This is a genomic window from Pseudomonas sp. D47 (genome assembly GCF_045447305.1).
Lineage (GTDB): Bacteria > Pseudomonadota > Gammaproteobacteria > Pseudomonadales > Pseudomonadaceae > Aquipseudomonas.
The window spans coordinates 1-57,671 of record NZ_JBJGXU010000014.1 but is presented as its reverse complement, the minus strand read 5'-3'; the positions used below and the strand labels follow the sequence as shown (position 1 = coordinate 57,671).

General features: G+C 61.9%; 30 protein-coding genes. 17 read left to right on the top strand and 13 right to left on the bottom strand.

The genetic code is table 11. The features are described from left to right. Positions 1-98: 98 nt before the first annotated feature. The gene (locus ACI77I_RS12205) at positions 99-2,477 is read left to right on the top strand and encodes a TonB-dependent siderophore receptor (RefSeq protein ID WP_406997648.1); all 2,379 of its coding nucleotides are present in this window, start codon (positions 99-101) and stop codon (positions 2,475-2,477) included. A 135-nt stretch (positions 2,478-2,612) separates the two neighbouring features. Here the strand turns inward: ACI77I_RS12205 and ACI77I_RS12200 are convergent, their stop codons facing one another. From ACI77I_RS12200 to ACI77I_RS12190, 3 genes are read right to left on the bottom strand one after another with little or no spacing between them, the layout of a single operon-like run. Beyond that, positions 2,613-13,031: an amino acid adenylation domain-containing protein gene (locus tag ACI77I_RS12200; RefSeq protein ID WP_406997647.1), complete on the bottom strand. Its 10,419-nt coding sequence runs from the start codon at positions 13,029-13,031 to the stop codon at positions 2,613-2,615. A gap of 10 nt (positions 13,032-13,041) precedes the next feature. Beyond that, on the bottom strand, positions 13,042-20,823 hold the full coding sequence (locus tag ACI77I_RS12195) for an amino acid adenylation domain-containing protein (RefSeq protein ID WP_406997645.1): 7,782 nt from the start codon (positions 20,821-20,823) through the stop codon (positions 13,042-13,044). A 3-nt stretch (positions 20,824-20,826) separates the two neighbouring features. Beyond that, positions 20,827-31,773: an amino acid adenylation domain-containing protein gene (locus tag ACI77I_RS12190; protein ID WP_406997644.1), complete on the bottom strand. Its 10,947-nt coding sequence runs from the start codon at positions 31,771-31,773 to the stop codon at positions 20,827-20,829. A 209-nt stretch (positions 31,774-31,982) separates the two neighbouring features. On the opposite strand from ACI77I_RS12190, the gene ACI77I_RS12185 reads away from it, so the two are divergent. Both ACI77I_RS12185 and ACI77I_RS12180 read left to right on the top strand, forming a co-directional pair. Beyond that, positions 31,983-32,234, top strand: coding sequence for a type II toxin-antitoxin system HicA family toxin (locus tag ACI77I_RS12185; RefSeq protein WP_094952018.1), 252 nt, complete (start codon positions 31,983-31,985; stop codon positions 32,232-32,234). Beyond that, entirely contained in the window at positions 32,231-32,596 is a 366-nt protein-coding gene (locus ACI77I_RS12180) for a type II toxin-antitoxin system HicB family antitoxin (RefSeq protein ID WP_094952019.1), read from the top strand. Before ACI77I_RS12185 ends, ACI77I_RS12180 begins: the two co-directional genes overlap by 4 nt. Before the next feature lie 8 nt (positions 32,597-32,604). On the opposite strand, the gene ispC is transcribed toward ACI77I_RS12180, so the two are convergent. Beyond that, positions 32,605-33,786, bottom strand: coding sequence for a 1-deoxy-D-xylulose-5-phosphate reductoisomerase (ispC, locus tag ACI77I_RS12175; protein WP_406997693.1), 1,182 nt, complete (start codon positions 33,784-33,786; stop codon positions 32,605-32,607). Positions 33,787-34,069: 283 nt separating this feature from the next. On the opposite strand from ispC, the gene ACI77I_RS12170 reads away from it, so the two are divergent. Genes ACI77I_RS12170 through ispG form a run of 4 tightly spaced genes read left to right on the top strand, consistent with a single transcriptional unit; the run spans position 34,070 to position 39,151 of the window. Further along, positions 34,070-35,080, top strand: a complete 1,011-nt coding sequence (locus ACI77I_RS12170) for a terpene synthase family protein (protein WP_406997643.1) — start codon at positions 34,070-34,072, stop codon at positions 35,078-35,080. Positions 35,081-35,108: 28 nt separating this feature from the next. Continuing rightward, positions 35,109-36,929 carry a 1-deoxy-D-xylulose-5-phosphate synthase gene (dxs, locus tag ACI77I_RS12165; protein ID WP_406997641.1) on the top strand — a complete coding sequence of 607 codons (1,821 nt, stop codon included), beginning with the start codon at positions 35,109-35,111 and terminating at the stop codon, positions 36,927-36,929. Continuing rightward, complete coding sequence (gene ispH / locus ACI77I_RS12160) at positions 36,926-37,855, top strand: 4-hydroxy-3-methylbut-2-enyl diphosphate reductase (RefSeq protein WP_406997640.1); 930 nt, start codon at positions 36,926-36,928, stop codon at positions 37,853-37,855. Before dxs ends, ispH begins: the two co-directional genes overlap by 4 nt. A gap of 18 nt (positions 37,856-37,873) precedes the next feature. Next, the gene (gene ispG, locus ACI77I_RS12155; protein WP_406997638.1) at positions 37,874-39,151 is read left to right on the top strand and encodes a flavodoxin-dependent (E)-4-hydroxy-3-methylbut-2-enyl-diphosphate synthase; all 1,278 of its coding nucleotides are present in this window, start codon (positions 37,874-37,876) and stop codon (positions 39,149-39,151) included. Here the strand turns inward: ispG and ACI77I_RS12150 are convergent. Continuing rightward, complete coding sequence (locus ACI77I_RS12150) at positions 39,119-40,291, bottom strand: MFS transporter (RefSeq protein WP_094952025.1); 1,173 nt, start codon at positions 40,289-40,291, stop codon at positions 39,119-39,121. The two genes, ispG and ACI77I_RS12150, sit on opposite strands and share 33 nt — an antisense overlap. Positions 40,292-40,433: 142 nt before the next feature. On the opposite strand from ACI77I_RS12150, the gene ACI77I_RS12145 reads away from it, so the two are divergent. Beyond that, complete coding sequence (locus ACI77I_RS12145) at positions 40,434-41,009, top strand: TetR/AcrR family transcriptional regulator (protein WP_406997637.1); 576 nt, start codon at positions 40,434-40,436, stop codon at positions 41,007-41,009. A 6-nt stretch (positions 41,010-41,015) separates the two neighbouring features. On the opposite strand, the gene ACI77I_RS12140 is transcribed toward ACI77I_RS12145, so the two are convergent. The 3 genes from ACI77I_RS12140 to ACI77I_RS12130 all read right to left on the bottom strand — a co-directional run bounded on the left by ACI77I_RS12140 (position 41,016) and on the right by ACI77I_RS12130 (position 43,931). Next, positions 41,016-42,371 carry an MATE family efflux transporter gene (locus tag ACI77I_RS12140; protein ID WP_094952027.1) on the bottom strand — a complete coding sequence of 452 codons (1,356 nt, stop codon included), beginning with the start codon at positions 42,369-42,371 and terminating at the stop codon, positions 41,016-41,018. Positions 42,372-42,396: 25 nt separating this feature from the next. After that, entirely contained in the window at positions 42,397-42,969 is a 573-nt protein-coding gene (locus ACI77I_RS12135) for a DUF2239 family protein (protein ID WP_406997635.1), read from the bottom strand. Positions 42,970-43,100: 131 nt separating this feature from the next. Beyond that, the gene (locus ACI77I_RS12130) at positions 43,101-43,931 is read right to left on the bottom strand and encodes an IclR family transcriptional regulator (protein WP_242150337.1); all 831 of its coding nucleotides are present in this window, start codon (positions 43,929-43,931) and stop codon (positions 43,101-43,103) included. 240 nt (positions 43,932-44,171) lie between these two features. On the opposite strand from ACI77I_RS12130, the gene ACI77I_RS12125 reads away from it, so the two are divergent. Genes ACI77I_RS12125 through ACI77I_RS12095 form a run of 7 tightly spaced genes read left to right on the top strand, consistent with a single transcriptional unit; the run spans position 44,172 to position 50,610 of the window. Beyond that, on the top strand, positions 44,172-45,200 hold the full coding sequence (locus ACI77I_RS12125; RefSeq protein WP_406997634.1) for an ABC transporter ATP-binding protein: 1,029 nt from the start codon (positions 44,172-44,174) through the stop codon (positions 45,198-45,200). After that, positions 45,197-46,042, top strand: a complete 846-nt coding sequence (locus ACI77I_RS12120) for an ABC transporter permease (RefSeq protein WP_242150340.1) — start codon at positions 45,197-45,199, stop codon at positions 46,040-46,042. Before ACI77I_RS12125 ends, ACI77I_RS12120 begins: the two co-directional genes overlap by 4 nt. A 4-nt stretch (positions 46,043-46,046) precedes the next feature. Continuing rightward, entirely contained in the window at positions 46,047-46,841 is a 795-nt protein-coding gene (locus ACI77I_RS12115) for an ABC transporter permease (protein WP_406997632.1), read from the top strand. Beyond that, the gene (locus ACI77I_RS12110) at positions 46,841-47,131 is read left to right on the top strand and encodes a (2Fe-2S)-binding protein (RefSeq protein WP_094952033.1); all 291 of its coding nucleotides are present in this window, start codon (positions 46,841-46,843) and stop codon (positions 47,129-47,131) included. The genes ACI77I_RS12115 and ACI77I_RS12110 overlap by 1 nt, the downstream gene beginning before the upstream one ends. Beyond that, entirely contained in the window at positions 47,128-48,471 is a 1,344-nt protein-coding gene (locus ACI77I_RS12105; RefSeq protein ID WP_406997630.1) for an FAD-dependent oxidoreductase, read from the top strand. Before ACI77I_RS12110 ends, ACI77I_RS12105 begins: the two co-directional genes overlap by 4 nt. After that, complete coding sequence (locus tag ACI77I_RS12100; RefSeq protein ID WP_406997628.1) at positions 48,468-49,565, top strand: NAD(P)/FAD-dependent oxidoreductase; 1,098 nt, start codon at positions 48,468-48,470, stop codon at positions 49,563-49,565. The genes ACI77I_RS12105 and ACI77I_RS12100 overlap by 4 nt, the downstream gene beginning before the upstream one ends. A 13-nt stretch (positions 49,566-49,578) precedes the next feature. Beyond that, positions 49,579-50,610 (top strand): ABC transporter substrate-binding protein, encoded by a 1,032-nt coding sequence (locus ACI77I_RS12095; RefSeq protein ID WP_094952036.1) that lies wholly within the window; start codon positions 49,579-49,581, stop codon positions 50,608-50,610. 52 nt (positions 50,611-50,662) lie between these two features. Here ACI77I_RS12095 and ACI77I_RS12090 read toward each other — a convergent pair whose 3' ends face one another. Both ACI77I_RS12090 and ACI77I_RS12085 read right to left on the bottom strand, forming a co-directional pair. After that, positions 50,663-51,652 carry an MBL fold metallo-hydrolase gene (locus ACI77I_RS12090; protein WP_406997627.1) on the bottom strand — a complete coding sequence of 330 codons (990 nt, stop codon included), beginning with the start codon at positions 51,650-51,652 and terminating at the stop codon, positions 50,663-50,665. A 23-nt stretch (positions 51,653-51,675) separates the two neighbouring features. Then, a complete protein-coding gene (locus tag ACI77I_RS12085; RefSeq protein WP_406997625.1) occupies positions 51,676-52,791 on the bottom strand; it encodes an NADH:flavin oxidoreductase in 1,116 nt (371 codons plus the stop codon). Positions 52,792-52,908: 117 nt separating this feature from the next. Here ACI77I_RS12085 and ACI77I_RS12080 point away from each other — a divergent pair, with 117 nt between their 5' ends. Further along, positions 52,909-53,799 (top strand): LysR family transcriptional regulator, encoded by an 891-nt coding sequence (locus ACI77I_RS12080; protein WP_406997624.1) that lies wholly within the window; start codon positions 52,909-52,911, stop codon positions 53,797-53,799. Between the two features lies 1 nt (position 53,800). On the opposite strand, the gene nadE is transcribed toward ACI77I_RS12080, so the two are convergent. The 3 genes from nadE to ACI77I_RS12065 form a co-directional block, all read right to left on the bottom strand. After that, positions 53,801-54,610, bottom strand: a complete 810-nt coding sequence (gene nadE, locus ACI77I_RS12075) for an ammonia-dependent NAD(+) synthetase (protein ID WP_242150363.1) — start codon at positions 54,608-54,610, stop codon at positions 53,801-53,803. A 75-nt stretch (positions 54,611-54,685) separates the two neighbouring features. Beyond that, positions 54,686-55,924, bottom strand: a complete 1,239-nt coding sequence (pncB, locus tag ACI77I_RS12070; RefSeq protein ID WP_263273296.1) for a nicotinate phosphoribosyltransferase — start codon at positions 55,922-55,924, stop codon at positions 54,686-54,688. Positions 55,925-55,935: 11 nt separating this feature from the next. Beyond that, complete coding sequence (locus ACI77I_RS12065; RefSeq protein ID WP_406997623.1) at positions 55,936-56,583, bottom strand: nicotinamidase; 648 nt, start codon at positions 56,581-56,583, stop codon at positions 55,936-55,938. A gap of 146 nt (positions 56,584-56,729) precedes the next feature. Between ACI77I_RS12065 and ACI77I_RS12060 the strand changes: the two genes are divergently transcribed. Beyond that, positions 56,730-57,422, top strand: a complete 693-nt coding sequence (locus tag ACI77I_RS12060; RefSeq protein ID WP_263273298.1) for an NUDIX hydrolase — start codon at positions 56,730-56,732, stop codon at positions 57,420-57,422. Positions 57,423-57,671: the final 249 nt, after the last annotated feature.

The following is a 57,671-nucleotide window of genomic DNA, read 5'->3' as shown; positions in this document are numbered from 1 at the left end:
ACCTCAATAAACACTAAGAACTGCCCACTTAACACCTAGAAGAGAATGCATCCATGCCAGCAACGTTCGGTCTGAGTCCCTTGAGCAAGGCACTCTCCATGCGCCGCCTCTTGAACATCCCTATCCTGCCCAGCAGCCTTGCCTTTGCAATGGCGTTGCCGGTGGCGGGTTATGTGCAGGCTCAGGAAATCGAATTGAACGTGCCTGCACAGCCGCTGGGGAGCGCGCTTCAGGAATTCGGCCGCCAGACCAATTTGCAGGTGCTGTACAGCCCGACCGATGTAGAAGGCAAACGCAGCCACCCGATAAAGGGCAAGTTACAACCCAGCCAGGCCATGACCACCTTGCTGACCGACACGGGTATCAGTTACGACCTGCAAGGCAACTCGTTTACCATCAGTGCAGCTAGAACGTCGGCACTGGAGCTGGGCGCGACCCAGGTGACGGCCAACCAGCTGGGGACCATCACTGAAGGTTCCGGCTCCTACACACCCGGCACCATTGCCACCGCGACCCGCATGGTATTGAGCCCACGCGAGACGCCGCAGTCGATCTCCGTGGTGACCCGACAGGCCATGGATGACTTCAACCTCAAGTCCATCGACGACGTCATGCGCCACACGCCGGGCATTACGGTCGCGACCTATGACAGCGAGCGCACCAGTTACTTCTCCCGTGGCTTTGCCATCCAGAACTTCCAGTACGACGGCATTCCGATTCTGCAGGATGCCCAGTACTCCTCGGGCCACACCCTGACCGACACCGTGATCTACGACCGCGTCGAAATCCTCAAGGGCGCCACCGGCCTGCTTACCGGTGCCGGTGGCCCGGGCGGCACCATCAACATGGTGCGTAAAAAACCCACATCGGAATTCAAAGGCTATGTCGACTTGGGCGCGGGGTCCTGGGACAACTATCGCTCGGAAATCGATATCAGCGGCCCGTTGACCGAGTCCGGCAATGTGCGCGGCCGTGCTGTCGCGGCCTACCAGGACAAACACACGTTCCTCGATCACTATCAGCGCCAGACCAACGTCTACTACGGCATCCTCGAATTCGACCTGGCGCCGGATACGCTGCTGACCATTGGCGGTGACTATCAGGACAGCAACCCACAGGGTTCCAGTTGGTCCGGTGCGGCCTCGTTGTTTGACTCGGCCGGTAACCGCATCAGCACGCCGCGCTCCTTCAACAACGGCGCCAAGTACAGCAAGTGGAAGCAGTACACGCGCACAGCCTTCGCGACCCTGGAACACACGTTCGACAACGGCTGGGTCGGCAAGGCGCAGTACAACCACCAGATCAACGGTTATAAAGCGCCGCTGTCGGCCCTGCTGTCGCCAGACGCGGTCACCGGCAAAGCCTCGCTGCTGACCCGTACCTACATCGGTGAAACCACCAGTGACACCGGCGACTTGTATGCCACCGGCCCATTCAGCCTGTTCGGGCGTGAGCATGAGCTGGTCGTCGGCACCTCGGTCTCACGCTCGCGCTGGCTGGGCAACGACTACACCAACGCCACCAACTACAACAACAGCCACGACTACTTCAATTGGGACGGCGACGCCCCCAAGCCGGACCGTGGCCCCCGGACCAAAAAGAACGACGAGCTGACCCGCCAGAGCGCCGGCTACATCACCGGGCGCTTCAGCCTGGCAGATGACCTGCACCTGATCCTCGGCACCCGGGTCAACAACTACGAAGTCAGCGGCACCAGCCAGGTCAAGGACACCGGCAAGGTCGTGCCTTACGCCGGCCTCACCTATGACCTCAACGACAACTTCTCGGCCTACGCCAGCTTCACCGAGATCTACCTGCCGCAAGACGACTACCGCGACCGCAACGACAAGCCGCTCGAACCGGATGAAGGCAAGAACTACGAGATCGGCATCAAAGGTGAGTTCTTCGATGGCCGCCTGAATTCGAGCCTGGCGTACTTCGAAGTCCACGAGAAAAACCGCGCAGTCGACGACGTCGCCTATATCCCCAACAGCCACCCAGGGTTGGATTACGCATCTCTGGGCACCGAAGCTAAGACCAAAGGCTACGAGGCGGAAATCTCTGGCGAACTGGCGCCGGGCTGGCAGTTGCAAGCGGGTTATACCCACAAGATCATGCGCGACAAACAAGGCCAGAAGCTCTCCACCTGGGAACCGGAAGATCAGGTCAATCTCTACACCAGCTACAAACTGACCGGCCCACTGGACAAGCTGACCTTGGGCACCGGCGTGCGCTGGCAGGGTACCGGCTGGAAACTGCTGAACAACTACGCCAAAGGCACTACGGAAAACTTCTCCCAGGACCCGCTCTGGGTAGTGGACGCGATGGCCCGCTACCAGGTGACCAAGAATGTCTCGGCGACCCTTAACGTCAACAACATCTTCGACAAGAAGTACTACACCAACATCGGCTTCTACAACTCGGCCTACTACGGTGACCCGCGTAACGTGATGCTCAGCACCCGCTGGAACTTCTGATCTAGCACAAAACCCCTGGTCATCGCGGATGACCAGGGGTTTTTTATTGCCCGCTGAAAAGGCCCTGTGCTGAATAACCCGCATAAAAAAACGCCCCTGGGCACCTGTCCAGGGGCGTTGCTTTTACACAGGGTGTTACTTCATTGCATCGGCAAAGCTCTGCACGAACGCGGGGTTATCGATGATTCGATCATGGGTAGAGTCGATCAACACTGACTGCTCAATGCACGGCCAGCCCATGACCTGCTCCATGCTTGCTTCTATCAACTGACGATGCTGGCCAGCCCGACTCGCGGCGGCCCACCAGCAACTGATCGGCGCGTTGATCGGCTTGAAGTCGGCATCCTTGAGGCGCTGGCCCAGGGCGCGATCCAGCGCCCAGGAGATCTGCGCTTCATCCCCATCAAGCAAGGAGTTCTTGATCTCCAGAAAGGTCTCACCCAGCGCACCTTCGGCCCAGGCGCTGAAGGCCTGCCATTGCTGCGCCTCTTCACCAGCAACCGTCTGGCTTTGCAACCAGGCAACCTGGATCGACTGGCTGGAGTCCGGGAACATGACCTGTAACAGCTCCACACGACGTTGATTGACCGGCAACTCACTGTCATCCGCCACCACCGCCGTGTCCCAGTAGGCCCTGAGCCAATACGGCGGCGATGCGTCGATCCAACCGACAAGCTCCACCACCCGCCCAGCCTGCTCCAGCGCGTAAGCGACTTCCATGGCCAAGTTGCCGCCCAGGGACCAGCCGGCCAAGCGATACGGGCCTTGCGGCACGGCCTCGAGCAGCTGTGCGGTGTAGTCCTCCACCATGGCCTGCCAGGTGGGTACTTCACTGCCCTCATCGACCAGTGCCCGGCTGATCACGCCAAGCACCGGCCGCTGCTCACGCAGCGCCAGGCCGATGGCCTTGTAGCAATGCACCGAACCGTAGCTGGGGTGGAACAGGAACAGTGGCGTGCCTTGGGTCTGACTGTTGAGTTTGACGATCAACGAGTGGCGGGTGTCGCCGCCCAGGCACGCCACCTGCCCCGCCACCGTCGGGTTGAGCATTAATTGGCTGACTGACAGCAATGTCCCGGTAGCCTTGCGGATGCGCTCCTTGAGCATCAGCACCAGCAGCGAGTGCCCGCCCAGCTCAAAGAAGTTGTCATTCAAGCCCACTTGTTCGACGCCCAGGACCTCGCTCCAGATAATCGCGAGGCGCTGTTCCAATGGGCTCTGCGGCGCCTGATAGGCACGCTCCCGTTGATCCGCACCGGGCCTTGGCAATGCCTTGCGATCCAGCTTGCCATTGGGGCTTAGAGGCATCTGCGCCAGCAGCACCCACTGCGCCGGCACCATGTAGTCAGGCAGATGCGCCAGGAGATACGCGCTGAGAGACGCGCGCCAGTGCTCGCTCGGGGCCTGCAATACCAGATAGCCCACAAGCTGCTGGCCGTCGATAACCTGCACCGAGGCCTCTTGCACCTGTGGATGTTCGAGGATGCGCGCTTCAATCTCGCCCAACTCGATACGCAGGCCGCGCAGCTTAACCTGATGATCCAGGCGCCCCAGGTATTCGATAACCCCGTCGGCGCGCTGGCAGACGCGGTCGCCGGTGCGGTACAGACGCTCTCCCGACTTGAAAGGTGAAGCGATAAACCGTTCGGCCGTGAGCCCCGGGCGCCGATGATAGCCGCGCGCCAGCCCGATGCCGCCTAAGTACAATTCGCCCGCCACGCCCACGGCAACCGCCTGCAGATCCGCATCCAGCACGTAGGTCCGCAAGTTGGCGATGGGTTGGCCAATGGGCACCGTGTCACGCCCTTCGTCAACGCAAACCCAATGGGTCACGTCGATAGCCGCTTCAGTTGGGCCATACAGGTTATACAAGGCAGCCTGCGGCAGCTTGGTGAATACCTGCTGCTGCGCATCCACCGGCAGCGCTTCGCCGCTGCACACGATGCGCTGCAAGGTCTGGCAGGTGCCCACCGTGGTGTCTTGCAGGAACGCCTGCAGCATCGACGGCACAAAGTGCAGCGTGGTAACGCGTTCGGCGTTAATCAGCGCCACCAGCCTGGCGGGGTCGCGATGATCACCGGGGGCGGCGACCACCAGGCTTGCGCCCGTCATCAGCGGCCAGAAAAACTCCCACACCGAGACATCGAAGCTGAACGGGGTCTTTTGCAAGACCGTGTCACTGGCACTCAACGCGTAGGCTTGCTGCATCCAGCACAAGCGGTTGGTCAGCGCCAAGTGCCGGTTACCTGCGCCTTTGGGCTGGCCGGTGGAACCGGAGGTGTAAATCATGTAAGCCAGGTTTTCGCCAGACAGTGCTATGCCAGGGTTCGTATCGCTGTAACCCTCGAACCCGGACTCTCCCACTACCAGGCATTCCAACCCTGGGGAAATCGGCAGTTGCTCGAGCAAATGCGCCTGGGTCAGCAGCAGCTTCACGCCACTGTCTTGCAGCATGTAGGCCAGGCGCTCGCGCGGGTATTCAGGATCGAGCGGCACATAAGCGCCACCGGCCTTGAGCACCGCCAGCAGGCCGACGACCATTTCAATCGAACGCTCGACGGCGACCCCCACCAACACATCCGGGCCGACACCCGCCGCCATCAGACAATGGGCCAGACGGTTGGCGCGGCGGTTGAGCTCAGCATAGGTCAGGCGCTGTTCGGCAAAGACCAACGCCTGCGCATGCGGGGTACGCTGGGCTTGCGCTTCGATCAACTGGTGAACGGGCTGCTGCGTGTAGCCCTGCTCGGTCGCGTTCCAGTCTTGCAGCGCCACCCGTTGCTCAGTGCGGTCCAGCATCGGCAGTTGGCTGACGCGCTGCTGCGGGTCGTCGAGCATGCCTTGCAAGATATTCTGCCAGTGACCAAGCATGCGCTGGAGCATCGCCGGCTCGAACAAGTCAGTCGCATAGGTGAGTGTGGCCCAAATGCCATCCGCCGATGCCTGGGTGTCCAGGCTCAGGTCGAACTGCGCGGTCTGGCTGCCCCAGTCCAAGCCTTCCACACGCAAGTCAGGCAAGTGTCGGCCCTGGGTGGCCAGGCCTGCATCGTTCTGGTGGTTGAACAACACTTGGAACAAGGGGTTATGGCTCAGGCTGCGCTCCGGCTGCAACGCTTCGACCAATTGCTCGAACGGCAGGTCCTGGTGGCTCTGGGCATCCAGGCTGCGGCGCTTGACCTGCTGCAGCAACTGGCGAACGGTGAGTTGCTCGTCGAATTCGGCCTTGAGCACTTGGGTGTTGACGAAAAAACCCACTAGACGTTCGACTTCGACACGGTTGCGGTTGGCGATCGGCACCCCGACGCGGATGTCGCGCTGGCCGCTGTAGCGATACAAAAGGCCCTGGAATGACGCCAGCAACAGCATGAACACCGTCACACCTTCGCGCTGGGCCAAGGCGTTGAGCCCAGCGGCCAATTGCGCCGGCAACTCGACGTCCAGGCTCGCGCCACGATAACTTTGCACCGCCGGACGCGCACGCGCAGTCGGCAGCTCCAAGACCGGCTGTTCGCCCCCCAGCAGCGCGCGCCAATACGTCAATTGGCGCTCGCGCTCCCCGGCCGCCATCCACTGGCGCTGCCAGTGCGCGTAATCGGCATACTGCAACGCCAACGCCGGTAACTGCGCCACCTCACCCTGGCGGTAAGCGCCGTACAGCTGCACCAGCTCATCGACCACCACCTGCATCGACCAACCATCGGAGACGATATGGTGCTGCACCAGCACCAGCACATGCAGGTCCTGCGCCAGGCGCATCAGCGTGACGCGCAGCAGTGGCCCTTGTTGCAGGTCGAAAGGCCGCGCAATTTCGGCTTCCACCTGTTGCTGTAGCGTGGCTTCAAGGGCATCTACCCGCGCAATCAGCACCGGCTCGGCCGGGCGAATCACTTGCACCACGCGCTCATCCTGCTGATTGATACGGGTACGCAAGCTCTCATGCCGTGCGACCAGTGCGTCAAAGCTGCTCTGCAAAGCCTGCTGATCCAGCTGACCGCTCAGGCGCAAAATGCTCGGAATATGGTAGGCAGCGCTGTGGGGGTCCAGTTGCCAAAGAAACCACTGGCGCTCCTGAGCAAAGGACAGCACTAACGGCTGATCGCGCCCGACCGCCACCATCGTCGGCGCCAGGTCACGATCAGCGGCCTGCAGCGCCAGCACAAACCCTTGCAGTTGCGGCTGTTCAAACAAGGTGCGCAGTGACACTTCGCGCTCAAGCAGTTGCCGCACGCGAGAGATCACCTGCATGGCCAGCAACGAGTGCCCGCCCAGCTCGAAGAAGTGGTCAGTCAGGCCAATACGCTCGGCCCCCAGCACCTGCGCCCAGATCGCTGCCACCTGCTGCTGCAACGGCGTGACCGGTTCAACCCACACACCCTGCGACTGCGCCGTATCCGGCGGCGGCAGCCCCTTGCGGTCAAGTTTGCCGTTGGGGGTCAACGGCATTTGCGCCAGGAACATGAAATGCGCCGGCACCATGTAGTCCGGCAGGCAGGTGTTCAGAGCGCGGCGCAGGGCTTCGCGGAACTCGGTTTCGTTGACGTGGGCGATTGCCGCTACGACATACGCCACCAGTTGCTTACCACTCGGGCTTTCCTGGGCCACAACCACGGTTTCACCGACGCTGTCCTGTTCGCGCAAGCGCGCTTCGATCTCGCCCAGTTCGATACGGAAGCCGCGAATTTTTACTTGATGGTCGACACGGCCGAGGTAATCCACCACGCCATCCGCACGGCCACGGGTCAGGTCGCCGCTGCGATACACACGACTGCCGGGCTTGCCGAATGGGTCGGGTACAAAACGCTCGGCGGTGAGGGCCGGGCGCTCCAGATAACCACGGGCCACGCCCTCTCCGCCCAGGTACAACTCGCCGGCCACGCCGATCGGTTGCAGGTTGAGTTGTGCATCCAGCACATAGCCGCTGCGGTTGCCCAGCAGTGTGCCGATGGGTGCGTAAACGGCACCGCATGGGTCGCCTCGACGGGCTTTCCATAGCAGTGGCGTGACCACGGTTTCGGTCGGGCCATAGCCGTTGAACAGGTAAGTCGGTTTCAGCGCGCGCCATGCCAGGTCGTAACTGGCTTGAGCGACGGCATCGCCGCCAAAACAGTAAACGCGTACCGCCGGTGGGTTACCGTCGCGTTCGGCATGCTCAGCCAACTGTTGCAGGTACACCGGCGGGAACACGGCCATCGTTACGTTGTGACGGTGCATTTGTGCGTAGGTGTATTCCGGCAGCCACAGGCTGTCATCGCGGATCAAGACGCTGGCGCCATTGATCAGCGGGTGCATCCAGCCTTCGTGGGAACCGTCGAAGGCGAAGGACATAAAGTGCAGTTCGCAATCGGCCGGGCTGGTTTCGTAGCGCTCGCCGGTGGCGATGATGTGCGCCACCAACGGGCCGTGGGAAACGGCGACGCCCTTCGGCATGCCGGTGGAGCCGGAGGTGTAAATCACATAGGCGAGGTTGTCGCCGTCCAGGTCGACTTGCGGCGCGGTGTCGCTGTAACCGCTCCACTCCTCTGTTCGGTCAATGGCCAAGGTAGCCAGGCCATCGGCGATTGGCAGTTGCTGCAAGGCACTGGTGTGGGTCAGCAGCAGTTTGGCGCGACTGTCTTGCATCATGTACAGCAGGCGATCACGCGGGTATTCAATGTCCAGCGGCACGTAGACGCCACCGGCTTTGAGCACGGCGAGGAACGCCACCATGATTTCGGCACTGCGCGGCATGGCAATCGCCACGCGCACTTCCGGGCCGACACCACGGGTGATCAGCGCGTGAGCCAGGCGATTGGCTTGGCGGTCCAATTCGCCGTACGTCAGGGTCTGCGCATCGAATTTAACCGCCACGGCATCCGGGTTTTCCCGTGCACGATCAGCGACCAATTCATGCACCAAACGCTGCGCCGAGAAGCCCGAGTCAGTGCGATTCCACAGCTGCAGAATGTGCTGCTGCTCGTCATAGTCCAGCAGCTTCAGTTGGGCAACGGTTTGCTGCTGGTCAGCAACCATCGCCTGCAACAGGTTCTGCCAATGGCGCGCCATGCGCTCGATGGTCGCAGGCTCGAACAAATCGGTGGCGTAGCCCAACGAGGCCCACAGGCCTTCTGCGCTTTCATGCACATCCAGGTCGAGGTCGAAGTGCGCGGTACGGCGCTCCCACTCCAGGCCTTCAATGTGCAAATTCGACAGCGTCTGCGACGGGGCGCCCAGCCGCCCTTCGCTCTGATAGTTGAACATCACCTGGAATAACGGGTTGAGGCTCAGGCTGCGCTCCGGCTGCAAGGCTTCCACCAGTTGCTCGAACGGCAGGTCCTGATGGGCCTGGGCATCCAGGGCACGCTGTTTGACCTGGGCCAGCAGCTCGGCAACCGTAAGGTGCCCGTCGAGGTCGGCCTTGAGCACCTGGGTGTTGACGAAGAAGCCAATCAGGCGCTCGGTCTCGACCCGATTACGGTTGGCAATCGGCACACCGACGCGAATGTCCTGTTGGCCGCTGTAGCGGTGCAGCAACGTCTGGAACGAGGCCAGCAATAGCATAAACATCGTCACGCCCTGGGCCTGAGCTAGAGCTTTAAGGCTCTCGGCCAGGCTGACGGGCAATGGCACATCCAGACGCGCACCGCGATGGCTCTGCTGCGCGGGGCGTTGGTGGTCGAACGGCAACTCCAGCACCGGTTGCTCGCCACCCAACAGTTCGCGCCAGTAGGCCAGTTGGCGCGCCTTCTCACCGGCTTCCATCCAAGTACGCTGCCATACGGCAAAGTCGGCGTACTGGATCGGCATCACCGGCAATTGCAACAACTGGCCCTGGCTGAACGCCTGGTAGAGCTGCACCAGCTCGTCGATCATCACCTGCATCGACCAACCGTCGCAGACGATGTGATGTTGCACCAGCACCAGTACATGCTCGTCCGCTGCCACGCGCAGCAACGTCACACGCAGCAACGGCCCTGCTTGCAAGTCGAACGGCCGCGCGATTTCGGCTTCAACGTGCGCCTGCACGTCGGGTTCTTGCACGTCAACGCACGGGATGGGTAACGCCATCTGCGCGCGAATAACCTGCCGTGCAGCGTCCGGTTGCGGTTCGATGTACGTGCGCAGGCTTTCATGGCGGGCGACCAACACATCGAAACTGCGCTGCAACGCGGAGGTATCCAACTGCCCCTTGAGGCGCAAGGTACTGGGGATATGGTAAGCGGCACTGCCGGGGTCCAGCTGCCAAAGGAACCACTGGCGCTCCTGGGCATAGGACAGCGGGAACGGTTGATCGCGTCCGACCGCAACCAGTGCCGGCGCCTGTTCGCCCACCACCGCCTCCGATGCGTGCAAGGCGGCGGCAAAGCCTTCGAGGCGCGGTTGTTCGAATACCAGCTTGAGTGGCACTTCACGGCCCAATGCATGGCGCAGGCGTGAGACCACCTGCATCGCCAACAGCGAATGGCCACCCATTTCAAAGAAGTGATCCGTCAGCCCTACCCGTTCAGCACCAAGGATTTGAGCCCATACAGCAGCAACTTGCTGTTCCAGCTCAGTCACCGGCGCGACCCAGGCCTGCAGCGATTGGCAGGCATCAGGTTTGGGCAGTGCCTGACGGTCCAGCTTGCCGTTCGGGTTCAACGGCATGCGATCAAGGAAGACCAAGTGGGCCGGCACCATGTAGTCCGGCAGCTGTTCACGCAGCGCGGCCTTGAGCGCTTCGGCGTCTTGCTGCTCGGCGACCAGGTAGGCCACCAGTTGATTGTCGGCCGCCAGCACCAAGGTTTCGCGCACACCCGGCTGGGCCAGCAACAGCGCTTCGATTTCGCCCAGTTCGATACGCAAACCACGGATTTTAACTTGGTGGTCGACCCGCCCCACATACTCAATGACGCCGTCGGCGCGGCAGCGCGCCAGGTCGCCGGTGCGGTAGAGGCGCTCGCCGGTGTCACCGAACGGGTCCGGCACAAAGCGTTCAGCCGTGAGCAGTGCGCGGTTCAAATAGGCGCGTGCCAAGCCACGGTGGCTGGCGATGTAAAGTTCGCCCACTGCGCCCAACGGCGCCAGGTTCAGGTCGCGGTCCAGCACGTACAGGGCACGACCTGGCAACGCGCGGCCAATCGGGCTGGCCGTGGCGCCGATGATTTCATTGGCGGATGTGCAGTCCAGCACACTCGACACCACCGTCGCTTCAGTCGGGCCATAGGTATTGAGCAATCGTACATGGCCCAGGCCGGCTTTTAACCATTGCGCCGGTCCCTCCAGCGGCATGGCTTCACCACCGATATGCACCTGGCGAAGCGCGCCGTAAGCGCGCGGCCCGGTGGCCAGGCAATCGAGCAGGAACAGGTTCCAGTAGGCGGTTGGCAGGTCGGCCAGGGTAATGCCCTGGGTGATGATTTCCTCATACAGCCGCGCGCTGTCCCATAACTCGGGGCCGCGCAGAATCACCGTGGCACCGTGGGTCAGCGCCGGGTACAACTGCTCGACAAACCCATCGAAGTTCAGGGTCGCAAACTGCAGCACGCGATCTGCCTGGGTCAACTGCGAATAACCGGCGGCGATACTGGAGAATTCAGTGAGTGCCGCGTGATTGATCGCCACGCCCTTGGGCTTGCCGGTGGAACCGGAGGTGTAGATCACGTAAGCCAGGTTCTGCGGATCGACCTGGACCTGGGGGTTGTGCTCAAAGCGGCCTTGCAGGTCGCCATCGAGGCGATCGAGATCCAGCCGCTCAATGTGTTCCGGCAGCGGCAACGGCACTGACGATTGACACACCACCAGGCGCACAGCGCTGTCTTCAAGCATGTGCAACAGGCGCTCGCGCGGGTATTGCGGGTCCAACGGCACATACGCACCACCGGCCTTGAGTACCGCCAGCAGGCTAACCACCATCGCAAACGAGCGCTCCACCGCCACGCCCACCATCACTTCGGCGCCGACGCCTTGGTCGATCAGATAATGGGCCAGGCGGTTGGCTTGCCGGTTCAGCTCGGCATAGCTGATGGTTTGCTCACCCAGGCACAGGGCGATAGCCTCCGGCCGTTGCCGCGCCTGCACCTCAAACAGGCTCTGCACGCCCGTCGACTCTACGAACGCGGCAGCAGCGTGATTCCAATCGTGCAACACGCGGCGCTGCTCATCCTTGGTCAACATCGCCAGTTGCGCGACGCGATTTCCCGCGCGCGCGACGACCGCCCGTAACAGTGCCTGCCAATGCTGCGCCATGCGCTCAACGGTGGCCGCGTTGAACAGGTCGGTGGCATAGGTCAACGAAGCCGCCAGGCCTTCGGGTGACTCCTGAGTGTCCAGGCTGAGGTCAAACTGCGCGCTCTGATCACCCCACTCCAAAGCCTCCAACGCCAAGCCTGGCAATTGCTGCGCAGCACGCGTTTTATGGCCTTCGGTCTGGTGGTTGAACATCACCTGGAACAACGGGTTATGGCTCAGGCTGCGTTCGGGCTGCAAGGCCTCGACCAACTGTTCAAATGGCAAGTCCTGATGACTCTGCGCTTCCAGGGCGCGCTGCTTGACCTGCGCCAACACCTGGCTGAAAGTCATTTGCCCGTCGATATCCGCTTTCAGCACCTGGGTGTTGACGAAAAACCCGATCAGACGCTCAGTTTCTGCGCGATTGCGGTTGGCAATCGGCACGCCGACGCGGATATCCGACTGGCCGCTGTAGCGATACAACAGCGTCTGGAACGACGCCAGTAACAGCATGAACAAGGTCACGCCCTCACGCTGCGCCAATGCCTTGAGACCATTGACCAGCGCTGCCTCCACGCTGATATCCAGGCGTGCGCCACGGTAGCTCTGAACCGCCGGCCGTGGGTGGTCCAACGGCAACTCCAGCACTGGTTGCTCACCGCCCAACCGCTCACGCCAGTAACCCAGCTGGCGCTCTTTCTCGCCAGCCTCCATCCAACTGCGCTGCCACAGCGCATAGTCCGGGTATTGAATCGGCAACGCGGGCAGTTGCACGTCTTTGCCCTGGCTGTAGGCGACATACATCTGCACCAGCTCATCGACCATCACCTGCATCGACCAGCCATCAGACACGATGTGGTGCAACACCAGTACCAGCACATGCTCATCCGGTGCCAGTTGCAAGACCTTGACCCGCAGCAAGAGGCCTTGCTCCAGGTCGAAAGGATGGGCAATTTGCGCTTGCACCCAGGCCTCAAGTTGCGAGGCATCGCCCGTTTCATAAGCAACCTCAACCTGCTGGTGCGGGCGGACCACCTGCAACACCCCGTCGACGTCCTGCTGCAGATGGGTACGCAGGCTTTCATGGCGGGCAACCAAGGCATCGAAGCTGCGCTGCAAGGCCGCCCGATCCAGTTGGCCTTTCAAGCGCAACGCTCGCGGCAAATGGTAGGCAGGGCTCTGCGGCTCCAGCTGCCACAAAAACCACTGCCGCTCCTGGGCATAAGAGAGTCGCAGCGGCTCGCCTTCCTGACGCTTGAAAACCGGGGCAATCTCAAACAGGTTGATGCCTTGCTGCTTGAGCATTACCGCCAACGCTTTCTTTTGTTGCGCCGAAAGTGACCCTACCGACTCGATTAATGCTTGCACGCCACGCCCCTCAGGAAATCAATTTATCCAAATCTTCTGCTGATAGACGTTTGAGGGCCTCCAAGGATTTAGCCAATGCGTCCTGCACCGGCGAATTATTTGTGTGTTGGGCTGCCACGTAGGCGCTGAAATCCGCCAGGGTCGGGGTGGTGAAGATCGATTTGACGTCGAATTCGGCGTGCAACTGCTCGCGCAGGCGCACCACCACCTGGGTGGCCAGCAGGGAATGCCCGCCCAGCTCGAAGAAGTTGTCATGCAGGCCGACCCGCTGTACCTCCAGCACCTCGGCCCATATCGCGGCGATCTGTTGTTCCAGTTCACTGCACGGAGCTACGTATTCGCGCGCCTGCAAGTTGGCATCCGCCTTGGGCAGCGCCTTGCGGTCGAGCTTGCCATTGGGGCTCAGGGGCATCTGCTCCAGCAACATCCATTGCGCGGGCACCATGTAGTCCGGCAGGTGCAGGGCCAGATGCGCGCTCAACACGTCCCGCCAATCGTCACCGGCGTTTTGCAGCACCAAGTAGCCCACCAGGTATTTGCCGTCGACCGCCAGCACCGCCGTTTCGCGGACCCAGTCATGCTCCAGCAGGCGCGCTTCGATTTCGCCCAACTCGATGCGCAGGCCACGCAGCTTGATTTGATGGTCGATACGCCCGGCGTACTCGATCACACCGTCGTCGCGATAACGCGCCAGGTCGCCGGTGCGGTACAGGCGTTCGCCTTTGATAAAGGGGTGGGCAATAAAGCGCTCGGCCGTCAACGCCGCACGACGGTGATAACCACGCGCCAGGCCAACGCCGCCCAGGTACAGCTCGCCCAACACGCCAACGGGGGCTGGCTCGAATTGGCTATCGAGGATGTAGCAACCCAGGTTGGCGATCGGACGGCCAATCGGCACCGCATCACGACCTTCATCGATGCAGGTCCAGTGGGTCACATCAATGGCAGCCTCGGTTGGGCCGTACAGGTTGTAGAGCCCGGCCTGAGGCAGCTTGGCAAAAACCTGTTGTTGCGCGTCAACGGGCAGCGCCTCGCCGCTGCACACAATACGGTGCAAGGTGTGGCACGTCGCAACGCTCGGGTCTTGCAGGAACGCCTGCAACATCGACGGCACAAAGTGCAGCGTGGTGATTTGCTCGGCGTTGATCAGGCTGACCAGCTTGGCCGGATCACGGTGGTCCCCAGGCTGCGCAACCACCAGCCGCGCACCGGTCATCAGTGGCCAGAAAAATTCCCATACCGACACGTCGAAGCTGAACGGGGTCTTTTGCAGCACCGTGTCGCTGACGTCCAGAGCGTAGGCTTCCTGCATCCATTGCAGGCGGTTGGTCAGGGCCGAATGGCGGTTGCCGGCGCCTTTGGGCTGGCCGGTGGAGCCGGAGGTGTAGATCACGTAGGCCAGGTTTTCGCCGTCCAGCAGGATGCCTGGGTTCGCTTCGCTGTAGTTGTCAAAACCGGACTCGCCCAGCACCAAGGTTTCCAAGCCGTGTGGAATCGGTAATTGATCCAGCAGGTGCGCCTGGGTCAGCAGCAGCTTCACGCCGCTGTCTTCGAGCATGTAGGCCAGGCGCTCACGCGGATATTCCGGGTCCAGCGGCACATAGGCTCCACCGGCCTTGAGCACCGCGAGCAGGCCGACGACCATTTCGACGGAGCGCTCCACGGCCAGGCCCACCAGCACGTCCGGCCCCACACCGGCCTGCATCAGGCGATGAGCCAGGCGGTTGGCGCACCGGTTCAACTCGGCGTAGCTCAAGCGCTGCTCGGCAAACACCAGTGCTGGTGCGTGCGGCGTACGCGCAGCCTGCGCTTCAATCAGTTGGTGGACTGTTTGCTGCAACGGGTAATCGCGAGAGGTAGCGTTCCAATCCTGCACCACTTGCTGACGCTCAGCCACGTCCATCATCGCCAGATCACCCAGGCGTTGTTGCCCCTCCTCAAGCATGGCCTGCAGCAGGTTGACCAGGTGGCGGCCGTAACCTTGCACGGTATCTTCGTTGAAGTGCGCGCGGGCAAAGCTGAACTGCACCGACAGGGTTTCGCCCAGGTCCACCAGCACCGTCAGCGGGAAGTTAGTTTGCTCGTGGGCGTGAGGCGTGCCAAAGCGAATGCCGCTGCCGCCGCTTTGCTCCAGGGCCTTGGACACCGGGTAGTTTTCGAACACCAGGATGTTGTCGAACAAGGCTTCACCGCCCTGCCCGGCCCAGCGCTGAATGTCGTACAGGCCGGTGTGTTCATGCTCACGCAAGACCAGGTTCTGCGCCTGCACTGCTTGCAACCAGTCCACCACCGATCGCTGCCCATCCACCGCGCAGATCACCGGCAAGGTGTTGATGAACAGACCGATTTGCTGCTCCACGCCCGCCAGATCCGCTGGCCGCCCGGACACGGTGGCGCCGAAGGCCACCACTGACTGCCCGCTGTGTCGCTGCAACAGGATCAGCCACGCCGCCTGGATCAGTGTATTGAGCGTGACCTTGTTGCCACGGGCAAACGCCTCAAGACGCGCGGTCAATGTGCGGTCGAAATCGAGGTAATGCTCGCCATGCCCGTGCACCGCCGTCGGTTGGCTGCTGCCCAGGCGGGTTGGGGTTTGCAGCGCGCTCAACTGCTCGCGCCAGAAGGTTTCGGTCGCATCAGCGTCACGCTGCTGCAGCCAGCCGATGTAATCGCGATAACGCCCGGCCGCCTCAGGCACCGCAACGCCGGCATAGCGTTGCAGCACTTCACCGAACAGCCGCGAATTGCTCCAGCCGTCCATCAGGATGTGGTGGTTGGTGTAGATCAATTCATGGCGCTGCTCATCGGTGCGCACCAGCACAAGGCGCACCAGCGGTGCCTTGTTCAGCTCAAACCCTTGGCGGCGCTGGGCTTGCTGCAAGCTGTGCAATTCCAGCTCGCGCTCCGGCATGGCACGCCAGTCCAGCGCCTGGATTGGCAACCGAGCCTCGCGGTACACCACTTGGCACGGCCACGCCAACTGCCCCTCCCAGAAGAACCCGCTGCGCAGCACGTCATGGGCCTGCACGGTGGCGTCCCAGGCCTGCTGGAAACGCGCCACGTCCAAGCCCTCGACCGTCACGCGGATCTGGTTGATGTAATCACCTGCCGCCTGCTCATACAGCGTGTGGAACAACATGCCCTGCTGCATGGGCGACAAGGTGTAGATGTCTTCGATGGCATCGAAGGCCAGCGGTAACGATTCAAGCTGCGCCTGGTTCAAGCGCGATAACGGGAAATCGGAAGCGGTCACGCCGCTGTTGCCGGGGGTGCAGCAATGCTCTACCAGTGCGTTGAGTTCGCGGGTATAGGCCGCGCTCAGCGTTTCGATCACAGCGGGGTCGAACATCAACGGGCTGAAGGTCCAGCTCAGCTGCAACTCACCGCCGTACACCTGACCGTTGAGCGTCAACCAGTTGCCCAGCGGCGCATCCGGGCTTTGCTCGGCCCCCGCGCTTTCGGTCGCTGGAGCGAACAACGCGTCCGACTGGTCAAAGCTGCCGTCGACCTGCCCCAGGTAGTTGAAGGTGATACGCGGCACCGGCAAGGCACTGAACGCCTCACGCGTGGCGGCATCACTGAGGTAACGCAAAGCGCCGAACCCCAGGCCTTTATCCGGCACGGCACGCAGTTGCTCCTTGATCTGCTTGATTGAGGACGCAAGCGTTTCGGCCGGTGTCAGGCGGACGGGAAACAGGCTGGTGAACCAACCCAGCGTGCGCGTCAGGTCGATGTCATCAAACAGGTCCTCGCGACCATGGCCTTCCAGCTGGATCAGGCTGCTTGCATGCCCGGTCCACTGACACACCACCCGCGTCAGGGCAGTGAGCAGCAGGTCGTTGATCTGTGTGCGGTAGGCCATCGGTGCCTGTTGCAACAGTTGCCGGGTGCGCTCGGCATCCAGTTGGCTGACCACGGTTTGGGCCAGTCGGCCGGGACGCGCACCGTGCGGGTCACGGCAGGGCAAGTCGGTGGCCGCGCCTTCAAGCTGTTGCAGCCAGAAGTCTTTCTCGGACGCAATCGCAGCGCTGCGGGCGTGGGCTTGCAGCCGCTCGGCCCAGGCCTTGAACGACGAGGTTTTGGCTGGCAGGTTTTGCTGGCGATACAAGGCTTGCAGGTCTTCAAGGAACACCCGCCAGGACACTCCGTCCACCACCAAGTGGTGCATGACCAACAACAGACGCTGGGAACCGTCAGCCAGGTCGGCGAGCACCGCACGCAGCAACGGCCCCTGTTGCAGGTCGAGGCTGCGTTGGGCTGTTTCGCACAGTTCAGTCAACTCGTCGGCATCCTTCACCGAGGCTTGCCACAGCACCTGCGTAACAGCTGCACCATGCTCGGCCTTCCAGCCCTGTGCGTGCTGACTGAAGCTCAAGCGCAGCACATCATGGTGCACAACCAAACCCTGTAGGGCGGCTTCCAGGCGCTCGCCCTCAAGCACCTGGCGCGGCGTCAGCAGCAGGGACTGGTTCCAGTGATGACGATCCGGCAGCTGCATGTCGAAGAACAACTGCTGGAACGCCAGCATCGGCGTCTCACCCTGCACCGGGCCTTGGTCGATCACCTGGGCGGTCTGCAATTGCGCCACTCGCGCCAGACTGCGCACCGTCTGGTGCTGGAATAACGCTTTGGCAGTGAAATGAATACCGGCAGCCCGGGCGCGGCTGACCACCTGGATCGAGATGATCGAGTCGCCACCGCGCTCGAAGAAGTTGTCGTTCAAGCCCACGTGTTCGATACCCAGCACATCGGCCCAGATCGCAGCAATCTGCTGCTCAAGGGCGCTTTGCGGGGCTTCGTAATGCTGCGCGGTTTCGGGTTTGGGCAGCGCCTTGCGATCCAGCTTGCCGTTGGGGCTCAGGGGCATCTGCTCCAGCAACACCCATTGCGCGGGCACCATGTAGTCCGGCAGGTGCTCGGCCAGATGAGCCACCAGCACATCACGCCAATCGTCAGCGGCGTTTTGCAGCACCAGGTAGCCCACCAGGTATTTGCCGTCGAGCGCCAGCACTGCCGCTTCGCGGACCCCGTCGTGTTCCAGCAGGCGCGCTTCGATTTCGCCCAACTCGATGCGCAGGCCACGCAGTTTGACTTGATGGTCGACACGCCCGGCGTACTCGATCACGCCATTGTCGCGGTAACGCGCCAGGTCGCCGGTGCGATACAGGCGCTGGCCTTTGACAAAGGGATGGGCAATAAACCGCTCGGCCGTCAGCGCCGGACGACGGTGATAACCCCGCGCCAGGCCAATGCCACCCAGGTACAACTCACCGAGCACACCGACCGGCACCGGTTCGAAGTGGGCGTCGAGAATGTAGCAGCCCAGGTTCGCAATCGGGCGGCCGATTGGCACGGCCTCACGGCTTTCATCGACGCAGGTCCAGTGGGTCACGTCGATGGCGGCTTCGGTCGGGCCGTACAAATTATAGAGCCCGGCTTGCGGCAGTTTCGCGAAGACTTGCTGCTGCGCATCCATCGGCAACGCTTCGCCGCTGCACACGATGCGTTGCAGGCTCTGACAGGTCGATACGGCCGGGTCATGCAGGAATGCCTGCAGCATCGAGGGCACAAAGTGCAACGTGGTGATGTGCTCGGCCTTGATCAGACTGGCCAGCTTGGCCGGATCACGATGGTCCCCAGGCGCTGCGACGACCAGGCGCGCGCCGGTCATCAGGGGCCAGAAGAACTCCCACACCGACACATCAAAGCTGAACGGCGTCTTTTGCAGCACGCTGTCGCTGACGTCCAGGCCGTAGGCTTCCTGCATCCATTGCAAGCGGTTAAGCAGTGCCGAATGACGGTTGCCGGCGCCTTTGGGCTGGCCGGTGGAACCGGAGGTGTAGATCACGTAGGCGAGGTTTTCGCCGTGCAGCGCGATGCCAGGGTTTACATCGCTGTAGCTATCAAAACCAGACTCGCCCAGCACCAGGGTTTCCAAGCCCTGTGGAATCGGTAGCTGCGCGAGCAGATGAGCCTGGGTCAGCAGCAGCTTCACGCCGCTGTCCTCCAACATGTAAGCCAGGCGCTCGCGTGGGTATTCCGGGTCCAGCGGCACATACGCGCCACCGGCCTTGAGCACCGCGAGCAGGCCGACGACCATTTCGATGGAACGCTCCACGGCCAGCCCCACCAGCGCATCAGGACCGACGCCCGCCTCGATCAAACGATGAGCCAAGCGATTGGCGCGGCGGTTCAGCTCGGCATAACTGAGTGACACCTGATTAAAACGCAGCGCCGTTGCCTGCGGCTGCGCCAACACCTGCGCCTCGATCAACTGATGCACCCACTGGCCTTGCGGGTAGTCGCGCTCGGTGGCATTCCACTGGTAGACCAACTGTTGGCGCTCTGTGGCATCCAGCGTCGCCAGGTCCTGCAAGGCGGATGCAGGGTTGGCCACCGCCGCGCGCAACAGGCTCAGCCAATGGTTCATCATGCGCGAGGCGCTCGCAGCACCGAACAGGTCGGTGGCGTAGGTCAAGGATGCCCAGATACCGTCGCCGGTTTCCTGGGTGTCCAGGCTCAGGTCAAACTGGGCGCTCTGAGTGTCCAGCTCCAGGCTGGCCACACTCAGGCCCGGCAGTTGCGGCTCTGCGGTTTGGGTCTTGGCTTGGTGGTTGAACATCACCTGGAACAACGGGTTATGGCTCAGGCTGCGTTCGGGCTGCAGGGCCTCGACTAACTGTTCGAACGGCAAATCCTGATGGGCCTGGGCTTCCAGCGCGCGGCGCTTGGTGTGTTGCAGCAGTTGGGCGAAGGTCATCTGGCCATCGAGGTCGGCCTTGAGCACTTGGGTGTTGACGAAGAAGCCGATCAGCGATTCGGTCTCGACCCGATTGCGGTTGGCGATCGGCACACCGACGCGGATGTCCTGCTGCCCGCTATAGCGATACAGAAAAGCCTGGAACGACGCCAACAGCAGCATGAACATCGTCACGCCTTCGCGTTGGGCCAGCGCTTTGAGAGCGACGACCAAGGCCGGTTCCAAGGCAATGTCCTGACGTGCACCGAGGAAGCTTTGCTGCGCCGGGCGCGGGTGATCGAGCGGCAATTCCAGCACTGGCTGCGTACCGCTGAGCAATTCCCGCCAGTATTCCAATTGGCGCGCCTTCTCCCCTGCTTCCATCCAACGACGCTGCCACAGCGCGTAGTCAGCGTACTGGATCGGCAGCGGCGCCAATGTGCAGGGCTGGCCTTGGCTGTAGGCGGCGTAGAGCTGCATCAGCTCCTGCACCATCACGCCCATCGACCAACCATCAGAAACGATATGGTGCTGCACCAGCACCAGCACATGCGCCTCTTCGTTCAAGGACAGCAAGCTGACGCGCAGCAACGGGCCGTGCTGCAAATCAAAAGGCCGGGCGATTTCAGCTTCGACGCGCGTCTTAAGCGCAGCTTCGTCGACCGAGCCTTCAACGATCTCGATCACCGCATGGGCCAGCACTTCCTGAGCACGCTGCTCGCCATCCAAGTGCAAACGCGTGCGCAAGCTTTCGTGACGCGCTACCAAGGTGTCGAAGCTGCGTTGCAGGGCGGCCTTGTCCAACCGCCCATTCAGGCGCAGGGCGCCGGGGACGTGATAGGCCGCGCTGTCCGGGTCCAGTTGCCACAGGAACCACTGGCGCTCCTGGGCATAAGACAACGGGGCGTGTTGGCCCGCTTCGCGAATCGAGGCGATCGGCAGCTGGGCGAAACTCATCCCCCGGCTTTGCAGGCGTTGGTAGAACTGCTGGCGCTGTTCCAGAGGCAGACGAAGAAAGCGCGAAACCAGATCGATATTAGGGTTGGAAAGCATGGTTCAAATCGCCTCTAGTTCGCTCAAAAAGTCACGAAGATCATCAAAATCTTCCGCGCTACCGGCGCGGAAGGTGGCAGCGGCCTGGGCATAAGCTCGCAACGTTTCGGTCTGGAACACTTCCACCAACGGCACCTCCAGCCCCAGCTCGGCTTGCACCCGCGACGTGATCTGGATCGCCAGCAGGGAATGGCCGCCAACCTCGAAGAAGTTATCGTCAAGGCCTACCCGCGGCAGGTGCAGAATCTCGGCCCAGATCGCGGCGATTTGCTGCTCCAGCTCGGTTTCGGGCGCTACGTAATGCTGCTGCATCAAGCTCGCGTCCGGCTCGGGCAAGCCCTTGCGGTCGAGTTTGCCGTTGGGGGTGAGTGGCATCTGTGCCAGGAACATGAAGTGGGTCGGCACCATGTAGTCCGGCAAACGGGTTTTCAGGGCACGGCGCAGGCTGTCGCGGAACTCGGTTTCGTTGACGTGGGCGATTGCCGGCACCACATACGCAACCAGTTGTTTGCCACTCGGGTTTTCCTGGGCCACAACCACGGTTTCACCGACGCTGTCCTGCTCACGCAGGCGCGCTTCGATCTCGCCCAGTTCGATACGGAAGCCGCGAATTTTTACTTGATGGTCGACACGGCCGAGGTAATCCACCACGCCATCCGCACGGCCACGAGTCAGGTCGCCGCTGCGATACACACGACTGCCGGGCTTGCCGAACGGGTCCGGCACAAAACGCTCGGCGGTGAGGGCCGGGCGCTCCAGATAACCACGGGCCACGCCCTCTCCGCCCAGGTACAACTCGCCGGCCACGCCAATCGGTTGCAGGTTGAGTTGTGCGTCCAGCACATAGCCGCTGCGGTTGCCCAGCAGTGTGCCGATGGGTGCGTAAACGGCGCCGCATGGGTCGCCTCGACGGGCTTTCCATAGCAGTGGCGTGACCACGGTTTCGGTCGGGCCGTAGCCGTTGAACAGGTAAGTCGGTTTCAGCGCGCGCCATGCCAGGTCGTAACTGGCTTGAGCGACGGCATCGCCGCCAAAACAGTAAACGCGTACCGCCGGTGGGTTACCGTCGCGTTCGGCATGCTCAGCCAACTGTTGCAGGTACACCGGCGGGAACACGGCCATCGTCACGTTGTGACGGTGCATTTGTGCGTAGGTGTATTCCGGCAGCCACAGGCTGTCGTCGCGGATCAAGACGCTGGCGCCATTGATCAGCGGGTGCATCCAGCCTTCGTGGGAACCGTCGAAGGCGAAGGACATAAAGTGCAGTTCGCAATCGGCCGGGCTGGTTTCGTAGCGCTCGCCGGTGGCGATGATGTGCGCCACCAACGGCCCATGAGAAACGGCCACGCCCTTCGGCATGCCGGTGGAGCCGGAGGTGTAAATCACATAGGCGAGGTTGTCGCCGTCCAGGTCGACTTGCGGCGCGGTGTCGCTGTAACCGCTCCACTCCTCTGTTCGGTCAATGGCCAAGGTAGCCAGGCCATCGGCGATCGGCAGTTGCTGCAAGGCGCTGGTGTGGGTCAGCAGCAGTTTGGCGCGGCTGTCTTGCATCATGTACAGCAGGCGATCACGCGGGTATTCAATGTCCAGCGGCACGTAGACGCCACCGGCTTTGAGCACGGCGAGAAACGCCACCATGATTTCGGCACTGCGCGGCATGGCAATCGCCACGCGCACTTCCGGGCCGACACCACGGGCGATCAGCGCGTGAGCCAGGCGATTGGCTTGGCGGTCCAATTCGCCGTACGTCAGGGTTTGCGCATCGAATTTGACCGCCACGGCATCCGGGTTTTCCCGTGCACGATCAGCGAACAACTCATGCACCAGGCGCTCGGCCGAGAAGCCCGAATCGGCGCGATTCCACAACTGCAAAATGTGCTGCTGCTCGTCATAGTCCAGCAGTTTCAACTGGCCGATACTCTGCTGTTGATCGGCAACCATCGCCTGCAACAGGTTCTGCCAATGGCGCGCCATGCGCTCGATGGTCGCAGGCTCGAACAAGTCGGTGGCATAGCTTAACGAGGCGCGCAGCTGTTCCTGGGACTCTTCGATATCCAGGGTCAGGTCGAACTGCGCGACCGTCTCGTCCCAACTGATCGGGCTCATCTGCAACTGCGCAAGGCGCTGCAAATGCTGACTGGCCAGGCTGATGTTGTGATTGAACGCGACCTGGAACAACGGGCTCAGGCTCAGGCTACGCTCGGGTTGCAGAGCTTCTACCAGTTGCTCGAACGGCAGGTCCTGATGCGCCTGCGCTTGCAGCGCGCGCTGCTTGACCTGGGCCAACAGCTTGGTAACAGTGAGGTGCCCATCGAGGTCGGCCTTGAGCACTTGAGTGTTGACAAAAAAGCCGATCAGGCGCTCGGTCTCGACCCGATTGCGGTTGGCAATCGGCACACCGACGCGGATGTCCTGCTGGCCGCTGTAGCGATGCAGCAAGACCTGATAAGACGCCAGCAACAGCATGAACAGCGTCACACCTTCACGCTGGGCCAGGGCTTTGAGCTCGTCCAGCAACGGCGCGGGCAGCGCAATATTCAAGCGTGCACCGCGATGTGTCGGCACCGCCGGGCGTTGATGATCGAACGGCAGCTCCAGTACCGGCTGCTCGCCACCGAGCGTTTCACGCCAATAATCGAGTTGACGCGCCTTCTCCCCCGCGTCCATCCAACTGCGCTGCCACGCAGCGTAGTCGGCATACTGGATCGGCAGCGCCGGCAGTTGCAACAACTGGCCCTGGCTGTGCGCCTGGTAGAGCTGCACCAGTTCGTCGACCATCACCTGCATCGACCAACCATCGGAGATAATGTGGTGCTGCACCAGCACCAACACGTGCTCATCTTCGGCCAGGCGCAACAGGCTGACACGCATCAACGGGCCTTGGCGCAAATCAAACGGCTCGGCGATCTGCGCTTGCACCTGGGCTTTGAGAGAGGCCTCAACGGACTCGATCAAGACCAGCTCGATGCGCGCCTGCGGGCTGATCACTTGTACGGTACGCCCGGCCTCTTGTTGCAGATGGGTGCGCAAGCTTTCATGGCGCGCCACCAGCGTATCGAAGGCACGCTGCAACGCGGCCTTATCCAGAACCCCCTTAAGGCGCAGCACGCTGGGCACATGATAGGCAGCGCTGGCGGGATCCAGCTGCCAGAGAAACCACTGGCGCTCTTGGGCGTAGGACAGTGCGAGCGGTTGCCCACGCTCCACCGCGACCAAAGGTTGCGAGGTTTGCACCTGCAACGCTGCGCACGCCGTCGCAAACCCTTGCAACGTCGGGTGTTCAAAGAGCGCCCGCAGGGGCACTTCGAGGCGCAGTTCATGCCGCACGCGGGAAACCACCTGGGTGGCCAACAACGAATGCCCGCCCAGCTCGAAGAAATGATCCGTGAGGCCCACCTGCTCGACCTGCAACACCGCCTGCCAGATCACCGCCAACTGCACTTGCAGCGGGGTTTGTGGCGCTACGTAGGCGTGTTGACGCACGTTCAGGTCAGGCCCCGGCAGCGCACGGCGGTCAAGCTTGCCGTTGTTGTTCAGCGGCAAGGCGTCAAGCACCAGCCAGTGCGCGGGCACCATGTAGTCCGGCAGCGACTGGCGCAAGGTTGCCGCCAGGGCTTGCCCGTCCAGGGTTTGACCGTGGGCGGGCACCACATAGGCGACCAATTGCATGCCCACCGCACTCGGCTGGGCGATGACGGCGGCTTCACGCACCGCCGGCAAGGCTTGCAGGCAGGCCTCGATCTCGCCCATTTCGATGCGGTAGCCGCGAATTTTGACCTGATGGTCGATACGACCGACGTACTCCAGCACCCCCGCCGCGTTGTAACGGGCCAAGTCGCCGCTGCGGTACAGCCGCGCGCCCGGCTCGCTAGAGAACGGGTCGGGCAGGAAGCGCTCGGCGGTCAAGGCCGGGCGGTCGAAATAACGCTGGGCCAGACCCGCCTCGGCGCCGATGCATAGCTCACCGACGCCGTCGGTGGCCAGCAGCTCGAAACCGCTGTCGAGCACATACAGCGAGCGGCCAGCGATGGCCCGCCCGATCGGCACACCGAACGCATCACTGGCATCCGCCAGTTGGCAGTCGTGCACGCTGGACACCACCGTCGCCTCGGTCGGCCCATAAGTATTGACCAGTCTTACGCCGCCCAGCCCGGCGGCATGCCAGGCACGCACGCCTTCCACCGACATGGCCTCGCCGCCCACATGCACTTGGCGCAGGTTGCCCAAGCTGCGGCGGTCGGCCGCGCACTCCTTGGCCAACAAATACCAGTAAGCGGCGGGCAAGTCGGCCAGGGTCACGTCTTGCTCGACGATCTCGCGCGCCAGTTGCCCGGCGTCCCACAGCTCATCGCCACGCATGATCAAGGCAGCCCCCACGCACAGCGGCGGGTAGCACTGCTCGACAAAGCCGTCAAAGCTAAAGGTGGCAAATTGCAGCACGCGGTCTTCGGCACACAGGCGGCTATACGCCTCGGCGCTGTCACAGAACTGACCGAGGGCGGCATGGTCGATGGCCACGCCTTTGGGCAGGCCGGTGGAGCCGGAGGTGTAGATCACATACGCCAGGTCGGCGGCCGCCGCATGGCTGGGTGGATTGGTTGCCGGGTAGCTGTCCAGTTCTTCACCGAAGGCGCTGAAATCAACGCGGATCAACCCTTGCGGCAGCGGCAGATCGGCGAGCAACCCGGTTTCGCTGAGCAGCAGGTCCAGGCGACTGTCCGCGAGCATGTAGGCCAGGCGCTCGGCTGGGTATTTCGGGTCCAGCGGCACATAGGCAGCGCCGCTTTTGAGCACCGCCAGCAGGCTGACGATCAACTGCGGGCCACGCCGACTGGCCAGGCCGACGCGCTGGCCCGGCCCTGCGCCGAGCGCCAGCAAGCGGTGGGCCAGGCGGTTGGCGCGCTGATTGAGCTGGGCGTAGCTCAGGCGCTCACTGCCCGCCTGTACCGCCAGCGCGTCAGGCGTAGCATGGGCCTGGGCAGCGATGCGCTCGTGCACACGCTGATGACGCGGCGCAGCACCAACGGATTGGCTGAGGCTGAGTACTTGGTGCTGCGCGGCGGCGTCCAGCAGTTGCAGGTTGCCCAGTGCCACACCCGCATCCGCCACCAGCTGCGTCAACAGGTGACGCAGGTTAGCGCCCAGTTGCGTGACCTGTTGCTCGCTGAAGTGGGCACGGTCGTAGCTGAATTCCAGACGCAGGCTGGCGCCCAACTCAACGCCCAGGGTCAGCGGGTAGTGAGTGCGTTCGTGGTTGTGCATCCGGCCGAAGGTCAGGCCGGCGGGCGCGCCTTGCTTCAACGCTTCGGCCACCGGGAAGTTTTCGAACACCAGCAAGGTGTCGAACAACGCACCTTGTTGACCGGCCCACGCCTGGATGTCGTAGAGCGGCACGTGTTCATGGTCGCGCAAGCTCAGGTTCAGGGCTTGCAGCTCACCGAGCCAAGCGCTGGCCGACTGAGCGGGTGAGGCCGCACTGATGATCGGCAAAGTGTTGATGAACAAGCCCAGTTGCTGCTCGATCCCCGGCAATGGCGCCGAACGCCCGGCAACGGTGGCGCCGAACGCCACGCAATCCTGGCCGGTGTAGCGTTGCAGCAAGAGGCCCCAGGCGGCTTGCAGCACGGTATTGAGCGTGATTTTTTGTTGGCGGGCAAACTCGCCAAGCGCGTGGGTAAAGCCGTCGTCCAGTGTCACTTGATGGTCAGCCATGCCCACGCCGTCGACCGGCGCACGTAGTGCTTGGGCCAGCAACGTTGGCGCTTGCAACGGCGCCATGGCCGCTTTCCAGAACGCCTCTCCCGAAGGTTGCTGTTGCAGCCAGCCCAGGTAATCGCGGAACTGCCCCAGCGGCGCCTCCAAGGTCTGGCCTGCATAGTGGGCAATCACTTCGCCGAGCAACTGCGCATTACTCCAGCCATCCATGAGGATGTGGTGGCTGGTGAAGATGAAGTGCCAGGCAGACCCGACGCCGCGCACCAGCATCAGACGAAACAGCGGTGCGGCATTCAATTCAAAGCCGCGTGAGCGCTCGGCATCGGCAAGGGCATCAAGGTCGGCATTCACGTCTTCGATCACCTGCAACTGCACGTCGACCTGACGCTTGATCACCTGATGAGCACTGTCCAGGCCCAGCCAGTGGAAGCTGCTACGCAAGATGTCATGGCGGTCCAGCGCCGCTTGCCAGGCACGGCCAAAGGTCAGCAGGTCCAGGCCTTCAATGTCCAGGCGCAGCTGGTTGATATAGGCCTGGGCCTCGGGTTCGTACAAGGTGTGAAACAGCATGCCCTGTTGCATCGGCGACAGCGGGTAGAGGTCGGCGATGTCCGGCCCGGCCACGGGCAGTGCATCCAGCTGCTGCTGGGTCAGGCATGCCAGCGGGAAGTCCGATGGTGTCACCTGCCCAGCAGGCGTTGCGCAGCAATGCTCGATCAAAGCCTTGAGTTCCGTGGCGTAGTCATCGGCCAGGCGCTGAATAGTGGCGGCGTTGAACATCTCGCGGCTGAAGCCCCATTGCAGCGACAGCTCACCGCCATACACCTGCCCTTCCACCGTCAGCCAGTTGGCCAACGGCGCTTCCGGGTCCTGGGCCTGGCCACTGCCTTGCGCGGCGGGCACGAACAACGCCGACTCGTTGAACTGGCGGTCGAACTGCCCCAGGTAGTTGAAGGTGATACACGGCGCAGCCAAGCCGGCCAGGGTTTCGCGCGATTTCGGGCTGCCCAGGTAGCGCAGCAGGCCGTAGCCCAGGCCTTTATCCGGGACGGCGCGCAGTTGCTCTTTGACGGATTTGATCGCGTCCGACAGCTCGCCCTGGGCCTGCAAACGTACCGGAAACAGGCTGGTGAACCAGCCGACCGTGCGGCTCAGATCGATGGTGTCGAACAGGTCTTCGCGACCATGCCCTTCCAGTTGAATCAAAGCCGCGTGGCCGCTCCAACGGCTGATTACTCGCGTCAGCGCCGTCAGCAGCAGGTCGTTGACCTGGGTGCGATAGGCCGCCGGGGCGTCTTGTAGCAGTTGGCGGGTGAGCTCCGCATCGAGGCGGGTTTCGAGCTGGGTGCCCAGGCGGTTTTGCAGGCCGCCCTGAGGGTTGTCGCACGGCAGGTCGGCGTCGCTGGACTGTGCTTGCCAAAAGGCTAATTGATCATCAAGGGTTTGCGCGTGGGCCTGCAGTTGTTGCGCCCATTGCTGGTAGCTGCTGGTCTTGGCCGGCAATGCGGCTTCTCGATAAGCCTGTTGCAGGTCTTCCAGCAGGATGCGCCAGGACACGCCGTCGACCACCAAGTGATGGACCACCAGCAGCAGGCGCTGGGTGCCATCGGCCATCTGCACTAACGCTGCACGCAACAATGGGCCTTGCTGCAGGTCCAGGCTGCGCTGGGCTTCATCGCACAACGCGGCCAATTGCGTGTCATCGCTTGCAGAGGATTGCCATAGCGCCGGCTCGTTGACGGGCGCGCCGTGGGCTTGCTGCCAGGTGTCGCCCTGCTGCACAAAACGCAGGCGCAACACGTCGTGGTGGTTGATCAGTTGCGTCAGCGCCGCTTCCAGGCGTGCAGGCTCCAGCGCCTCACGCGGCGTCAGCAGCAGCGACTGGTTCCAATGCTGACGTGCCGGGATTGCCTGGGCGAAAAAGCTTTGCTGCACGGGCGTCAGGATCACGTCACCGGTCACCGGGCCTTGATCGATAACGGCCGCCTGTTCAAACGCGGCCACCAGCGCCAGGCTACGCACGCTTTGGTACTGGAACAGGTCGCGCGGGCTGAGGCGAATGCCTGCCTGGCGCGCGCGGCTGACCACCTGGATGGAGATGATCGAATCGCCGCCCAGCTCGAAGAAGTTGTCGTCCAGACCGACTGGGGCGACGCCGAGCACGTCACTCCAGATCGCCGCCAGGGCCTTTTGCAATTCGCTGGAAGGCGCAATAAAGGCGTGTTGCGGCGCCGCATCTGGCACCGGCAATGCCTTGCGGTCGAGCTTGCCGTTGGCGGTCACTGGCAGTTTGGCCAAGTGCACCATATGGGTCGGCACCATGTATTCCGGCAGACTGCTGAGCAGCCACGCCTTGAGGTCGGTCGGCGCTTCGCCTTCGAGCACCAGGTACGCGACCAACTGCTTACCACCCTGCACCAGCACCACCGCCTCGCGCACTGAAGGATGTTGCATCAGGCGCGTTTCGATTTCGCCCAATTCGATACGCAGGCCTCGCAGCTTCACTTGATGGTCGAGACGGCCAAGGTATTCGATCACGCCATCGGCGCGCTGGCAGACGCGGTCGCCGGTGCGATAGAGGCGCTCGCCGTGGATAAACGGGCTGGGTACAAAACGCTCGGCCGTCAGCGCGGGGCGACGGTGGTAGCTGCGCGCCAGGCCGGTGCCGCCCAGGTACAGCTCGCCGGCAACACCGGCTGGCACCGGGTTGAGTTGGGCGTCGAGTACGTAGGTGGCAAGGTTGGCGATCGGACGGCCGATGGGCACGCTGTCGGCGCCTTCGTCGACGCAAGTCCAGTGGGTCACGTCGATGGCAGCTTCGGTCGGGCCATAGAGGTTGAACAAACCCGCCGTTGGCAGCTTCGCGAACACCTGCAGTTGCGCGTCCAGTGGCAAGGCTTCACCGCTGCACACGATGCGCTTGAGGCTGGCACAGGCTTGCACGCCCGGCTCATGGATAAACGCCTGCAGCATCGACGGCACGAAGTGCAAGGTGGTGATGGCGTGGCGGCCAATGGTTTCGATCAGGCGGGCCGGCTCGCGGTGCTCCCCAGGGGCCGCGACCACCAAGCGGGCGCCGGTCATCAGCGGCCAAAAGAATTCCCATACCGACACGTCAAAACTGAACGGAGTTTTCTGCAGGACCGCATCGCTGGCGTCTAAACCATAGGCCTGTTGCATCCAGCACAAACGGTTGACCAACGCGCGATGGCTGTTGCCGGCACCCTTGGGTTTGCCGGTGGAGCCGGAGGTGTAGATCACGTAAGCCAAGTTCAGCGCCTGGATAGCCACGGCCGGCGATTCGCTGCTGTAGCCGTCGAGCCAACCGGGCGCCTGATCCAAGGCGATCACCTGGACGTTTTCAGTCGGCAGTGACGCCAGCAGGCGCTGCTGACTGAGCAGCAGCGCGATGCCGCTGTCTTCGATCATGTAGGCCAGGCGTTCCTGGGGATATTCTGGGTCCAACGGCACGTAGGCGCCGCCGGCCTTGAGGACCGCGAGCAGGCCTACCACCATTTCGATGGATCGCTCGACACACACGCCCACCAGCACGTCCGGGCCCACGCCCTGCTCGCGCAAGGCGTGCGCCAGTTGGTTGGCGCGGGCATTGAGTTGGGCGTAGGTCAAGGTGGTTGCGCCACACACCAAGGCCGGCGCGTCCGGCGTGCACTGCACTTGATCTTCGATCAGTTGGTGGATGCCGCGCTCGGTCGGATAGGCTTCGCCGGTCTGGTTCCACGCATGGATCAGCACGTGTTGCTCATCGGCCGCCAGCATCGGCAACTCACCAATGCGCTGTTCGCCATCGGCCACCATGGCCTGCAACAGGCTGATCCAGTGCTGGGCCATGCGCGCAATAGACGGCGCATCGAACAGGTCATTGGCATAGGTCAGCGCGGCATGCAGGGTGCCGGATTTCTCGAAGGTGTCGAGGGTCAGGTCGAATTGGGTGGTACGGCTTTGCCACTCAACCAGTGACAGTTCGAGGCCGGAGGCGGTGCTGACCGAAGCGATATCGGCCACTACCGGCTGGTGGTTGTACATCACTTGGAACAGCGGCGTGTGGCTAAGGCTACGCTCGACGTTCAGCGCTTCCACCAGACGCTCGAACGGCAACTCCTGATGGTCCTGGGCGCCCAGCGCGTGTTCCTTGATGCCTTGCAGCAGCTCGGCAACGCGGGTCTGCCCGGTCAGTTCGGTGCGCAGTACCTGGGTGTTGACGAAGAAGCCGATCAGCCCTTCGACTTCACTGCGGTTACGGTTGGCGATGGGCACGCCGACGCGGATATCGCCCTGCCCGGTGTAGCGGTGCAGCAGCACATTGAAGGCGCCCAACAGCAGCATGAACAGGGTGACGTTGTGCTGTTGCGCACAGCTGCGCAATTGCGCGGCCAGGCCCGGATCAATGGCGAAATTATGGCGAGTGCCTTGGTAGCTGGGCATGGCCGGGCGCGAGCGATCCGTCGGCAATTCCAATACCGGATGCTCATCGCCCAGGCGCGCCTGCCAGTACTCCAGCTGACGCGCCTGTTCGCCCGCTTCCAGCCAGCGGCGCTGCCACAGGGCGTAATCGCTGTACTGGATCGGCAGCGTCGGCAATTGCGGCGCCTCGTTGCGCTCGTGGGCGTCGTAGCAGCGGATGAACTCGTCGATCAGCACGTTCATCGACCAACCGTCGGAGACGATGTGGTGCAGGGTCAGCAGCAGCACGTGCTCCTGCGCGTCGAGCTTGAGCAATTGCACGCGCAGCAGCGGGCCGTGTTCAAGGTCGAACGCCAGCAGCGATTGACGCGTCGCAGCTTGGTTGACGGCCAGCTCCCGCTCAGCGGCGGCCAAGGCACTCAAGTCCAGGTGCTCGACGGCCAGCGACGGTTCTAGCGCAACCTGGGTCAGGCGCTCATCGGCCTGACGCTGGAACACTGTGCGCAAAGTTTCATGCCGAGCTACCAGGCTGGCGAAGGCTTGCTCCAGCGCACGCAGGCTGAGCGCCCCCTTGAGCCGCACGGCGCCGGGCAGGTTGTAGGCGCCGCTGGCCGGGTCCAATTGCCACAGAAACCACATGCGCTGCTGGGCGTAGGACAACGCTTGGCGATCCTGCGCCTCAACCCCTGCCGGAATCGGAAACCGGGAAAAATCCACGCCTTCTTTCTGCAGGGCCTGCAGGAACACTTGGCGTTTTTCCAGAGGCAACCCGATAAACCGGCGAGCAAGTTTCAAGGAGTCTTCAGCATTCATTTCTTGGAGTCCGGAGCAATAGGCAGGAAGCACAAAGGCACGTCGTCCCTATAAAACGAACCGGGCGGGGAAAAATTAGCGGGGGATGAATGGCTTGGAGCGAGGCGTCATCAAGGGTTACATCAATTTTCAGGAAAGACACTCCAAGCCGAGCTAGCATTGACCAACACCACTTTTGCAACTACATTTAGTTACACGCAGGGAACGCCGTGTCCAAAAATGAAAAGCTGCTCGCCAAACTGCTCAATGAGCACATGGCCTTTACTTGGCCAGAGCTCGTAACGCTGCTGCATCGTCTTGGCTACACACAGATTGAAGGGGCTGGAAGCCGGGTCAAATTCGACATCGGCGACCCCAGTGCAATGATCACCTTGCACAGGCCTCACCCCGGCAACGAACTGAAACATTACATTCGGCGCCAGATCATCGAACAATTGAAATCAGGAGAACTGATTCAGTGAACAACCAACTGAAACACAACGGCTACATCGGCTCTATCGAAGCCAGCCTCGAAGACAATTGCCTGTTTGGCAAAGTGCTGTTTATCAAGGCGCTGGTCAGCTATGAGGGTAAAACGGTCGCAGAGCTGGACGCGGCCTTTCGTGAGGCGGTAGACGACTATCTCGCTACATGCCACACCCTTGGGCAGACACCGGAGAAGCCGTGCAAGGGTTCATTCAACGTGCGGGTCGGCCATGACCTGCATCTGGCTGCGGCCCTGGCGGCGGCCCGTAAGAAAGTGACGCTCAATGACCTGACACGCCAGGCGCTGGATGAGTTTTTGCAACATCACAGCGCGGATGCCTACCCTGCGGTTGGCTGATGCCTGGCCTAAACCGTCGCTGCGCAGATCTTCACCTGCGCTCGCGCCAATCGACGTGCCTGGTGATCCAGGTCAAGGATGGCCTCAAGGCCGGAGTGGTTCGGTAGGTCAATATGCTGCAACGCCTGCTCTACCACCTGCGAAATTTGGGTAAACCGAATACGTCGCCCCAGAAATGCCTCGACTGCCACCTCGTTAGCGGCATTCAAGGCGGCACTGGCCCGGGCCCCGTCGGCCAATACCTGCATTGCCAGGCCCAGACAGGGAAAACGTCCCACGTCGGGGTGTTCAAACGTCAACCCGCCAAAGCTCGTCAAGTCCAGTGGTGCGACGCCCGACTCAATCCGCTGTGGATACGCCAGGGCGTGGGCCACAGGCATGCGCATGTCGGGGTTGCCCAGTTGCGCCATCACCGACTGATCACGAAATACCACCATGGAATGCACCACGCTTTGCGGATGGATGAGGGCTTCGATGCGCTCGGCAGGCAGGTTGAATAACCAATGGGCCTCAATGATTTCCAACCCCTTGTTCATCATGGTTGCGCAATCCACGGAGATCTTACGGCCCATGGACCAATTGGGATGAGCACAGGCTTGCTCAGGGGTTACTTCGCCCAAGCTGTCCAAGGGTCTGTTCTTGAATGGGCCACCGGAGGCCGTGAGTATCAGGCGATTTACCCCTTCGAATGAACCCTGGCAACCTTGCAGGCACTGAAAGATCGCATTGTACTCACTGTCGAGAGGGATTACGGTTGCGCCGGCGTCGGCGGCCGTCCGAATAAATAAAGCCCCCGATATGACCAGCGCCTCCTTGTTGGCCAAGAGGATTTTCTTGCCCGCCTGCGCGGCACTCAAGGTCGGCAACAAATCCGCGGCACCCACAATAGCCGCCACCACCGTGTCGATTTGAGGCTCTCGCGCGGCGCTACACAGCGCATCGACACCACATAACACCTCAGTGCGCAGGCCCGCCGCCAGCAAATGAGCCTGCAACTCAATGGCGTGTTGCGGTTCGCTGACCACCGCTATCGCGGGTTGAAAGCGCAAACATTGCTGGTACAGCTTGTCCATACGCGTATGGGCGGTAAGCCCATGTACCACTAATGTCTCGGGGTGACGCGCGACTACATCCAGAACACTGTCGCCGACCGACCCGGCTGAACCGAGAACGAGCAGGCGTTGCACCATGGTCTTGCCATCCTTTTTGGTCATTCGTGCCAAGCAATACTAGGCGCCCCTCACTGTTTTACAACGGCACATACATACCGACTTACGATTAACCAAATGCCCTTTACTTCTAGGGTGGTGCCTATCGCCTTTCCCAAACACTTCAATTCCAAATCAAACTAACCGACAGGTTGTTTTTTGCGCCACAGCGTCTAAGTTATATAACTTCTACCTACTACTTTTTTGCGCTTCTATCCTTGGTCCGCAGTACCGTCCAATGGCGTAGACACTTCGGAGTCTTGCTATGAACGAATCGCTGTCCCTTCCCGTCTTCTCTTTTAAGTGGCCTGATGCCTGTTCGCCGCATGCGCAAGTAGTAGAAAACCATGTCATCGAGTGGGTCGAGAAACACCAACTGATGCCCAACAGCAACCTTCGCGCCCACACAGTCAGGTGCCGTTACGGTTGGCTGGCGGCGCGCTGTTACCCCACCGCCCCACTCGAACTACTGAACACCATCGCCGACTACATCGCCTGGCTGTTTCTGGTAGACTATTTGTTCTTCGACTGCGCGCAGGTCCCATCACCCCGCACCGTGGCCCATATCACCGCGATTATCGACGTACTTGACCTGAACACTGCCCAACGGCAGCCCGAATTCGGCGAGCGCGCCCTGCTGGATATCTGCCAACGGTTGAGAAGACACCTGGACGCGGAGCGCTTTGCCCACTTCGCCAATGGTTCACGCATGATTTATGGCGGCGTCGCACTGCAGATCCTGGCACATATAAATAGTGAACCCGTGACGCTGCGCCAGTACCGCTGTCTCCGGCGGCATGGCAGCGGCATGATTCCCGCGATGGCCCTGGTCGACGCCGCCAGCCCCTTACCTCTGGAAGGCGAAGTGCGATTTTCTGCCGAGATCGAACAACTCGAAGACAGTACCAATACCATCGTCAGTTTGACCAATGACATTTTTAGCTTGAGCACTGAACTCAAACAAACTGGACTGCATGAAAACATGGTCACTCTGCTGGCGGGTCAAGGCCATACATTGCAAGAAGGTATTGATATAACTGCGGATAAAATACGCACTGAAATAAACAACTTCACTCAACATTCAAACCAACTTCTTGTCAACGCGAGCCCCGCCCTCAAGTACTACATTGACGGCTTGATGCATTGGATAAGCGGCCATCAACGTTGGTTGGAGATCGATACCTCTCGTTATCGCGCAGCGCTTTTCGACAGTGATGCAGACCAGCGCTCGATGGCCCATGCCATTCAATGTGCGCACAGCGTGACGACGTCCTGAAGCCTCGTACCGCTGAGGAAATCCTGCCATGTTCGAACTCCTCGACACCGTCGACAGCCCTTCGCGCCTAAGGGCCTTGCAGTCCGCCGCCCTAGGGCCGCTGGCTGATGAACTACGGGGCTTTATTCTGCAAAGCGTGAGCGCTACAGGGGGCCATCTTTCGGCCAACTTGGGCAGCGTAGAACTGACCATTGCCCTGCATTACGTGTTCAACACTCCGGATGACCGAATTATCTGGGATGTCGGGCATCAGTCCTATGCCCACAAGATCCTTACCGGACGCCGCAAGGAGATGGGCGGGATTCGCCAATTTGGCGGAATTTCGGGGTTTGCGCGCCGTTGTGAGTCCTGTTATGACTGCTTCGGCACAGCGCATGCCAGCACCTCGATCTCGGCCGCGCTGGGTATGGCCCTCGCGGCTCGCACCCTCAGGCAGTCGCGCCACTGCATTGCAGTGATCGGCGACGGCGCCCTGAGCGGCGGCATGGCCTTTGAAGCGCTGAACAATGCGGGCGTATTCCGCGACCTGCCGTTCCTGGTGATTCTCAACGATAACGACATGTCGATCTCGCCCTCGGTGGGCAGGCTGCGCGAACACCTGGGCGCCCTGACCGCAGACCGCAATGGCGACCACGACGCCGGCCTGTTCAAGGCGCTGGGCCTTGCGTACAACGGCCCCATCGACGGGCATAACCTCGATGAACTGGTGACCGCCCTGCGTGAACTGAAAACCCGCCGTGGGCCGCAGTTGCTGCATATCGTCACCGAAAAAGGCCATGGCTATGGCCCGGCAGCCACTGACCCGGTGCTCTATCACGGGCCGGGTAAGTTCGACCCGATAGAGGGGATTCACCCTGCGGCTGCGGGTGCGCTCACCTATACGCAGGTATTTGGCCAGTGGCTGGCGGATGAAGCCGAGCGTAACCCGCGAGTGGTGGTGATCACCCCGGCCATGCGCGAAGGCTCAGGCCTGGTCGCATTCGAACGACGTTTTGCCGAGCGCTACTTCGATGTTGGAATCGCCGAGCAACATGCGCTGACCTTCGCCGCCGGGCTGGCCGCCGAAGGCCTGAAACCAGTGGTGGCGATCTACTCGACGTTCCTGCAGCGAGGTTATGACCAACTGATCCATGACATCGCCCTGCAGCAACTGCCTGTGGTGTTTGCCATTGATCGCGCTGGCATCGTGGGGGCCGATGGTGCCACCCACATGGGCGCCTTCGATATCGCGTATTTGCGCTGCATCCCTCATCTCACCATCATGGCGCCGGCCGACGAGCAGGAATGCCGGCAGATGCTGCACACCGCAGTACAACAACCGGGCCCGTGCGCGGTGCGTTATCCACGAGGCTCGGGCAGCGGTATCTCACCTTCACCCGAGCTGACCGAACTACCGATGGGTAAAGGCGAGATCCGCCGCGCCTGCACCCAGGCCTACGGGAAACGCATCGCGATCCTGGCCTTTGGCTCAATGACGCAACAAGCGTTGGAAGCTGCAGAGTTGCTCGACGCTACGGTGGCTAACATGCGTTTTATCAAACCCCTGGACCGTGACTTGATCCAGACGCTGGCGCGCGAACATGATTGGCTGGTGACCGTCGAAGAAGGCTGCATCATGGGGGGTGCAGGGTCGGCCTGCCTGGAGTGCCTGGCCAGCCAGAATATACGCCCTCCACTGCTGCAACTGGGGTTGCCCGACCACTTTATCGAACATGGTACGCCCGAGCAGCTGTTGAGCCATTACGGCCTGGACGCCCTCGGTATCGCGCATTCGATACACCGGTTCGCCCATGAACAACAGCTGGGGTACCCGTCGCCCTGCGACACACTGGCGAGTGCACAAGCATGAACATTATCCTGGCCCAACCGCGAGGTTTCTGTGCCGGCGTCGTGCGCGCCATCGATACGGTCGAGCAGGCCTTGGAGCAATTCGGCGCACCGGTCTACGTACGCCACGAAATCGTGCACAACCGCCATGTGGTTCAGACACTGCGGGACCAAGGTGCCGTTTTTGTCGACGAACTGGAGCGCGTGCCGGTCGGTGCCCTGACCATTTTCAGCGCACACGGGGTGGCGCGTGAAGTGGAACGCCAGGCGTTAGAGCGTCAACTTCAAGTGGTCGATGCTACGTGCCCGCTGGTGACCAAGGTGCATAACCACGCCCGCCAATACGCCGCGAAAGGTTATCAATTGATCCTGATCGGCGAACCCGGGCACCCGGAAGTCATCGGCATCCTTGGCCAGGTAGACGCGCCAATCACCTTGATTCAGACCGTCGAACAGGTCCGGGCCCTCGATTTTCCTGCCGATACCCTACTGGCCTACCTCACCCAGACCACGCTGAGCGTGGATGATACCCGCACCGTAGTCAAAACCCTGACGCAACGCTATCCCAACATTGTCGGGCCCGACGCCCGCGATATTTGCTATGCGGTGCAGAACCGCCAACAGGCCGTACGTGAGCTCTGCGCCCAAGTGGATGTGCTGCTGGTAGTCGGCAACGCCAACAGCGCAAACGCCACAACCTTGTGCAAGCAGGCTAACGACAGCGGCACGCCCAGCTACCTTGTGAGCGACGGCAGTGAGGTGGATACCCGATGGTTTACACCAGAAATGAGCGTTGGGATCAGCGCAGGCGCTTCAACCCCGGAGGTCTCGGTACAGGACGTGATCGCTGCCCTGGCACGGTTTGCCCCGCTGCACATCCAGACCTTGCCAGGGCGCGAAGAGCATGTGCAGTTTCGCCTGCCTCCCGGACTGATTGCCCGGCAATAAGCCAGAGGAGGCACTGCCATGAACGTCCCCATTGCGCGTCGCGTCACCCGCCAGGTGCAGATCGGCACACTCAACCTTGGCAGCGACGGGCCGATCGTGGTCCAGGCCATGACCAATACTGACACCGCCGATGCCCAAGCCACCGCGGCCCAGGTGGAAAGTCTGGCCCGCGCGGGCACGGAGCTGGTACGCATCACCGTCAACAGTCATGAGGCCGCCGCCCAAGTGGCGACCATCCGCGAATTGCTGGATCGACGTACTGTTGAAGTGCCCCTGGTGGGCGACTTTCACTTCAACGGCCATCGCCTGCTGACGGCTTACCCGGAGTGCGCCCAGGCCCTGGCCAAGTACCGGATCAACCCCGGCAATGTCGGCAAGGGTTCACGACGCGATGAGCAATTCTGCCAAATGATCGAAGTCGCTTGCCGCTATGACAAGCCGGTGCGCATCGGAGTCAATTGGGGCAGCCTCGACTCGGACCTTCTGGCACGCATGATGGATGCCAATGCCGCCCTCCCCACGCCACTGGCGGCCGACGCGGTGATGCGCGAGGCGTTGGTGGTTTCGGCGCTCGACAACGCCCAGCGGGCGGTTGAAGTCGGGTTACCTGCGGACCATATCGTGTTGTCGGCCAAAGTCAGCCATGTGCAGGATCTGATTGCGGTCTATCGAAACTTGGCGGCGAGCTGTGACTTTCCCTTACACCTGGGGTTGACTGAAGCCGGCATGGGCTCCAAAGGCATCGTCGCGTCGACGGCCGCGCTGGCCGTGCTGCTGCAGGAAGGTATCGGCGACACCCTGCGCATTTCCCTCACACCACCACCTCGCGGTGAGCGCACCCAGGAAGTCCACGTGGCCCAGCAGATCCTGCAAACCATGGGTCTGCGCGCTTTTACGCCACAGGTGGTGGCGTGCCCAGGATGCGGGCGCACCACCAGTGTGTTTTTCCAGGAACTGGCGCAGCGCATCGAAGGTTTTCTGCACGAACAGACACCGCTGTGGCGCGCCCAGTACCCCGGGGTCGAGCGCCTGCAAGTGGCCGTCATGGGCTGCGTGGTCAATGGGCCCGGGGAAAGTCGCTTGGCCGACATCGGCATCTCTTTGCCTGGTGCAGGTGAACACCCTTCGGCCCCGGTCTATATGGATGGCGAACGGGTCATGACGCTAAAGGGCCAAACCATCGCCGAAGACTTTATCCGGTTACTGGAGGCCTACGTTGCCGCGCGTTTCGGCCATCAGAAACAGGCCCTGACGGCCCTGCTCTCAACCCAGGCGCCGATAGCCCAGCAACGCTGAGCCCAGCACCACCGCGCCCGCCACCAACGCCACCCAGAACCCGCTGGTGGCGCCAAACTGGTCGATCATCCAACCCGAGCTGGCCGCACCGATAGCCACGCCGATGCTCAAGCCGGTGATCAGCCAAGTCATGCCTTCGGTGAGGCGACTGGGCGGGACGACCTGTTCCACGAGGGCCATGGACACGATCAGCGTAGGTGCAAAGAACAGACCGGAAATAAACACCGCCACGGCCAGCCCGGGAATATGGTTTACCAGCAGCAACGGCAAGGTGGTCAACGCTGTCGCCACACCGCAGAACAGGAACTGGCGTGGCAACGAGGCCTTGAGCTTGAGTGTGCCAAAGGCCAACCCCGCCAGGCACGAGCCGATGGCATACACCGAGAGCACGATGCTCGCCGCCGCCGGCTGACCCTGCTGCTGGGCAAAGGCGACGCTGACCACATCAACCACGCCAACGATGACGCCCATGGCCAGCAGCAGGGTCATCAGGATCAGCACCGAAGGTGAGGCGATCAGCCAGCGACCGTGATGGCCGTGGTGTTCATGCACTGGCGGCTCAGTCGCGCGTTGCAGCACGAAGGTGGTCACGCCCACCGCCAACAGCAGCGCGGCTACCAACGGCCCGGCCTCCGGGAACAGCACCACGCTCAGGCCCACCGAGATCGGCGGGCCGATAATGAAACACACCTCATCGAGCACCGACTCCAGGGCAAACGCGGTCTGCAATTTGGGTTGTCCCCGATACAACTCGGTCCAGCGCGCCCGCACCATGGCCGACATATTGGGCATGCAACCGGCCAAAGCGGCAAACACAAACAATGTCCAGCTCGGCGCCTGAAGCCGGGTGCATAACAGCAACAGCAACAACGCCCCGCCGCCGATCAGTGCCGCCAGCGGCAGCACCCTGCCCTGGCTATAACGGTCCACCAACCGCGAAACCTGCGGCGCGCAAAACGCCGTGGCCAAGGCAAACACCGCTGCCACCGCGCCCGCCAGGCCATAGCCGCCATGCACTTGCGAAAGCATGGTGATCAGGCCGATACCGACCATCGATATCGGCATGCGCGCCAGCATGCCGGCCAATACAAAAGCCCGACTGCCTGGGGCCTGGAACAACTCGGCGTAGGGGTTTGCCATCCTGCTTGACCTCTTCCTCAGCGCCTTGAAACTTGCTATCTGCAGTCATCAAGGCAACATACATACGGTGCGTATGTGGCAAATCATGCGTAACATACGCAGCGTATGTCAATCACTCAAACACTCATCGCGAGCCTTACCTATGAGCCGAGCCCGTGCCGAAATGATCGAAGACACCCGCGCCCGGCTGATCGCCAGCGCCCGCCAGGCCTTCGCCACGCAGGGCTATGCCAACACGTCGATGGACGACTTTACCGCACGCGCCGGCCTGACCCGTGGGGCGTTGTACCACCACTTTGGTGACAAGAAAGGCCTGTTAGCGGCGGTGGTTGCCCAGCTCGACAGCGAAATGGACGCGCGCTTGCAGCTCATCAGCGATCAGGCCCAGGACCCTTGGGACGGCTTTTGTGAACGCTGCCGCACCTATTTGCGCATGGCGCAGGACCCGGAAATCCAACGCATTGTGTTGCAGGATGCGCTAGCCGTGCTCGGCGATACAGGCGCTCAACAACACTGTGTAGAGTCACTACGCCAACTGCTTGAGGGCTTGATGCAGGCGGGTACCATCGCGCAAGGCCCCAGCGTTGCGCTGGCGCAGTTGATCAATGGCAGCTTGGTCAACACCGCGCTGTGGATCGCCCGGGATGAGCACCCGGGCGCGCGGCTGGAAGAAGGCTTGCAGGGCCTGGAGCTACTGCTGCGCGGCTTGAAGCAATAAGCCCCGCTACACCAACCGTACGATCTGCTTATGCCGCCACACCAATCGGTAGTAAGCGGTCTGCAGCGCCAGCATCGCCAGGTAGGTCACCGGAAACGCCATCCACACGCCTTCAAGGCCAAAGTGCGCGTTGAGCATGTACGCCATCGGCAGTTCAACACACAGCACGCAGAAAATAGAGATCGCCACCGGCATCAGCACCACGCCGCTGGCGCGCATGATCCCGCCCACCACCGCCTGGAAGCCGAACACCAGGATGCTCCACAACATGATGTGCAGCAGGTGCTCGGCATTGAGCCGCGCCGCGTCGTCGGTGATGAACAGCCCCAGCAGCCAGTGCGACAGCAGGTAGCCGAGCACGATCAAGCCACCGGTGAGGCAGGTGTTGATCAGCAAGCCCGTACGCAGGATCGGCCCGATCCGCTCCAGGCGCCCGGCGCCAATCGCCTGGGCCCCGAGAATCGACGCAGTGATCGCAATCGACAACGCCGGGAACTGCACGTAATTAACGATCTGCGTCACCGCGCCATACGCCGCCGTGGCTTGGGAGCCGTGGCTGTTGACCAAGGCGAGGATGACCAATTCCGACAACGACAGCACCACCATCTGCAAGCCGGTCGGCAGGCCGATGCGCAGCACTTTGCCGAGGATCGCCCGGTCCAGGCGCAAGGCGGCGAGCAGTTCGCGGTCCGGCGCCATCACGTGTTTTTTGTGGCGCAGGCGCACTATCAGAAACAGCATCGCCGAGGCGTTGCCGACCAAACCTGCGTACACCGCACTCTGGATGCCCATGGGCGGCAGGCCGATCCAGCCGCGAATCAGCGCCGGGGTCAGCAACAGGCCGACCAGGGTCGAGACCATCAGCGCCAGCAGCGGCGAAACTGTGTCACTGACGCCACGCAGCAACTGGGTGTAGAGGATGAAGACCAGCAGCAGCGGCATGATCAGCATCATCATCTGGGCATAGCCCACGGCATCGTCGAGAACGTCAATCGGTGTACCCAACGCCTGCAGCGCCGGGCGCGCGAACAGGCCGCCGAGCACGGCCGCGATCAACCCCACCAACGCGCCCAAGGTCAACGTCGCACCGGTGATCGCCTTGACTAATCCGGTTTCCTGGGCGCCCCAGGCCTGGCCGATCAGTACCGAAGCACCCGCCCCCAGGCCGATCACCAAAGCGATAAAGAAAAACACGATCGGGAACATCCCCGACACCGCCGCCAGCGCCTGGGTGCCGAGCATTTGCCCGACGTAGATGCCGTTAAGGGTGCCGGAAAAGCTTTGCAGGAAATTGGACAGCACCATCGGTGCCAGAAAGATCAGGTAGATCTGCCACAACGGCCGTTGTTGGGTGACTGGCATGGTGGTTCGAGTCCCGGAATTATTGTTAGACGGGGAACGCATTACGCGACAACCAGGCCAGGTACGTCTGCACCTCGTTAGGCCAATGCGCGATCTTGTTGGCGAAGGCCGCCGCATCCTCAGCGAACAGTGCCCGCGAGGCGTCTTCAAAACCTTGCAGGTTGCCGCCAATGGCACTCATGAAACGATAGCTGGCTTCCTTGGCCTGGCGCGCCTGATCACGTGCGGCATTGGCATTGCGTGCTTCATCCACCAGCCGGCGCAAGGCTGCCGAGGCGCCGCCGCGTTGTTGGCCCAGCCATTCCCAGTGGCGCGGCAGCAGAGTGACTTCGCGCGCGATCACGCCCAGCTTTGGGCGCCCAACCGAGGGGACCGAGGGAGGCTCGTCATCGCTTGACGCCTGCGCAGGTTGCTCAGGCGCATAACCACTGGGCCAGGGGTAATCGACTTGGGTGCCGGTGGCGTCATCAAAGACCAGGAAGGTGCCCGCCGGCAGGTCCAGACCTGCCAGGGTATCGGCCACGTCCGAATAGGTACCGGCCGCCACGCGTTGGTGGCGGAAGAAGACAGTGCACTGAGGAGCGTTTAGCGTCGGCATGATTTATTACCCGGGTGTTATTTGTTTTACCCGGGTTATATTAGCCATTATCTGGCAGCATGCAAGGTTATTGTGGTGAAACCTCTAAAGGCCGCCACCTATGAACCTGTGGGAGCTGGCAGGCAGATAAGTTACCCCCCGAAGGTTTGTGAAGGCCTGCGCAACGTTGGATCAAACGGATTAATCCTAGGCCCAATCGCCGCGGCCTCGCGTTTGAGCAACTCCACCACCATCGGCAACCGGCTCGGCCCCAAGCGGTCACTGATGGTCGCCACACTCAACGCCGCCACCGCATGGCCATCCCGATTGAGAATAGGCACCGCCAGCCCGGCCATGCCTTCCAGCACGCCGGTGTTACGCGCTGCGTACCCCAGGTTACGCACGCTCTCCACTTCCGAACGCAGCAGCACTTCGTCATACAAGTGAAAATCCTTGAGCCGAGGCAAGTTGTAGCGGATCACCGTCTCACGCTCCTCCTCCGGCAAAAACGCCAGAATCGCCAGGCTGCCCTGCCCCACACCCAACGCGACACGCCCACCGATATCGCCGGTAAACGTGCGGATTGGATACGGTCCCTCGCTGCGGTCCAGGCAGATCGCATCAAAGCCGCTGCGCGCCAACAGGAACAACGAATCGCCCAATGAAGCACTCAGGCGCAACATGCTCGGCCGCACCAGGTCGCGCAGGTTGCCGGTCTTGCCCGCATTCGCCGCCAGTGCGAAGAACTCCAGGCTCAGGCGATAGCGCTTGCTGCGTGCGTCCTGCTCGACCATGCCTTCGTCCATCAGGCTGCGTAACAGGCGGTGAGTGGTGGGCTGGGACAGGCCGACCTGTTGCGCAAGTTGGGTGACCCGTTCGCCGCCCTCGGGCACTTCACCCAGGGTTCGCAGCAGCGCGAACAAACGAGACACGCTGCCCGCCCCGACTTCTTTACCGCCATCATTTCGCTCAGTGGAATCCATAACACCCAATCTCTTTGTAAATTCCGGTGAGTGAATAAATCTTAAAATACTTACTCATTCAGTGAAATTCCATCTTTCGCCCATCCTAGTCTTCGTCCTAATCTGCGTCCACAGGGGCGAAATGAACAACAAATGGCAGCCGACTCGAGATCGAGCGCCAACGCACCCGCAACACCCTTTCGCATCTGCCCAAAACAAAAAAGCGCGTTTCGACGCGACTCAAAAAGGTGGAACGCAGACATGGCATTTCTCCAACTCAACGCCTTGAGCAAACGCTACGGCGCCGTCGATGCGGTGGTCGCCACTGACCTTGCGGTAGAAAAAGGCGAGTTCGTTTCCCTGCTCGGCCCCTCGGGCTGCGGCAAGACCACCACCCTGCAAATGATCGCCGGCTTCGTCGACGTGAGCGGCGGGCAGATCCTGCTCGACGGGCGCGACATCACCCACGCCAAACCCGCCAGCCGTGGCCTGGGCGTGGTGTTCCAGAGCTACGCGCTGTTCCCGCACATGACTGTGCGCGACAACGTCGCCTTCGGTTTGAAGATGCGCAAAGTGCCGGCCGCCGAGATCGCCAGTAAAGTCAAAACCGTGCTGGACCTGGTGCACCTGGCCCCACACGCCGAGCGTTACCCGCGTGAGCTGTCCGGCGGCCAGCGCCAGCGTGTGGCCTTGGCTCGCGCGCTGGTGATCGAACCGCCGGTGTTGCTGCTGGATGAACCGCTGTCGAACCTCGACGCCAACCTGCGTGAAGAAATGCAGTTTGAAATCCGCCGCATCCAGTGCGCCGTGGGCATCACCACCTTGATGGTCACCCACGACCAGGCCGAAGCCTTGTCCATCAGCGACCGCGTGGTGGTGATGCAGGCCGGGCGCGTGACCCAGATCGACGCGCCTTACAAACTCTACGAACACCCGCGCACGCGCTTCATTTCGGACTTCGTCGGCAAAGCCAACCTGCTGCCGGGCGACTACGACGAATTCGGCGCCCCGCAAGTGCGCCACGCCAGCGGCGACGGCGAGCTGACCCTGAGCCTGCGCCCGGAAAAAATCACCTTGGTGGACGCCGGCAGCGGGCGCGTGCAAGGCAAGGTCCTGGACAGCTACTTCTTCGGCAGCCAGTGGCTGTACCGCATCCACACCACCCTAGGCGAAATCACCGTGGTGCGCAGCAATGACGGCAGCGCGCCGCTCGGTTGCGGCGCTGCCGTGGGCCTGGACTGGCACGCCGGCTTGCTGCGCGTGTTGGCGGTGGATGAGGTGCGCGCATGAGTCGGGGTTATCTGTTGTCGTTGCCGGCCCTGGCGCTGTTTACCGGGCTGTTGATTCTGCCGCTGGTAATGACCCTGGTGCTGTCGTTCAACGTGTTCGACTACCAAGTGGGCGTGAAGGCGGATGAATGGACCTTGGCGCATTACCTGTCGCTGTTCAGTGATTCTTACTTCTACGAGATCTTCTGGCGCACCTTCTGGATCAGCGCGCTGGTGACCTTGCTGTGCGTGGTGATCGGCGTGCCCGAGGCCTACATCCTCAGCCGCATGGGCACGCCGTGGCGCTCGATCTTCCTGATTCTGATCCTCACGCCGCTGTTGATTTCGGTGGTGGTGCGCGCCTTTGGCTGGAGCCTGCTGCTTGGCGCCGACGGGCTGGTCAACCAAGTGATCCAGGCCCTCGGCGGGCGTCCGGTAAAACTGTTGTACACGCCGTTTGCGGTGATCATCGCGCTGGTGCACGTGATGCTGCCGTTCATGATTATTCCGGTGTGGACCTCGCTGCAAAAGCTCGACCCGTCGGCAGAACAGGCGGCGCTGTCGCTGGGCGCGAGCCAGGCCACGGTGATGCGCAAGATCGTGTTGCCGCAAGTCATGCCTGGCGTGTTATCCGGCACCTTGATTGTGTTCGGCCTGGCCGCCAGCTCGTTTGCGATCCCCGGCCTGCTCGGCGGGCGCCGCCTGAAAATGGTCGCCACGGTGGTGTACGACCAGTACCTCTCGGAACTCAACTGGCCCATGGGCGCGACCATCGCGGTGGTGCTGCTGTTGGTCAACCTGCTGATCATGCTGAGCTGGAACCGCATGGTCGAAAGCCGCTACAAAAAGTCCCTGGGGGTTTAAGCGCATGTCCAGAAACGGTCCTTTGGCCCTCGGCTTTCATGGTTTGGTGGTGCTGTTCATGATGGCGCCGCTGGTGGTGGTGTGCCTGGTGGCCTTCACCCCGGAAAACACCTTGAGCCTGCCCACCTCAGGCTTCTCCCTGCGCTGGTTTCGTGCAGTATTCGAGCGTGCCGACTTTATCCAGGCGTTCTATAACAGCCTGATCCTGGCGTTTACCGCCGCCACGTTGGCGACACTGATCGCAGTGCCGGCGGCCCTGGCGATCAGCCGGTATCAATTCCCCGGGCGCAACTTTTTCAGTGCGTTGTTCCTGTCGCCGATCATCATCCCGCACCTGGTGCTGGGTGTGGCGATGCTGCGTTTGTTTGCGCTGATGGGCGTGAATGGCAGCTTTATCTGGCTGATGCTCGCCCACGTGGTGATCATCACCCCGTACGTGCTGCGCCTCATATTAGCGGCGGCGATTGGCATTGACCGCAGTGCCGAACAAGCGGCGGAGTCGCTGGGTGCCAGCCGCTTTACGCTGTTTCGCCAGATCACCTTGCCGATGATTTTGCCCGGTGTGGCTGGCGGCTGGTTGCTGGCGTTCATCAACAGTTTCGATGAAGTGACCCTGTCGATCTTCGTCAGCTCGCCGGCCACGCAAACCCTGCCGGTGCGTATGTACGTGTACGCCACCGAGTCCATCGACCCGATGATGGCGGCGGTGTCGGCGCTGGTGATTGCGCTGACCGCAGCCACCATGATTCTGCTCGACCGGGTCTACGGCCTGGACCGCGTGCTGGTGGGGAAACATTGATGGCGCTGTTCAAACGACTGGCCGAAACCCAGCGCCCCGCCCTGGCCTTCACCCTCGACGGCCAACCGGCCACCGGCTTGCTCGGCGACACCGTGCTGACCGCCGTACTGACCTGCGCCGAGCACCTGCGCGGCAGCGATTTCAGCGCCGAACGCCGCGCCGGTTTCTGCCTGATGGGCGCTTGCCAGGACTGCTGGGTACGGCTTGAAGATGGGCGCCGCGTGCGGGCCTGCTCGACGCTATTAGAAGAAGGCCAGGCAATCAGCCGTGACCCGGGGCGCCAAGCATGAAGCCAATCGTGATCGTGGGCGCAGGCCCGGCAGGAATCAGCGCGGCGCGCACCCTGCTCGACCATGGCATCAAGCCGTGCCTGGTGGATGAAAGCCTGCGTGGCGGCGGGCAGATTTACCGGCGCCAACCGGCCAACTTCCAGCGCTCGGCCAAACAACTGTATGGCTTTGAGGCCAGCAAGGCCGAGGCCGTGCACCGCACAATGGATGCGCTCGCGCCTTTGATCGACTACCGGCCCGAAACCCTGGTGTGGAACGCCGAGGACGGTCGCCTGGACATGTTGAACAACGGCCGCGCCGAGAGCCTCGACTACGCGCAGATCATCGTCGCCACCGGCGCCACCGACCGCATCCTGCCGGTGCCGGGCTGGACCTTGCCGGGTGTCTACAGCCTGGGCGCGGCGCAAATCGCCTTGAAGTATCAGGGCTGCGCCATCGGTGAGCGCGTGGCGTTTTGCGGCAGCGGGCCGTTGCTGTATCTGGTGGCTTACCAATACGCCAAGGCTGGAGCCGAGGTGGTCGCGGTACTCGACAGCGCCCCGTTCAGCGCCCAATGCCGCGCCTTGCCTGCATTGCTGGGACAACCTGCGACCTTGGCCAAAGGTGTGTATTACCGCGCCTGGCTGACGGCCCACGGGGTTCCCGTGCATCAGGGCGCAACGCTGACGCAGATCGACGGCGAGCAACGGGTCAAGGGCATTCGTTGGGGCGAGCACACAGTGCACTGCGATGCCGTGGCCTTCGCCCATGCCTTGCGCAGCGAAACGCAACTGGCGGATTTGCTTGGCTGTGAATTTGCCTGGAACAGCTTGAACCGCGCCTGGTTGCCGGAGCGCGACAGCGCCGGACGCAGCAGCGTCAATGCCGTTTACTTAGCCGGCGACGGTGCCGGGATCATGGGCGCGGATGCCGCGCAGATCGCCGGTGAGCGCGCGGCGCTGACGGTGCTGGAGGATTGCGGCATTGCTATCGACCAGCGCCGCGCGGCGGTGCTGGAGCAAAAACTGGCAGGCATCCAGCGCTTTCGCCATGGCCTGGAAACCGCCTTCCCTTTTCCTGAACAGTGGGCCGCGCAGGCGCCGGATGAGCTGATGCTGTGCCGCTGCGAAGAAGTCAGCGTCGGCGAGGTGCGCGCGGTGGTGGATGAAGGTCACTGGGAGATCAATCGGGTCAAAGCCCATTGCCGGGCCGGCATGGGCCGCTGCCAGGGCCGTATGTGCGGGCTGGCGGCAGCGGAAATCGTGGCCGAACGCAGTGGGCGGGGGATTGAACACGTCGGCCGCCTGCGTGGCCAGGCACCGATCAAGCCGCTGCCGTTTGGTGTAGAGGTGCAGCCATGATCGACGTGATCGTACTGGGCGGCGGCATCGTCGGCGCTTCGGCAGCCTTGATGCTGGCGCAGAAAGGCCAGCGCGTGGCCTTGGTGGAGCGGGACTTTTGTGGCTCGCATTCCAGTGGCGTCAACTACGGTGGCGTGCGCCGTCAGGGGCGGCCGTTGCATCAGTTGCCATTGTCGCAGCGCGCTCATCAGCTGTGGGCCGACTTGCCGGGGTTGATCGGCATCGACGGTGAGTACGTGCGCTCCGGGCATTTGAAGCTGGCGCGCAGTCATGCGGATTTTGCCGCGTTGCAAGCCTATGCCGAGCAAACCCGTGGCTTTGGTCTGGGTTTGCAACTGTTGGGCTACGCCCAATTACGTGCACGGTTCCCTTGGGTGGGCGATATCGCAGTCGGCGCTTCGCTGTGCCCCGAAGACGGCCACGCCAACCCACGCCTGGTCTCGCCCGCCTTCGCCCGTGCAGCGCGGCGACTCGGCGCCTCGGTCTACGAGCAGGCCGACGTGATTCGCATCGAGCATGACAGCCGCCAATTCCACGTGCACTGCGCCAACGGCCTGCACCTGCACGCGCCGTGGCTGCTCAACTGCGCAGGTGCCTGGGCCGGCACCGTCGCCGCACAGTTTGGCGAACCCGTGCCGATGACTGCCGCGCACCCGGCGATGCTGGTGACCGAGCCGCTGCCGGTGGTGATGAACGTCAGCACGGGCGTTGAAGGCGGCGGGATTTATGCGCGCCAAGTCGCCCGTGGCAATTGCATCCTGGGCGGCGGCCGTGGCTTTGCCCTTGGCCCGCTGACAGCGCGTCCAGGGCACACGGCGGTGCTGGAGATTCTGCGCAACGCCGGCGAGTTGTACCCGTTTCTCAAAGGTGCCCAGGCCATTCGCACCTGGAGCGGCACCGAAGGTTACCTGCCCGATCATGAACCGGTGATCGGCCCCAGCAGCACCCAACCTGGCCTGCTCCACGGTTTCGGCTTTGCCGGTGCCGGGTTCCAGCTCGGCCCCGCGGTCGGTGAAGCCCTGGCAGAGATCGTCTGCAGCGGGGCCAGCCGCTGCCCCATCGAAGCGTTTTCCATCCGTCGTTTCCAAGCCTGAGAGGAAAAACCCCATGCACACACGTATCGCGTTGTCCTGCTTGACCCTCGCGTTGCTCGCGACCACCGCCCATGCCGCGCCGACGCTGTACCTGGGCATGAACGGCGGCACCATGGAGCGGGTGTACGCCGACAAGGTGCTGCCCGCGTTCGAAAAGGCCAATAACGTCAAGGTGGTAATCGTGCCCGGCACCTCGTCGGACATCCTCGCCAAGGTCCAGGCCAACAAAGACAACCCACAGATGCACGTGATGTTTCTGGACGACGGCATCATGTACCGCGCCATCTCCATGGGCCTGTGCGACAAACTCGCGCCCAGCGCGCCCCTGGAGCAGATCCCGGCCAAGGCGAAGATCAAGGATGAAGCCGTGGCCGTGACCCTGGGCGTCACCGGCCTGGGTTACAACGCCAAGATGTTCAAGGAAAAAGGCTGGGCCGCGCCTACCTCGTGGATGGACCTGGCCGACCCCCGATTCAAAGACAAGGTGGTGTTCCAATCCCTGGCCTCCTCCACCTTTGGCCTGCACGGCTTTTTGATGTTCAACCGAATCCAGGGCGGCTCTGAAACAGACGTGGAGCCGGGCTTCAAGGCCTGGCCAAAAACCATCGGCCCCAACGTACTGGAATACATCGCCAGCTCGGCGAAGATCTCCGAAATGGTGCAAACCGACGAAGCCGCAATCTTCCCTCTCACCCCGACCCAGGTCACCACGCAAAAACTGCTCGGCATCCCGATGGAATATGCGCAACCCAAGGAAGGCGCAGTGGTGCTGAACGTGGCCGAGTGTGTGATTGCGCGTAATGACCAGCCGGAACTGGCGCAAAAGCTCGCAGCGTTTTTGCTGACCGCGCAAGCCCAGGCGCCGGCGCTGGAAGAAGGCGACCAGATCCCGTCGAACCCGACCACGCCCACCACCGACAAAACCCGCGCGCGGGTGGAGGCGATGCAAGGTTACTTGCAGACGGCGATTTCGATTGATTGGGATCAGGTCAACCAGGCGCGGCCGGAGTGGAATGCGCGCTGGAGTCGCTCGATTGAGCGGTAGTTGGACCTAAAAGACCGAGCCTTCCACCGCAAGGAAGACTCGCAACGCTTCGCTATTTACCCGCCTTCTGCACGGGCACATTGACCGGCGCACACGCGGGGTACACCCCGCAGAGCGTGAAGTCGCGATAGGCTTTTTGGGTAATCCGGCTCTGGTCACCTTGCCCGGTTCGCAGCTTGGCGGCTTCGAGCATCTCCAGCAAATGCGCACGGCCAAGCGCTAGGCCCATTTCCTGGGGCGCGTAGTGCTGGCCTTTGGGGTTATCGGCATAGGGCGCGCGCTGCTCGATGTGCGAGCCCAATACGTGGGCGACCAACCGGGTACGGGTGAAGTCGACCAACCGTTGCAGGCTGTCCTGCGTCACTTGCGGGTCGGCGTCATTGACGTAGATGCGGCCTGGGTAAACCGAGTCGCCCGTCAGCAGTACGGCGGTCTGGCGGTCATACGCGGCGATGCTAGTGGCGTCATGCCCGGGGATCGGGATGATGTCGAGCACACGACCACCCAAGTCGTAAGTGCCCACCTGCTGCGGCCACTTGGCGATGCCGAAGAAGGTTTTCAGCGCCTCAACATCGCCCGGCTTGACCAAGGTGGTGTTGGGCCGTTTGACGAACAGGGCATCGCCCCAGGTGTGGTCCGCATGCGAATGCAGGTGGGCGACCACCAGCGGCAGCGAGCGTCGGTTGTGCTTCGCCAGCCATTGGTTGATGACCTTGTCGACGGCACCGACCACATCCGGAACCCTGCCGGTGGACGGGTCCGTGTCACTGCCCGCGCCGGTATCAAACAATAAGGCGCGGTCCTCACCGAACAACAGGTACAGGAACGGTTTTTCCGCATTGACGCAGCCTGACTCGCGCAAAATGTAGAGGTTATCGTTGTAGGCGTGAACCTGAAAATCCTCACTGGTAGCCGCGCAGTTTGCTGCACCGCTGGACCATGCCAGCGGCAACTGACCCTCCTCGTACTGCACGCTCGGCAAGTGCTGAGCCGCGGTTTGCGCGGCAGACACCAGCGGTGCTGAGGCAACGGCGATCGCCATGCACGCACACTTGAGGAAGGCGTTCAAAGTGCCTCCCCAAAAGCCAGCTCGCTGCCCTTGATATTGGCAATCGGGCCCAGGATCGCCCCGTCGAACGGCCTCGGTTCGCCCCTCGATTCGAACAGCTGTGGCAAGTCCGGGTTGCTGAGGGCGCCCTTCCCCAGGGCCACCAGGTCCGCGCCGTCTTGCAACGCGCCATTGGCCCGCGTCAAGCTGTGCAAACTGCCGTTGGCAATCAGGCGCACGCCCGGCGCGTAACGCCGTGCCAGTGCCAGCAGGGAGTCTTGCCCATCGGCGAAGGCCGGCTGCCAGGCTTCGTGTTCGGTCACGTGGATAAAGTCCGCGCCAGCCTCAGCCAATGAACTGAAGATAACCTGAGCGTCTTTTTCGCCACCCGGCCACTTGTAAAAGAAGTCGTTCACTTTGCCTTGCGAAATACGGATGCCCACAGGCACCGCGCCACCGACCTCAGCCTTCACTGCTTTGACGATAGCCACCAGCAGGGTCAGGCGACGCTCCAGGCTCCCGCCCCAATCATCAGTGCGCAGGTTGGTGTGGGCGTTCAAGAACTGGTCAAGCAAATACCCGTTCGCACCGTGGATCTCAATGCCGTCAAACCCACTGATGTGCACCGCACGGGAAGCCGACTGGACAAAGCCTTGTATCACTTCGTCAATCTGCGCATCGCTGATTGGCCGGGGCTGCGGGTAGCCGCCTTCGCCGAAGTAAAAAGCCATTTGCTCACCGGCCGGCACCACGGCCGACGGCGCGACGGTATGGTCGCGGAACCGGTTGCCTTGGCTGAGGGCACCCGCGTGCATCAACTGCGCGAACATTTTTGTGCTCTGCTGTTGCAGCGCTCGCGTAATACCGGCCCACGCCAGTGCCTGCTGGTCATCGACCAGGCCTGGCTGATACCGGTAACCCTGGGAAAACGCTTGGTCGGTGTAGATGCCTTCGGAGATGACCAGGCCAAAGCCGCCTTTGGCAAACCGCAGGTAGTACTGCCGCATGGCCTCGGTGGGCACGCCGTCTTCGCTGGCGCTTACGCGGGTCATCGGTGCGACCGCCAATCGGTTGTTCAATTGCACATTTTTAATAACACATGTAGATAAGATAGCTTGATTGGAGCCGGTCATTGAGTGTTTACCTTGGGCTGTTCTGGCTAAGACTTGAATGAACTCCAGCTTACGCAGGCCACTGCGCGGATCAATCACACGCACAGTGAAGGCGCTATAACCAATACGGATATAACAATGCTGATTTCCGATGTGCGAATTTTCCTCGCTGTGCACGCAACCGGCGGCCTCTCCGCCGCGGCTCGACAGCTGGACATCGCGCCTATGCAGGTCTCGCGACGGCTGGCCGCATTGGAAGAGGAGCTTGGCGTGCGCCTGTTTCACCGCACCACACGCTCGGTGTCGTTGACGGCAGAAGGCGAAGCCCTGCTGCCCTATGCCCAAACCATGAGTGAAGCCGAAGAAAGTGCGATTGGCGAGTTCAGTCAAACCTCGGGCAAAGTCACGGGCATGTTGCGCATGAGTACGCCCAGCGTGTTCGGCCAAACCATCGTATTGGCGGTATTACCGCGCCTATTGGCGCAACACCCTGAGCTGCGGGTTGACCTGAATGTCAGCGACCGTGTGGTCGATATCGTTGCCCAAGGGTTTGACTTGGCGCTGCGCATTGCACCCTTGGTCGATTCGGAACTGGTCGCTCGCAAGGTCGCGGCCAACCCGCGCGTGATCTGCGCGGCGCCCGACTATTTGAAACGGCGCGGCACCCCACGCGTTGCCGACGACCTGGACAGCCATGACTGCCTGCTGCTGGAGGCCATCCCGCGTTGGCCGCTGGTAAAAGACGGCACGCTGTACCGCAAGCGCGTGGCCGGGCGATTGCAGACCACCAGCGTCGATGCCGTCAGAACCGCAGCACTGCGGGGTTTGGGGCTGGCGATGTTGACCTATCTGGATGTGTACACACAACTGCAAGAGGGCTCACTGATCCAAGTGCAGTTGCAGGACGTCTCCATGGAGCAGTTGGCCGTGTGGGCCATCACCCCGACCCGGCGCTTTGTGCCCCGGCGCGTGAAAGTATTTCTTGAAGCCTTGGAAGCTGAGCTGACGCAGCAAAACCAGAGCCGTTGATTCAGCGTGGGCCGATGGGCAAGGCGCGCTTGTGCGCTGTTCTGCTGTAAGCCCCTTCGACAATTCCCTTCACGCGCTCACTCACCGTTTCGCCCATCAGGTAGGCATCGATCTCGGCGTAGGTGCAGGTGTAGGCCTGCTCGTCCAACTTGCCCGGCGCCAGCTCTTCCAGGTCGGCGGTAGGTGGTTTGTGTACCAGGTTGGCCGGGGCTCCAAGCGATGCAGCCAACAGCCGCACCTGGGTTTTGGTCAGGCCCGACAACGGTGCCAGGTCGCAGGCGCCGTCACCGAATTTGGTGAAGAAGCCCATCAACGCTTCGGCGCCATGGTCGGTGCCGACCACCAGGCCGTTGTGCAAGTTGGCCACGGCGTACTGCGCGATCATCCGCGTGCGGGCCTTGACGTTGCCTTTGATGAAGTCGACCTGCGCGGCGCTGGCTTCAGTGGCAGTCAGGCTCGCCATCAAGCCGTCGACACTGGCGGCGATGTTCAGGGTATCGATGTGGTCCGGGGTGATAAAGCCCAGGGCGGCCTGGGCATCGCGCTCGTCGGCCTGGGCTTTATACGGCAGGCGCATGGCGATAAAGCGCGCGGTGTAGCCTTCGGTACGCAGTTGCTCCACGGCCAACTGGCACAGACGGCCGGCTGTCAGGGAATCCACACCGCCACTGATGCCCAGCACCAGGGCCTTGCAGCCGGCGTTGCGCAAGGTGGTCTTGATGAAGTCGATGCGCCGCTGAATCTCCTGCGGCTCGCCGCCCTTGACCAGCTCGCGGTCGATATTCAGTTCCCGCGCGATACGTTCTTGCATGTCACACCTCTTTGTTGGCTGCATTGACCTGTGGGAGCGGGCTTGCTCGCGAAGACGGAGTATCAGTCAACACAGTCAGTGCTGACCCACCGCTTTCGGGAGCAAGTCCCCTCCCACAGAAAACACCTTCGCCGCGTACTGCAAAAACGAGGCGTCTTCACAGACGTTCTTGATCGGGTCATCAGAAAACTTCACCACCGGCTCGCCGTGCACCCGCACCAGTTTCATCACGATGCTCAGCGGCTCGACACCTTCTACGTCGCACGCCAGGCTGGTGCCCATGCCGAAACCGAACTTGGCCTTGCCGCGGATGTGCCGCAGGATCGGCAGGCATTTCTCGAAGTTCAGGCCGTCGGAGAACATCAGGTCCTTGGTCATCGGGTCGATGCCCAATTCTTTGTAGCGGGCCAGGACTTTGTCGGCCCAGACGATAGGGTCACCGGAGTCCTGGCGCAGACCGTCGTAGAGCTTGGCGAAGTACAGGTCGAAGTCCTTGAGGAAAAAGTCGGTGCTGATGCAGTCGGTCAGGGCGATGCCGAGACGGCCACGGTATTCACGCACCCAGTTTTCCAACGCGGCGTTCTGGCTCTCGCGCAGGCGCCCCAGTTGCTGGTGCACCATCAGCCATTGGTGGGCCATGGTGCCGATCAGCGGCAGGTCGAACTCATAGGCCAAATGTGCGTTGCTGGTGCCGATGAACTGGCCGGGGAAATCGCGGCGCATGATATCGATAACTTCGCGCTGGGCCTTGAACGACAAGCGCCGGCGAGTCGAGAAGTCGGAAACGCGCAGGTCAGCGAGCTCGTCGCGGCTGAGGTTTTTCTCCAGCCAGTCGAACTTCTGATAGAGCTTGCGGGTAACGTCCTCCAAGGTCACGTCGGGGTATTTGTCGCGGTTGCGCAGTTCGCTGACCAGCGCCAGCACCGGCTGTTCGAACATGATGCAGTGCAGCATCGGGCCGACCACGCGGATATTCAGTTGGCCGTCGACTTCGCTGACGTGGATATAACGCAGGTTGAAGCGGAACAGGCCGAGGAAGCGTTCGTAGTCCGGGGTCAGGTATTCGCGAAAGCGTGGGTTGAACAGAAAGCGCAATTCGCCTTCACGCATCTGCAGGCTGGCGAGTTTTTCCAGCTCGTCGCGCAGCTGCGGGATCAAGTGGCCGAGCTTTTCCTTGGAGCGGACGATGAAGTTGTACTCCACGTCGACATTCGGGTGCTGGTGCAGCACCGCCTGCATCATGGTGAAGGTGTAGTAGTCGGTGTCGAGCAAGCCCTGGATCACCGGGGATTCGTAGTCGTAGGCACTTTCCATGGTGTTTCTCCTTAACGCGTGGCCATCGCGGACAGTTCTTCGCGGGTGCTGCTGATGCAGGCACCGGCCTTGAGCAACTCATTCACCGCCTGTACGCCGCCCTCCTCGCTGATACTTCGGCAGGCCGGCAGGTGCAGCACCACTTCCAGGCCAGCCTTGAGCAGTTGCAGGGCGGTGGTCTTGACGCAGTAATCCAGGGCCAGGCCACCGACGATCACGCGACGCACGCCTTGAGCGTTCAGGTACTCGATGACGCCCGTGGACAACTTGTCGTGCAGGTCGTGGTAGCAGGCGCCGTATGGGTGCAGGTCGGGTTCGACGCCTTTCCAGATGAAGTAGTCGTAGTCATACGGGGTGGGCAGTTCGTCCAGCAGGGTAAAACCCTCAGTGCCCGGCACACAGTGGCTGACCCACGTGACATCGGCGTGGGCAAGGCCGGTGGGTTGCAGCATCTCGCTATGCTGCGTGACCACCCACGGTGCATGTGGGGTGTGCGCGTCTTTGCTGCCGACACGCCGGCCGCCCAAGCTGGCCATGTAGTTGAGTTCGGCACCGATCTGGTCACCGCCCGCCACCGGCAATTCGTTGGGGCACAGTGGCGTGAAGCTCTTCTGGGCGTCGACGTCGAATGAAGCGATGGCAGTTTTCGAGAGGGTCATGGTGGTTCTCCGGTGGCCTGGAAACAAAAGTACACGTCATGTACTTTCATTGCAAGAAACATTTGGTTATCCATCCTGGAGCAGGTACATGACATATCTGTTCGATCCGTTAGACTGTGCCCCACCGCTGTTCAGAAGGATTCCACATGCCACTTAGCGCCTACCTCCACACCGTCGACCTGTGCGTGTTGTTCTACTGCCGCGCCTCGGGGGAATTGAAACTGCTGCTGAATAAGCGCGAAGCCGAGCCGTTCGCCGGGCATTGGGCATTACCGGGCGTGGTGGTGAACGGCGGCGTGCAAGATCTGAGCCTCAAGGATGCGGTGGAGCGTTTGCGGGCCAGCGACAAGGTGGGTTTTGAGCTGGCCTGGAGTGAGCAAGTGGGCACGGTGGGTGATGCGTTTCGCGACCCGCGCTGCTGGTCGTCGTCCACCTACTACCTGGCGATCGTGGCCGAAGAAGTGGTTTTGAGTGAGCATCAGGCTTGGTTTTCGCTGAATGCGGTGGCCGATGGCAGTATCAAATTGCCGTTCGATCACAACCTGATCGTGGCGGCGGTGCAGGAACGACTGTTTTCCAAATCGCTGTACAGCAACTTGCCGTTGATGTTTCTGGGGCATGAGTTCAGCGCGCCGCAAGCGACCACGATCTTTTCGCGGGTGCTGGCGCGGCCGGTGTTGAAGACCAGTATTCGTCAGCGTTTGCTGAAGCTGACTGAGGCGGGGTATTTGCGTGAAACGGGCCGCAAGAAACAAGGCGAAGGTGGCCGGCCCCAGGCGACGGTGGAGAATCTGAAGCCTGGGGAATTGTATTTCTTTGATCGCAGTTTTGCTGAGTGACTCGGTATCACCAACAATGGAGATTGAATGTGGGAGCTGGGTTGGCTGTGATAGCGGTCTGTCAGTTACAGCTTTGCGGTCTGACCCACCGCTATTGCGGCATAGGTATCTACACATCTTTTTATGGGTTGAGTTCTTTGGTTGTCGCGGGGGCGCTGGGTACATATCCGTTATTTGGGTGATGGCTGATATGGGTTCCGCTCTTACAGCGGGTCACTTTTGGAAAGGAGCCCCAAAAGTAACCAAAAG

Excerpts from the sequence above, each read along its gene's own strand:
- ACI77I_RS12205 (WP_406997648.1), top strand. The coding sequence starts at position 99 with ATGCGCCGCCTCTTGAACATCCCTATCCTGCCCAGCAGCCTTGCCTTT.
- ACI77I_RS12195 (WP_406997645.1), bottom strand. The coding sequence starts at position 20,823 with ATGCTTTCCAACCCTAATATCGATCTGGTTTCGCGCTTTCTTCGTCTG.
- ACI77I_RS12190 (WP_406997644.1), bottom strand. The coding sequence starts at position 31,773 with ATGAATGCTGAAGACTCCTTGAAACTTGCTCGCCGGTTTATCGGGTTG.
- ispC (WP_406997693.1), bottom strand. The coding sequence starts at position 33,786 with ATGGTGCAACGCCTGCTCGTTCTCGGTTCAGCCGGGTCGGTCGGCGAC.
- ACI77I_RS12170 (WP_406997643.1), top strand. The coding sequence starts at position 34,070 with ATGAACGAATCGCTGTCCCTTCCCGTCTTCTCTTTTAAGTGGCCTGAT.
- dxs (WP_406997641.1), top strand. The coding sequence starts at position 35,109 with ATGTTCGAACTCCTCGACACCGTCGACAGCCCTTCGCGCCTAAGGGCC.
- ispH (WP_406997640.1), top strand. The coding sequence starts at position 36,926 with ATGAACATTATCCTGGCCCAACCGCGAGGTTTCTGTGCCGGCGTCGTG.
- ispG (WP_406997638.1), top strand. The coding sequence starts at position 37,874 with ATGAACGTCCCCATTGCGCGTCGCGTCACCCGCCAGGTGCAGATCGGC.
- ACI77I_RS12150 (WP_094952025.1), bottom strand. The coding sequence starts at position 40,291 with ATGGCAAACCCCTACGCCGAGTTGTTCCAGGCCCCAGGCAGTCGGGCT.
- ACI77I_RS12145 (WP_406997637.1), top strand. The coding sequence starts at position 40,434 with ATGAGCCGAGCCCGTGCCGAAATGATCGAAGACACCCGCGCCCGGCTG.
- ACI77I_RS12140 (WP_094952027.1), bottom strand. The coding sequence starts at position 42,371 with ATGCCAGTCACCCAACAACGGCCGTTGTGGCAGATCTACCTGATCTTT.
- ACI77I_RS12135 (WP_406997635.1), bottom strand. The coding sequence starts at position 42,969 with ATGCCGACGCTAAACGCTCCTCAGTGCACTGTCTTCTTCCGCCACCAA.
- ACI77I_RS12130 (WP_242150337.1), bottom strand. The coding sequence starts at position 43,931 with ATGGATTCCACTGAGCGAAATGATGGCGGTAAAGAAGTCGGGGCGGGC.
- ACI77I_RS12125 (WP_406997634.1), top strand. The coding sequence starts at position 44,172 with ATGGCATTTCTCCAACTCAACGCCTTGAGCAAACGCTACGGCGCCGTC.
- ACI77I_RS12120 (WP_242150340.1), top strand. The coding sequence starts at position 45,197 with ATGAGTCGGGGTTATCTGTTGTCGTTGCCGGCCCTGGCGCTGTTTACC.
- ACI77I_RS12115 (WP_406997632.1), top strand. The coding sequence starts at position 46,047 with ATGTCCAGAAACGGTCCTTTGGCCCTCGGCTTTCATGGTTTGGTGGTG.
- ACI77I_RS12110 (WP_094952033.1), top strand. The coding sequence starts at position 46,841 with ATGGCGCTGTTCAAACGACTGGCCGAAACCCAGCGCCCCGCCCTGGCC.
- ACI77I_RS12105 (WP_406997630.1), top strand. The coding sequence starts at position 47,128 with ATGAAGCCAATCGTGATCGTGGGCGCAGGCCCGGCAGGAATCAGCGCG.
- ACI77I_RS12100 (WP_406997628.1), top strand. The coding sequence starts at position 48,468 with ATGATCGACGTGATCGTACTGGGCGGCGGCATCGTCGGCGCTTCGGCA.
- ACI77I_RS12095 (WP_094952036.1), top strand. The coding sequence starts at position 49,579 with ATGCACACACGTATCGCGTTGTCCTGCTTGACCCTCGCGTTGCTCGCG.
- ACI77I_RS12090 (WP_406997627.1), bottom strand. The coding sequence starts at position 51,652 with ATGGCGATCGCCGTTGCCTCAGCACCGCTGGTGTCTGCCGCGCAAACC.
- ACI77I_RS12085 (WP_406997625.1), bottom strand. The coding sequence starts at position 52,791 with ATGACCGGCTCCAATCAAGCTATCTTATCTACATGTGTTATTAAAAAT.
- ACI77I_RS12080 (WP_406997624.1), top strand. The coding sequence starts at position 52,909 with ATGCTGATTTCCGATGTGCGAATTTTCCTCGCTGTGCACGCAACCGGC.
- nadE (WP_242150363.1), bottom strand. The coding sequence starts at position 54,610 with ATGCAAGAACGTATCGCGCGGGAACTGAATATCGACCGCGAGCTGGTC.
- pncB (WP_263273296.1), bottom strand. The coding sequence starts at position 55,924 with ATGGAAAGTGCCTACGACTACGAATCCCCGGTGATCCAGGGCTTGCTC.
- ACI77I_RS12065 (WP_406997623.1), bottom strand. The coding sequence starts at position 56,583 with ATGACCCTCTCGAAAACTGCCATCGCTTCATTCGACGTCGACGCCCAG.
- ACI77I_RS12060 (WP_263273298.1), top strand. The coding sequence starts at position 56,730 with ATGCCACTTAGCGCCTACCTCCACACCGTCGACCTGTGCGTGTTGTTC.